Source organism: Persicitalea jodogahamensis (genome assembly GCF_014651615.1).
In the GTDB taxonomy this organism is placed as follows: domain Bacteria; phylum Bacteroidota; class Bacteroidia; order Cytophagales; family Spirosomataceae; genus Persicitalea; species Persicitalea jodogahamensis.
This window is the reverse complement of record NZ_BMXF01000001.1, coordinates 2,277,190-2,334,860: the sequence shown is the minus strand read 5'-3', so window position 1 is coordinate 2,334,860 and position 57,671 is coordinate 2,277,190. Positions and strand designations below refer to the sequence as shown.

Sequence of the window (57,671 nt, the reverse complement as noted above, 5' to 3'; positions counted from 1 at the left end):
GATTGGATAGTGGTAATCATTTTAATTTTTCCAACATATCCTCCATGCCGAAGACGCCCTTTTTGCCGTGCAGCCACTCCGCCGAGATCACGGCCCCCAGCGCGAAACCTTTACGGCTGTGTGCGACATGCGAAATATGGATCGTATCGACCTCCGAATCGTAGTTCACAACGTGGGTTCCAGGTACTTCATCTTCCCTTTTTGAGGTAATCGGCACGCTGTTCTCTTTCATTTCAGGCATCAGACTCCATCCATTGATGTCTTCCCTTTCGGACTCGATCCCTTCTGCCAGCGTAATCGCGGTGCCGCTTGGCGCATCCAGCTTATGAACATGGTGGATCTCGGTAATCGACAAATCGTATCCCTGACCGCGCATCAAACGGGCCAGAGCTTTGTTCAATTGAAAGAAAAGGTTGACCCCGATGCTGTAATTGGATGCGTAGAAAAACGCCCCACCCTTTTCTGCCGTTAGTGTCTCGATCTCTGATTTGTACTCGAGCCAGCCCGTTGTGCCGCTGACCACGGGCCAGCCTTTTTCCAGACACATCTTTATATTGGCATAGGCTGCTTCAGGAGCGCTGAATTCAATGGCGACATCCACCGCCTCGGAGGGTAGCACTTCCATTTCACCCCGATTGTTTACGTCTATTTTTCCGGCAATGGTATGGCCCCGTTCCACAGCAATCTGCTCGATGGCTTTGCCCATTTTACCGTAACCGACTAGGAGAATTTTCAATTTAGAATGATTAAATGAGCGGATGGCTTTGAGAATTGGCTAGCACTCGCTCGGCTTATAAAAATATTAAAATGCCAGCACCAGCTTGATTCCGGGTGCGGACTGCGAGAGAAGCGTTCGTTCGTTGGAGGGTTCAAACCTGAGGGTGAGGTCTTCGTTCATATTGGCATTGAAGTTCTTCAAATGGGCGGCTACGTTGGCTTCCACTGCGGCAAGAGCGTACACCAGGCCCATGATGACGAATCCATACTCACGGTAACGGCGGTAAAACGTTTTGCCGCGCTTGATCTGATCAATGCTCAGGTCGAGGGTTTCATCCCTGCCTCTAATGTACACTGGAAATTTATCCCCCAGCAAATTCCCTTTACTGTCGTAAGCTGCAAGGTAAGGATTCAGATAGTCGCGATAGCGGATTGTGTTCCAATGGATCATATACCCTGCGCCACCTATTCCTGCAAATACAAAGGGTAGTTTCCAGTAATCGCGGTTGTAGATTTGCCCCAGGCTGGGCAGAATCAGGGAATAGATGGCCGCTTTCCTGGGAACAGGAAGGCCGGGATCGGTCATGATTGTGACGGGGATACTGTCCTCGGCGTTTTCAAGCTTTGCCAACTCATCGGGGCGCAGCACTCCTTTTATGACCGGGCGTAGCGTATCTGCCACTGATTTGACAGCCTCAGCACTCGGCAAACTATCTGGCCTCGTTACCTGCGCTTGGGCAGTCAACGACAGCAGCATTATCACGGCGATCCAAATTTTTCCTTTCAAGCCTTTTTCTCTAAATCCAAACTACCCAATATCCGATCCAGCTCCTCCTGCGACGTAAAGGGGATTTTGATTTCGCCTTTGTGGTTATCGTCACTCTTGATGCTCACCTTCGACCCGAAATAGGAGGAAAGTCGAAATTGTAACGACCTGATTTCCTGTTTGATTGTTTGAATCCGGCGATTGTTTTCATCGGTTGGAGGAACAAGCGACAATTTACGTACTTCTTCCTCTACTTTCCGCACCGACCACCCCTCCTCAATGGTCTTTTTAAATATTTTTAACTGACTGACCAGATCGTCGATCGTGATTAAAGCGCGGGCATGCCCCATGCTGATTTGATTGTCGCGCAGGGCGGCCTGGATGGTCGGGGGTAGTTTGAGCAGTCGAATGTAGTTATTGACCGTCGTACGATTCTTCCCCACACGGTCACCGAGTTCTTCCTGCTTTAAGTTGCACTCGTGAATCAACCGCTGGTAGCTGAGCGCTATTTCGATGGCATTCAGGTTTTCGCGCTGAATGTTCTCGATCAGCGCCATTTCCAGCATCTGCTGGTCGTCGGCCGTACGGATATAGGCTGGAATGCGCTGCATTCCGATGGACTTGGAAGCCTGAAGACGTCTTTCGCCCGAAATAAGCTGGTACTTGTCCCGGCCGAGTTGCCTAACCGTAATGGGCTGGATAATACCCTGAACCTTAATTGAATCGGCCAGTTCCTGCAAAGCCTCCTGATCGAAATTGGAGCGTGGCTGGTACGGGTTCGCCTCTATAAAATTCACGTCGATCTCGTTCATCGAACTGATCGTTTCGTAGGGCGGCGTGCGGCCAGAGGGCTTATTGGCATTCACCGAATCGGAATCCTGCAAGAGGGCCCCGAGGCCACGTCCCAGGCCGGTCATTCTTTTATTTTTACTGGAATTTTCCATTCTGCACAAAATTTATTGTTAAATGTCCCCACTTCCACTTTACCTAAACCACTCCTACGGGCTGATCATGAGACAGATAACCATTCTTGGTTAATATCTCCCGCGCCAGGTTTAAGTAGCTGATCGCCCCTTTGCTATCAGCATCCTGCGCCAAAACGGGAACGCCATAACTGGGCGATTCGCTCAAACGGACGTTGCGGGGAATGATGGTATCGAAGACCATCGTCTGGAAATGCGTAGTGACTTCGTTGACCACCTGATTGGAAAGCCGCAGCCGCAGATCATACATGGTCAGCAAAATGCCCTCGATGGCAAGATTGGTATTCAATCGGGACTGGATAATGGTAATCGTATTGAGCAACTTGCCCAACCCTTCCAGAGCAAAGTACTCGCATTGCACCGGTATGATAACCGAATCGGCAGCTGTCAGGCAGTTGATCGTGATCAGGCCCAGTGATGGCGAGCAATCTATAATCAGGAAATCGTAGTCGTCGCGGATGTCTTCAAGCGCATCCTTCATCCGGTCCTCCCGGTTCTTGATATTGATCATTTCGATTTCCGCCCCCACCAGATCGATGTGCGAAGGCAGCAGGTCAAGATTCGGAAAATCGGTTTGAATCAGGATATCCCGGGTGCGGATACCCTCGACCATGCACTCGTAAATGCTGTATTCAATCTCCTTGGGGTTAAAGCCCAATCCCGAGGTGGAGTTAGCCTGTGGGTCGGCGTCCACGATGAGTGTTCTGAATTCCAGGGCGGCCAGGCTGGCCGCCAGGTTGATGGCCGTGGTGGTTTTGCCAACGCCTCCCTTTTGATTCGCAATTGCAATTACTTTACCCATTGTCTTTATTTGTTACCTGCCCCAAATTTCCGCTATTCGTGGCAATTACCCAAGAAATGTTCCACGGAGTTTTCAGTCAAAAATCTTACATCTTGTCTGTTAGCGGCTTATCTGTGGGATTTTTTTGACATTCAACATATATTGGGTAGAAACCCGGGAATGTTTCACGCCCAAACCTTGGTACCCTCCGTGCAGTTCTTGCACATCTCTATTTCGGAGCGCGATCGAATCAGCGTCTGCCGGAATTCGCGGTAGGGTTCGCCGCGCCAAAGTTCGCGGAAGGTTTGTCGTTTCATGTCGCCCAGCCGGTGGTGCGCATCTTTGTCAAAGCAGCAGGGAACTACCAAACCGTCCCAGGTGATCACGCAGGAGTGCCACATCTTCCAGCAATGGTCCACGAATTCGTTTTTGATCGTATAGCGGTCACCCGTTTTTTCGTAGCGTGAGTACTTATCGATGGTCGGCATCAGATCAGACCCCTGTTCATAGTCGTAGATTTGGGCCGTTTTCAAGCCCACCTCGTCTACGCCCAGCTCCTTAGCCAATTGCTGAACCTCCGCAATCTGGTGTTCATTGGGTTTCACCACCAGAAACTGAAAGATCACGTGCGGCGTACTGGACCCGAGTTCCTTTTTCCATTTGATGATATTCCGCGTACCTTCCAGTACCTTTTCCAGCTTTCCACCAATCCGGTACTGCTGGTAGACCTCCTGGGAAGTACCGTCAATGGAAATAATCAAACGATCAAGACCCGATTCGACGGTCTGCCGGGCTTTTTCGTCGTTCAGGAAGTGAGCGTTGGTGGAAGTAGCGGTGTAAATCCCTTTGTCGTGGGCGTACTTGACCAGTTCGATGAAAGAGGGATGCAGGTAGGGCTCGCCCTGAAAGTAAAAGATCAAATAAAGCAGGGTATCAGCCAGTTCATCGATGGTTTTCCTGTACAGATCGGCTTCCATCATGCCCGTAGGCCGGGTGAAAGAGCGCAATCCGCTCGGACATTCGGGGCAGCGGAGATTGCAGGAAGTCGTCGGCTCAAAGCTGATGGCGATGGGCATTCCGTGGTGAGCGGCCTTTCCCGATACTTTGGAATAAAAGTAGCTACCCAGCACCTGCATAGCGTTCCAGGCTTTTTTGGGCGTTACTTTCGAGAGGAGGTTGAGACCGTCTTTGTAGTTTTTGTTCATTTTTTAACCGCAGAGAGCCGGTACGCCGGAGCGGCTAATAATTCGCAGAGGGCGCAGAGCTGATTTGATGCAAAGGTCGTGAAATTGTGACTGTGATGTTTGAACAATTGAAAGAAGTTTTGAATTCTATGCCTGAGCAAATAAACTAAATCAGCTGAATGACTATGACATATCCGGTCGTGATTATAGGCGGAGGACTGGCCGGGTTGGTGAGTAGCATCGAGTTGGCCAGGCTGGGAATCAAAACTTTACTGATCGAGCGGAAAGCTTACCCGCATCACAAAGTCTGTGGGGAGTATGTATCCAACGAAGTGCGGCCGTATTTAGAAAATCTGGGACTGAACCTTGATTCTCTGGGTGCAGCGCACATTGCCAATTTCCGGTTCACTTCACCAAAAGGATCCATTCTGGATACCAGCCTGGATATGGGCGGGTTCGGCATCAGCCGCTACACACTGGACAACGCGCTGTATGAACTGTCCTTAGAATCTGGTGTTGATTTCCAGTTAAATACCATCGTTCAGGATGTCAAATGGGCAGACGATCACTTTGACATTGAAACCTCGGATTCGGTGCAGATTGAAGCCGAAATAGTCATTGGTGCTTTCGGCAAGCGTACCCGGCTCGACAAGCAGATGAATCGTGATTTTATGAACAAAGAGTCCCCTTATGTCGGTGTGAAGTACCATATCAAAGGAAATTTTGCCAAAGACCTCATTTCACTGCATAATTTCAGGAATGGCTACTGCGGCATGTCGGCCATCGAGGACGACAAGTACTGCCTTTGTTACCTTACAGAAAGATCAAATCTGAAAGAATCGGGCAGCATTCCTGACATGGAAAGGCACATTCTGAGCCGCAATCCACATTTGAAGCATATTTTCGACTCCGCCGAATTCCTTTACGACAAGCCTGAGGTCATCAACGAAGTTTCTTTTGCCTCAAAAAACGCCGTAGAAAACCACATTCTGATGGCCGGCGACAGCGCGGGGCTGATCACGCCCCTCTGCGGCAACGGGATGGCAATGGCCATTCGGGCAGGAAGTATGGTAGCGAGGGAGACAACAAGGTACTTTTTGGAGCATCGTTCCCGGAAACTCCTGGAAACTACCTACCAGCACGCCTGGCAGAAAGAATTCGCCCTGCGCCTGAAAATCGGTCGAACTGTCCAAAACCTTTTTGGCCGGGAAGTACTTTCGGAAATGGCCCTGGGTTTCTTCAAAATCACACCGCCTATATTAAGGATGGTAATTAAAGGAACGCACGGGGAAGTTTTTACCACGGGGTCGGGACGCCAGGCGATGAAAGAATAGGAGTCTACTGGCGAAAATAACAATCCATCACTTATTCAAGAGGGTGCTCAGATCGGTATCTCCGTTGTACTTTTCACCTCCGACATCACGAAAAAACTGCTGATGTGCAGCACACTCTGAAGTACCGAAAGGTTTTGCTGGTAGAATGCATTGTAGGCCTCCACGTCATTGGCAATTACTTTGAGCAGATAATCGAAACTACCTGACACCACACTGCATTCAAGTACCTCGGGAAGCCGGGATACGGCGGCGTTGAATTCCTCGAAACTCTCTTTGCGCTGCTTGTCCAGCGTCACGTTGCAGTACACGACCAGCGATTTCCCCAATTTTTTTCGGTTCAGCAGCGCCACATAGCGCTCGATGTAGCCCGCCCGTTCCAGCTTGCGGATCCGGTCGTGCACGGGGGTGACTGAAAGGTTCACGGCTGCGGCTATTTCCTTTGTGGTCAGCTGCGCGTTGGCCTGCAGCTTATTCAGGATGGATAAGTCAGTAGTGTCGAGTGCCATCGGCAGAAAATTTTTTTGTTTTCAGAACAAAAAACAATGTTTCGACGAAATCCTTTCGTTCAAACTACGGAAATATAGTTTTATTTCCTGCAAATATGGTGTCTGTAAGATTAAATTCCTGAGCATGGTAGTTTTGCAAGGCAAAATCAAATTCCTTTACTCATCACCGTACGGGTGAACCCGTCACAACCCATCGCTTCAATGATCATCGGCGTACCCAGTGAAATTAAGAATAATGAAAACCGCGTCGCCGTCACCCCGGCGGGCGTTACCGAATTCCGTCGGCACGGACATACGATTTATGTGCAAAAAGACGCGGGTAAAGGCAGCGGATTTTCCAACGAAGAGTACATGGAAGCCGGCGCAGAATTGCTGGACACCATCGAGGAAGTGTACGCGATCGCTGATATGATTGTGAAGGTAAAGGAGCCGATCGCCCGTGAGTATCCGCTCATTAAGGAGAATCAATTGCTGTTTACCTATTTCCACTTTGCTTCATCTGAGGAGCTAACCCACGCCATGATCGAGCGTAAAGCCGTTTGCCTGGCGTATGAAACCGTGGAGCGCGCCGACCGTAGTTTGCCGTTGCTGGTGCCGATGAGCGAAGTAGCCGGGCGGATGGCCATTCAGGAAGGAGCCAAGTACCTGGAAAAACCGATGGGCGGACGCGGCATTCTGCTGGGAGGTGTCGCTGGCGTAAAGCCCGCCGACGTGCTGGTGCTGGGCGGTGGGATTGTCGGTACAGAAGCAGCCAAGATGGCCGCCGGACTCGGAGCCCATGTCACGATCATGGACATCAGCCTGCCACGCCTCCGCTACCTGGAAGACATCATGCCTGCCAATGTGGATACCGTCATGTCCAATGAGTATAACATCCGCCGCCATATCCAGCATTCTGACATTATTATTGGCGGTGTGTTGATCCCCGGTGCCAAGGCGCCTTCATTGATCACGAAGGACATGCTCAAATTGATGCGCCCCGGAACCGTGATGGTCGATGTCGCCATTGATCAGGGCGGTTGCTTCGAAACCTCCCACGCTACCACGCACCAGGACCCTACCTATGTGGTGGATGAGGTTGTCCACTATTGTGTGGCAAATATGCCGGGGGCGGTACCTTACACATCCACGCTGGCTTTGACCAACTCCACCCTACCCTACGCCCTGCAACTGGCAAATCTGGGCTGGCAGCTGGCCTGCACCAAGAGCGAAGAACTCATGAAAGGTTTGAACATCATCAATGGGCAGGTAGTTTACCAAGGCGTGTCGGACGCGTTTGATTTGCCCTACACGGATGTTCACGAAGTATTGGATTCGTACAGTTCGGCCGATTTATAATTTTTACCGAAAACATAGTCAGGCGGCTTCCAGCGAATATTTGGAGGCCGCCTTTTTTTGTGGCTTCTAAAAAAATTGCAATTCTTTTTTGACAAAAGAATTTTTTATTGAAAAAGAATTCTTACTTTTGCGTCATAATTGAACGAACATCCGTTCACTTCTCTGCTTCAGTCCGGGTCAGGCACCAGAATATGCCACCAACCATCAAGTATAAGGTTGGTCCTTCCGATAAAGTCTCGCAGAGCCACACGGATGTATTGTGTGGGCTTTGCGCAAAATCCCTTTTTGTCAAGTAACAAGTACGCTCTTAACCGGGCATAGTCCGACGTTTCGGCTTTTCCGAACGCGAGGATAATGTTTTATGCATTGTGTTTTCGGCTTTTCGAAATGCAAGTGCAAAAATCGTTTAGGCGTTTAGCTGTGTAAGACGTTTTAGAGGAAATGCTAAATATCTAGCTTTTAGATATTTGCGCACACCCCAAATCTCTAAACAGCCAAACAAAAACCCAAATTTCAAAAAAAAGAAAAACAACAAAATAATGGAATTAATAGAAAATGAAGAAGTACTGGTAGTTGAGGCAAACGTCCCGGACGACCAGATTGTAACGGAGAAGAAACCGAAAGCCAAGAAGAAAGTGGCTTCGGTGGAAGCCGTTGAAGCCGAAGTATCTCCTGAAAATGAGATCGTGGCGGAAGAAAAGAAACCCAAAGCCAAGAAAAAAGTAACAGCGGTTGCTGAAACCGACGAGATGATAAATTCTTCTGAAAACGAGCCGGTGGCCGAAGAAAAGAAGCCAACTACTAAAAAGAAGGTAGTTGCAGTGAAAGAGGAAGAAATTGAAATGGCGCAGCCGGAGGTAGATTTCGATGCCGATGAGGAGGAAGAAGTACTGGAGGAAGCCCCCAAGTCGGGTTTTGCCGCGCTGGGTCTTTCCGATGACATCATGCGGGCCGTGGAGGAAATGGGCTTTACAGACCCCTCGCCTATTCAGGCCGAAGCTATTCCGCCCGTTATGGAAGGGTACGACGTGATCGGACAAGCACAGACAGGTACGGGTAAAACTGCCGCTTTTGGTATTCCCGCCCTGGAAATGATTGATGCCCGCAGCAATGCCGTGCAGGTGCTTGTGCTTTGCCCCACTCGCGAATTGGCCGTTCAGGTTTCGCAGGAAATCGGCCGGCTGGCCAAATACAAGCGCGGCATACGCATCGAGGCCATCTACGGTGGCGATTCTATCGAACGCCAGATTCGCTCCCTGAAGAAAGGTGTGCAGATTGTGGTGGGTACGCCGGGCCGCGTGATGGACCACATGCAACGCCGCACGCTGGATTTCAGCGAGGTGCGCATGATGGTACTTGACGAAGCTGACGAAATGCTGGACATGGGTTTCCGGGAGGATATTGAAAGCATCCTGGTGGATATGCCGGCAGACAAGCAAACGATTTTGTTCTCGGCTACGATGTCGAAGCCAATCCTGAGCATCACCAAGCGCTTCCTGGATGACCCCGTCATGATCAAAGTCGTGCGTAACGAGCTTACCAACGACAATATCGAGCAGCTTTGTTATGAAGTAAAGCCGCAGGGCAAGCTGGAAGTGATGACGCGCCTGATTGATATGTACAACATTCAGTCGCTGCTGGTATTCTGCAATACCAAACGCAAGGTGGACGAAATCGTAGAGCAAATGCAAGCCCGCGGCTATGCCGCCGAAGGCATCCACGGCGATCTGCGGCAGCAGCAGCGGACCAACGTGATGAGCAAGTTTAAGTCTGGCATCACGACCATTCTGGTAGGTACCGACGTAGCCGCTCGTGGCATCGACGTGAGCGGGCTGGACGCCGTGATCAACTACGACATTCCGCTGGATGAAGAATACTACGTTCACCGCATCGGCCGGACAGGCCGCGCCGGTCTGGCGGGCAAAGCATTTTCGCTGGTCGCCCGTGATGAGCGCAACCGCATCCGCCAGATCGAGAACTTCACGAAGGTGAAGATTGAGAAAGGCGTGATTCCTTCCTACGAAGATATCGTGGGTGTGCGTAAAGCCCGTTTCGTAGAAACCATGGCCGAGGCTATCCGCCAGAACGATAAAAATAAAGACAACCTGTACGATGACGTACTGGAGCAACTGCACCATAGCGGTTTCTCGACTGAGCAGATCGTAGCTGCCATGACGCAACAACTGTTGGGCGTGGAGAAAAACGAGTATGCCGATGCCAACCTGGCCTGGGAGGAACGCCGTGCTGACCGGGGTGATCGCGACGACCGTCGTGGACGCGACCGGGATCGTGGCGACAGAGGAGGACGCTTCGGTCGCGACCGGGGTGACCGTGGTTCACGCTTCGAAAGCCGCGACGATCGCGGCGGACGTTTCGGCCGTGACCGGGGAGACCGTGGTCCACGCGCCGGAGGCGACGATCGGGGCCCACGCCGTGAAAAGGCTGCACCTGGTCCGGTAGAAGAAGGAATGTCACGTTTGTATTTCAATGTCGGCCATCAAGACCGCATCGCTCCCCGTGACTTTGTGGGTGCCATTGCCGGTGAGTCCGGTATCGCAGGACGCGACATTGGTGCGATCGAAATCTATGATAACTACACCTATGTGGACGTTCCCGAGCGCGATTCGCGCGTAGTGATCCGCGCCATGGATGGCAACACCATCAAAGGCAACCGCGTGCAGGTGGACATCGCGAAGTAAAGGGCTGTCAGCCATCGACTTCTCAACAAAAAGGGCTTCCGATTCTCGGAAGCCCTTTTTTTATAATACTTAATTGCAAATTTGTTCTGACTGCGAAACTAGAAGAGCCGACTGCCAAAAACCGATGGCCGACTGCCCTACTCGTAAAAGTACCCGAAAATAATTCCCATTTCGTCCTCACTTAACAGACCGAATCGAATCGTTTTGCTCGTGTTGTTAGTATAGGTTATCTCCGAGGTCAGGCCTTGACCCGCCAGGAGTTGAATGGGCACAGGGAAATTTTTGATAAGTGGATGTTCCCAATCGGTACTTTCGTAAACTACCTCACCATCCCGGGTGCCTCCCTTTATTCTGATGATGAACTTCTCCCCCAGCTTGTGGGTATGCGAGGTGAGCATCAGGACCGTAGTCGGCTTCTTAAAAGTAAAGGTTTTGGTGGCAACCGTCGTTTTACCCGGGGGAAGCGTAAAGCTCTCATTTCCAAGATTCAGTGCCTGTACGACGTGTTTTACCTGATTCTCAGGCAAAGTGTAGAGGTTCACATGCACCTCCCCCGTTTCCGGTTGGGCGGTTTTGTTAACGTAGTGCGAATTCATGTCAAACGACGCTCCGGCGGGTAGTAACAAGGCGGTACCTTCGGGCAGGTAATAGTCATGGACCTGCGTTTGGGTGCCCGCCCAGAAAACGTGATTCTGCATTGAAAGCAGGGTCGCAAAGTTTGTAGTGCCGTCAGGATTCCGGATATCCCGGACCGTATTCAGGGGCGGTAACGCACTTTTGTTGTTAAAGTCGTACAAAATGAAATGATGGCTGCCGGGCCGCATCAGCACCTGCACCCGATTGACGTACTGATCCACGTTGTTCCCGACTATCTGTCGTGAAAACATTTCCCGCTCGAAATTGGGGCTTACGGTAAACGGTCCCAGTTTCATCTGAAACCCTTCGCCAACAGCGGGCGGTTTCAGGCCGTCGAAAATGGCCACGTAGCTTGGCGTCTTGTCGTTCAGCAGGGTAGTGTCCACCACGCTACCCTTATCGGGAGCGCCTGCCTCGATCCAACGTCGTACGAATTCGATCTGGCCTACACTCAGCGGGTTGCCACCCAAAGGCATCGGCAGGCCGTACTGTTTGCCACTGTGGTGTGTAGCATCCCAGTTCAATTTGTGGTAAAGCAGGCTTTCGTTGGAATTGTAGGGCTTCACCCGTCTCAAATTCTCAGCTTTGGCGTCGGGTTGACGCGAAAGAATATTGATTAGATTGACGTAGGATTTCCCCTTGGCCAGTACCAAACCATGCTCTTTGAAGTTGTTATCATGCTCGGAAGCGTGGCAACCCGCCGTGGCGCAGGTAGGTGTAAAAATACGATCTTGGATAAGGTCAAAGGACGCAAGTTCATCACCCGCCACTACTTTATCCTGCTCTTTGCATCCCGCCAAAGCACACAGGCTTGCTGTGAGGATGATCGCTCCAAGTTTCCATCGCATCATAACTAAGGCACGCATTTGGTTTTCAATACATTAATAACGGGAATGCGCGGATAAAATTAGTTAAAACCGAAGCACGAAATCCTCTTTGGCCTGTTCTTTCCTGAAAAACACCAGCCCGACCCAGAATAGATCAACCGTGACGGTCACCTCAGGGTGCGCTTTGATTTGCTTCCAGGCTTCGGTCATTTCTTTGGACCAATAGATATCGTCAAAAATAAAGACAGAATCGTCGCTCGCATAGGACAGGGTGTCGTTGAAGTACCGGACGGTCGGCTCAAACCGGTGATTGGCATCGAAGAAGGCCAAGCCAATCTTTTGGTCATGTTTTTTCAGAAAATCGGGTAAAGTGTGGTCGATGTTACCCACAATTACCGAGGTGTTTTCCAACCCCAACTCCGAAAAATTTTGCTCTGCCAGACGGGCCGTCTCCGGGCATCCCTCCATGGTCGTAATGGTAGTTTGGGGAAGCGCTTTGGCAAAATAGGCCGTTGTGACGCCCAGTGAAGTACCCAATTCAAGGACTGATTCCGGTTGGAGGTACTGGCTTAATTTATAGAAAAATTGACCGAAGCGAGCCGGCTTCTCCGCGTTCTTTGCAATCTCGCCAATCTTCCGGCGGTTGGATTTATTACGCCGTGAACCGGCTCCCAAATCAAGAATTTCGATTTCGTCATTCCTTTGCAGCAGCCTTTTCCTGACCACTTCAATTTCTTGAAAATCGGCGTTTTTATTGTTTTTTGACTTGATTACCTGCGTATACAAATCATAAATGAACGGCGAATGAACAGAATGTTCATTTCCCGCACGCAGCAGGTGTTTCAGGTATTGCTTTATCAAAGGAAATGAGAGAAAAGAGAGGCCAAAGAAAATGAAGGTCAATGTACCGGGCTGACACCAGGCAAAGGGTAGGCAATGAATAGTCAACTATCTTTTTCCAAACACCCATGCCACCACGGGACGCCCCGCGCGGCAAATCAACATCAATTCAACAGATACGGTACAATCATCGTGAACTCAGGAATAACGACCTGAAAATGATGACCATCAAAGATGCGCTCCATGAGGTAGGTTCCGCCCATTTTCCCAAGGTTAGTCCGCAAATTACAGCCCGAAACGTATTCGTGAATCTCGCCGGGCTCCAAAACGGGCTGCTGGCCGATGACGCCTTCGCCCTCCACTTCGCGCACGACACCATTAGAGTCGTGAATGAGCCAACGTCGGCGCAGGAGTTGCACCGTGTGTTCGCTGTGGTTTTCAATAATTATCTTGTAGGTAAAAACAAAATGCGACTGGCGCGGATTGGAATAACCCGGCTGGTACTCGGTGAGAACCGACACTTTTACGCCCTCTGTCACTTCTGAAAACATGGCCCGGCAGGATTGTTTGATAAAACGAAAATAGCTGATCGCTGTTTACAAATACAAATGAACCACTAATATAATTCCTAAAACTCGATATACTATGGACGTTGCCATTGAAGAATCCTGGAAAGAAAAATTGCATGAAGAATTCGATAAGCCTTATTTTGAGGAACTGATCGAATTCGTGAAGCAGGAATACAAGACCCAAACCGTTTACCCTCCCGGCAAACTGATTTTTAATGCCTTTGACTCCTGTCCTTTCGACGCCTGTAAAGTGGTGATTCTGGGTCAGGACCCCTACCACGGGCCGGGACAGGCCAACGGACTGTGCTTTTCGGTAAACGATGGTATTCCCAAGCCGCCTTCGCTGCTCAATATTTTCAAGGAAGTACATGAGGATACCGGAGTGCCGATCCCTGTGTCGGGCAACTTGCAGCGGTGGGCCGACCAGGGCATTTTACTCCTCAATTCCACACTGACGGTAAGAGCCGGCGAGGCCGGTTCGCACCAGAAAAAAGGGTGGGAAACTTTCACCGACGCCGTCATCCAGCGAATAAACGATGAAAAAGAGAACATTGTATTCCTGCTGTGGGGCAAGTATGCTCAGGACAAAGGCAGCATCATCGATGAGTCGAAGCACCATGTCCTGAAAGCAAAACACCCGTCGCCCTTGGCGGCCAAATGGGGAGGCTGGTTTGGCAGCAAGCATTTCAGCCAAACGAACGAGTACCTGACCAAGGTCGGTAAGGAAAAGATCGAGTGGTAGGCGGTAATCGGATGTTACATTCTGATACGTAAAAGGGCGAACCCATTCACTGTGGTTCGCCCTCACTCTTGTCCTTAGGTACTTCTTTATTTCTCAATATCAGAATTCAATTCCAGTACTTTGTCCCAATATGGACTGTTGCTCTCGATAAACTCCTTGTGCCTGGGATGCTTGTTGTAGGTTTCGATGCCCGCCTCGTTGCGGAAGGTAAGGTAGTGTACTACGTCGAAATCCTGGGCAGTATTTTCGTCGTCCAGTACTTTTCCGCCCGTATAGCCCACAATGGCGGGAATTTGCCGGCGAAGGTTCGCGAACTCCTTCATGTGCTTGTCGATCTCGGCGGCAGGGGTGTCCGCCTTAAATTTAATGCAGACAATTCGCTGCATTTCGGCTTGCTGGTGCGGGGTGTAAGCACCATAGATCACGAGCATAAATACTGCCAGAATAAAGACCGGTAGTAAGTAGCCAAATGTTTTATTCCTGGGTTTCATATTTCAATAGTAAAATTTCGAGTTTGCGATGATATGTAAACAACACCGCAAAATTACAATTAGTTTGCTATTTTTGTATTATTTAAATATTATTTATTAATAATGTGTGCAAAAATAATAAAACGCAATATCTTGTTCAACCAATTGTACATTTTGCCAACTATTATTTGGAAAAATCAGATTATCAATTGGTATTAGAAATTGGCCACTGGCTGCACTTTTCTTATAAATGGTGAAGATTTCGGCATTCCCTCTGTTCTTACTGATCACTTTTGGCTCGTTGCAGGCTCGGATTACGGCCTCGGAGCCCGAATGGGGCTTTTGGGCGCACAAACGAATCAACCGCCTGGCCGTCTACCGTCTGCCACCGGAGATGCAGTTTTTTTACAAGAAAAACATTGACTTCATTTCAGAAAATGCGGTCAACCCTGATCGCCGCCGCTATGCTGTATTGGGCGAGGCGGAGCGACATTTCATCGACCTGGATGTGTACGGTGAAAGTGCACTTGACTCGCTCCCGCTTTACTGGAATCAAGCTCGTGAAAAAATCGGCGAGGACAGCCTGCGAAAGCACGGTATCGTGCCCTGGTATGTGCAGACCGCAGTTTTCCAACTTACCGAAGCGCTACGGGAAAAGAATCCGGCCAAAATCCTGCGTATCTCGGCGGATTTGGGGCACTATATCGCTGACGCCAACGTGCCTCTGCACACTACCCGGAATTACAATGGGCAATTGACCGGACAGGAAGGTATCCACGCTTTCTGGGAATCGAGAATTCCTGAGAAATACGCTGACGACTATGAAATGTGGATGGGTGCCGCCAACTACCTCGACAGCCCCGCCCGCGCGATTTGGGGTGCGGTGGCCCAGGCTCATGCCGCCTGCGATTCCGTGCTTCAGATCGAAAAAGAACTCAGTCAAGACTTTAAAGCGGACCGGAAATTCACATACATGGAAAGGAACAAGGTGATGGTTCGCACCTACTCCGACGAATTCACCGCCAAGTACAACCAGGCCCTGGATGGCCAGGTCGAGCGACAAATGAAGGCTTCCGTCCAGTTGGTGAGCGACATGTGGTACACCTGCTGGGTCAACGCCGGACAACCGGACCTGCGGCCGCTGGCCAATTTCAAATTCAGCGAAGCCGAAAAAACGAAAGAAGCCGCCGACCAACAGACGTGGTTACAGCGGCTTCTGCGGATTCGCCCGGAAGCAGATGACGGGAATTAATTGAGATTTAGTGAATGTCGGAATCAGTGAATAGTTTAACTCCGACATTCACCAATTCCGACATTAAATAACTAACGCTTTCATATAATCCGCATCATGCGCCATACTGGCCATCACGGATTCGGGATACTCTTCCTGCTCCACGATAAAGTGTTTCATTCCCGTTTCCTGAGCTACTTTAAGTACTTTGGCGTAGTCGATCACCCCCTTACCCAGGTCGGTCTGGTGAAATTCAGGTTCGCGCTGGAAATCCTTAACGTGGCATAGATCGTAGCGTCCGGCGTACTTTTGGAGGTGCGGTTCAATGTCTTTGTTAGCCGCGGCGATCCAGCACATGTCGAGTTCGTACATCACTTTGGCTGGGTCGGTATTGTCGAGCAGAATCTCCTGGGGTATCTGTCCATCCAGCTCTTTGAAGGAATAATCGTGGTTGTGGTAGCCGAACCTCACACCGGCCTTGTTGCAGATCTCGCCGCGCTGATTGAATTCCTCGGCGCGTTTTTTCCATTCATCAATGGTTTTTTGCGGGCCAATGTAGGGTTGCAGCACGTAGGTGAGTCCGGCCTCGGCGCACTCGCCGGCCAGTTTTTCCAGATCCTTGGTAGTATCAGCGTGGGTGCTGACGATTTTCATGCCTAATTCATCCAGATAGGCTTTGAATTCTTTTGGGGTCATTCCCCAGAAAACACCCTGATCGCCCTGGTAGCTTTCGATCTCCTTGTAGCCCAGATCGGCGATTTGCTTCAAAACACCCTTAGGGTCCTTCCCAATGATGTCACGGACGCTGTATAGCTGAATGCCGAAATTGTCGATTTTGGTGACCGCGCCAGTACCCGCCAGGGCCGTGCTGTCGCTATCGGAAGTGTTGTCTCCGCCACTGTCGCAGGATAAGAGAGGATAGGCCACGGCGCCCAGTGAGGCAAATCCGGCAGCTTTCAGGAATAAACGGCGGTTGTAATCCATGTTTAATATTTTTAGGGTTAAAAATTGCGTAAAATTGTGGCAATGATACAAAATTGAAACCCGATTAATGCCATTTTATCAAAAAAACGTACTGCATTTTGTCTACTCTAGCTAATAAAATTTCTGCTAATCTTTACCTGCAGAAAGGCCGCGAACAGGCCGTGGAACGGCGTCACCCCTGGGTTTTTTCCGGGGCCATCTCCCGTCAGGACGGCGAGCCACAGGATGGCGACCTCGTGGATGTCCTGAACCGTAATATGGAATTTTTGGCGCGGGGCCATTACCACGACGGCAGCATCATGGTCAGGATCCTGACCTACGAGCAGGAAGACATCGATGTAGATTTCTGGGTCAGCCGCCTGGGCAATGCTTACGATACCCGGAAAGCGTTATTTCTGGGCGACACTGATTCCTACCGCCTGGTACATGGTGAGGGCGACGGACTTCCCGGCCTGATCGTGGATGTTTACAATGGCGTGGCGGTAGTACAGGCGCATACCATCGGAATGCACCGCTGCCTCGACGATATCGCTCAGGCGCTGCAAAAAGTGATGGGCGATGAACTGAAAGCAGTCTATAACAAGAGCCGCCAGACGCTGCCCGGCAAGTATGCTTCCGACTTTGCCGATGGTTACCTGTTCGGGGAGAGCGAAACGCCCCACCGCATTACGGAAAACGGCAACGCTTTTCTGGTGGATTGGGTCAAGGGTCAGAAGACGGGGTTCTTTCTCGACCAGCGCGAAAATCGGCAACTGCTGGCGCGCTACGCTCCCGGAAAATCGGTACTCAACACGTTCAGCTATTCCGGCGGCTTCTCGGTGTACGCGCTGGATGCGGGAGCATCATCGGTCGTTTCGCTCGACGCCTCGGGCCGGGCCATTGCTCTGGCCGACGAAAACGTGGCGCTCAACGAGCATTCGGAGCGCCATCATTCCGTAGCTGAGGATACCATGGCTTATTTCAAATTGCAGGACACGAGCTACGACATCGTGGTGCTTGACCCTCCCGCTTTCGCCAAGAGCATGTCGGCCCGGCACCGGGCCGTGCAGGGCTACAAAAGGCTCAATATCGAAGGAATCAAGAAAGTGAAACCCGGCGGGCTGCTCTTTACCTTTTCCTGTTCGCAGGTAGTTGACCGGGATCTATTTTACAATACCGTGGTGGCCGCCTGCATGGAAGTGGGCCGCAAGGCGCGCGTCCTGCACCAGTTATCGCAAGGCCCCGACCATCCGGTCAATGCCTTTCATCCTGAGGGTAGTTATTTGAAAGGGTTGGTTTTGAGGATTGATGACTGATCCGGATATTGCGTTATTGATGTAGATGCACTCCTTATGTTCTTTATTGAAAAGACAACTGAATTTGATAAATGGCTGAGAAGACTGAAAGACTTAAAAGCTAAGGCAAAAATTTTGTTTAGAATTCAGAAAATAGAAAACGACGGCCATTTTGGAGATTGCAAATCTGTTGGTGACGGAATTAGAGAATTGCGAGTAAATTTTGCAAAAGGTTATCGCGTTTACTTTATTGAAAAGAATGGAAAAGTAATCGTTTTGCTGGTTGGTGGAGATAAGTCAACTCAACAAAAAGACATTGCAAAAGCAAAAGAAATCTGGAAAAAATTGAGTAAATAAAAACATGGGAACTTCAAAATTTGACATAGCTGATTATCTGGACAGCAAAGAAATGATTGCCGAATATCTCAATACTGTTTTAGAAGAAGGAGATAACGCCGATGTAATCAATGCAATAGGACATATAGCGAAGGCGATAGGAATGAGCAAAATTTCGGAAGAGACCGGATTAAGCAGACCAAGTTTGAACAAAGCCCTGTCTGATGGAGCCAAACCTCAGTTTGAGACGATGATGAAAGTCTTGAAAGCAATTGGAGGCCAAATTCAGGTAAACCCAATTTCCGCCTGAAAAAATGCTCCACGCTGCGTAACACCTATCAGGTCGCGTGTCGGCGAGGTACCTGGCCATGCAGGACAACAAGTATTGGACCGGGACTTATTTTACAATACCGTGGTGGCCGCCTGCATGGAAGTGGGCCGCAAGGCGCGCGTCCTGCACCAGTTATCGCAAGGCCCTGACCATCCGGTCAATGCGTTTCATCCTGAGGGTAGTTATTTGAAGGGGTTGGTTTTGCGGATTGATGAGTAGTGAAGCGATTTTTCAAGCCTAGCTTAGGATTTATATCCACTAATAAGTTGAGTATTCTAAATTTTGGATCACAATTATTTGCTTTTGATGGGGCTGTCGAGACACAGTCCAAGGATTAGGCTGCAATAATTGTAAAATACGACCAAAACGGAAATGTTAATCGCATTTTTTATAATTATAGTAATTATTGCCACTATACTTTTCGGTGGGCTGCTGTATTTGTTATATCTTCCTTTTAATAATTGGCTAGTAAAATCAGATAAATTAACTGGGAAACTAAGTCAACAAATCAATCGAACCTTCCTTTTCTCACTTTGTATATTTGCTGTTGCTCTATATTCCTTTATGGATTACAGAACACCAAGCAAGGAAAGGCTGCAAAAAGTAGCCGACATTAAACTACCATCAGATTTTAAAGTACTTAAAGACGAATATCAGGATATGTGGCAGGACTACTGCATACTATATGACATTCAGCTTGGAAACTACGCAACGACAGAACTTATTGAAAATATCAAGGCATCGAAATTTTATAACAAAACCTCTTTTCACCAAGGAGTGTGGACAGAGAAAGATTTTGTTACAGTTGACTCTGTGAAAGGGGTATGGTGTAAATCCCTGACAGGCTTCGCCTTTACCAGACAAGAAGAACGAATGTCATATTCAATAGAACTTGACACAACTACAAATCTTTTAAGATACAATGAGTGTGCGGACTAAAAATGCTACCTCAAACCCTCTTTTGGCAAAAGTGGTGCCATAGCTCCCCGCTAACACCGATTTCAAATCGGTGTTGCATCCCCTCGCGTTTGTAACGCGATCCGCGAAAAATAACGATAATCAAAAAATACCGTATCTACCAAACAATAAGGCACTTAGATTATAATAACATCTGTTCATAACTCAACCTACTAAACGTATTCACACCCCTCCAAATCAATTCCATGGGCAAATTCTACAAATCCATACAACCTGCGCACAAAGAATTCATTGAAAACCAACATATCTTTTTTGTGGCAACGGCTCCCCTCAGCGGGGACGGAAGGGTGAATCTTTCACCCAAAGGATTAGATTCCTTTCGGGTACTGGATGATAAGCGGGTGGCCTACATGGATTTGATCAGCAGCGGCAATGAAACCTCGGCGCACACGCTCGAAAACGGGCGGATCACGTTTATGTTTTGTTCATTTACCGCCAAGCCGAATATCCTGAGATTGTACGGCAAAGGATTCACCGTCCTGCCTGGCTCTGACGACTGGGACTTGTATGCGAAGGGCCTTACGATCTACCCAAGTACCCGACAGATCATTGTAGCGGAGATTGACCTGGTTCAAACGTCCTGCGGCTTTGGAGTGCCCATGTATGATTATGCAGGAGAACGTGATTTCCATTTTGAATGGGCAGAAAAAAAGGGAGCCGAAGGGCTGATTGAGTACATGAAAGAGAAGAATCTGAAAAGCCTCGATGCCTTGCCTACCGATCTGGGTTTGCAGTTTTCATAAAAACCGTGCACAGATTCCCTGATCTATTGTTTCCACCAATCGCGGCTTAGGTAATCCTGCGCAATACCGTTATATTTAATTCTTCAAATCAAAAATTTCAACCCTCGGATACATGAATAAAAGAGATTTCCTGAAAAATGTGGCAGCAATGTCCTCGCTTACCCTCTTATCGCCTCAATCATGGGCTTCTTCCGCCGATAAACGTCTGAGAACCGCTCACATTGGTTTGGGAGGAATGGGACAGGCCGACCTGGCGTCCATTTCATCACACTCCAATGTGGATGTGGTAGCCCTGTGCGATGTCGATTCCAACATGTTGGCAGAGGTAAAATTGAAATTTCCCAATGCAAAAACGTATAAGGATTACCGGGTAATGCTCAAAGAATTGAGCAATGAAATCGATGCTGTGGTCGTGTCGACCCCGGATCATACCCATGCACCCGCATCTATTATGGCCATGGAAATGAACAAGCCCGTTTATTGCCAAAAGCCACTTACCCACTACGTGGAAGAAGCGAGGGCGATGGATAAAATGGCCAAAGATAAAAAGCTGGTCACCCAAATGGGTATTCAGGTGCATTCCTTTTATGATTACAAGCTGGCTACTTTGTTGATCCAGGACGGAATCATTGGAAAAGTACATACCGTGAGAGCATGGTCGCCCAAAAACTGGGGGTATAATGGACCAACTCCTGCGAATGGCGATCCGGTACCCGAAAATTTGGACTGGAACCTGTGGCTGGGTACTTCTGCCGAACGGCCTTATAAAGATGGCTTTTATCACCCCGGTAACTGGCGTAAGCTGGTTGACTATGGTTGCGCTACCCTTGGCGACATGGGCGTGCATATTTTCGATACGCCCTACAATGCATTGCAACTCGATGTACCCCGAACCATAACGACGAATTGCAGAAAGCCAAACGGATTTGGGTACCCCGAAAAGAACATGGTCAGCTACGAATTTCCCGGCACAAAATATACGACCGATACGCTGAAATGGGTATGGTACGATGGTGTAGGAGCCGACAAACAACGGGAGGATTTAATGTTGCCGGACGGGGCGGACCTGCATGACCAGGGCGCCATGTTCATCGGCGAAAAGGGGCGGCTGTACCTGCCCCATTACAAGATAATGCCCAAATTGATTGTCGACGGAAGCTACAAAGACATTGATATAACGCGTTATAAATTAAACCAGCCACTGCCTGGTGATAATTCGGAATCAAACAAACACTACCATGAGTTTGTGGACGCATGCCTGGGAACGGGCAAAACCAGCGCCCCATTTTCTTATGCTTCCCGTTTGACCGAAACCATTTTGCTAGGCGTCATTGCCGGACGCTTCCCCAATAAAACGCTGCATTGGGATGCGAAAAAGGCACAGTTTAAAGAAGAGCAAGCCAACCAGTACCTGGGTGGCGTGTATCGGAAATTTTAGGCTAATACCGAAGATATCTCCGTTTAGTACCAATCAGTAGCTAGGAAGCCTGTATAGATGCAAGTTACAAGTTGTCAAATATCCGGTGTATTGATATATAGAATTTCTGAAAATATTCACAAATCACATTTGTTGACGCCAAGACGTAGTCAATATACGGCTTGGCGTCATTAAAAATATAAAGAAAACTATCAGATAGTGATTTCCTTCAAAGAGTACCTCGTCCAAAAAAATATAGCCGAAGAGAAGTTTCGCGCGGGAGAACCTGCCCTTTTCCAGGAATGGGAGCTTCTATTTTCAGAAATCCATCCCGATAGTTTCACGGCCCAGAAGAAGTTTTTGATCAATGACATTCGGCGGCGTTTTATCTTAAACAGCCCGCTAAATGTAAATCCCTAATGCCAGTTGTCTGGCTTCTACCCTTTGCCCAAATATTTTTTTAGGGCCAAAATAACCAAGTACATGGCGTAAAGACCCATCCCGGCGAATGCGGCTATAATAAGCACATTGAATATTGTCCAAAACCAGGCGAACATTGTACAAATAAGGTTTAGGTGAAAATTTTTCAGAGGGTCGAGACACCACTAGTCTCAACGGGCACAAATTCCCTTAAAATCACAATATTCGCAAACTTTCAAATCAGCGGTCTGCACAAAGGGTAGTTCTGGATTCAATAATTCCGATATAATTTCCCGCAGCAGGGCTTCGGACTCGGCAATGAAGGTTTGCGGGTCGTCGGTTTCGGTGATTTCCAATTGGTTTTCAAAAATTTTCGTCGGTTCCCGGAAGGAATAGAACCCGGACTGAACCCGGGTATCACGGGCCAGGTAGTTTTGCTCACCAAGCTTCAAGCCTTCCGGGCTTGCTAAGTTTTTATATACCAAGTACTTATAAAACCACAACTGCCGCGCGTAGCCCGCTTTCAGGTCGGCCGAGGAGCGGAGCTTTTCCTTGCGCTGCGGAATGGTACTTCGGCTCTCGGCGTTCATTTCCACGCTGCCCGTTTTGTAATCCATCACGAATAGCTTGTTCTCCTCATCCCGCTCCACGCGGTCGATTTTGCCGCCTAGCTGCACCGTGACCGGTTGGCCGTGAATTTCCAGTGTCAGTTCGGTAGTTAGTTTCTGCTCGGCCGCGACGATACTACGGCGATTCTCGCTCTGCATCTGGTGCGCCAGAAAAGCCAATATCTGCTGCTCCCCGACCTGGTAGTAAATCCGGTTGAGCCCCATGTCGGTGATGAATCCCTGGAATAATTCCCGAAACTTATCGGAAAGTACCTGCTTGATTTCGTCTTCGCTCGGATCTATGCCTTTGAGAAAAAATCGCTGATCCAGTTCTTCCAGCGAAGCATGTAGCCAGGTGCCAATCTTGTCCATCCCCAGTTCTTCCTCGATTTCTTCTTTGTCCTGCACGCCCACGATCCGGCTGAGGTAGAACCGCATCGAACACCGAATCAGGTCGTTCACGTGCGTGGGGTAAAGTCCTTTTTCGCCCAGATACGTACGGATGCTCGCCAGCATCGCCTCATCCTTCGGTACTTCCTGCGTCAGCGATTCGGATGGTACTTCATCGAATTCCACCATTTTGTTTGTGAGCCTGATGCGCGGGTTATACTCCGTCAGCTCATACTCGATTTGCTGGATGAAACGGCTTTTTTCGCCGCCGCCCAGCGCGTCGTTGGTACTTACATACAGCAGGTGTACTTCTTTGGCGCGCTGCAGCAGGCGGTAGAAGTGGTAGGACATCACGGCTTCCTGGTGGAGGTGCGTGGGCAGCCCCACCTCACGGGCGATATCAAACGGAATGAGGGAATTCTGCCGCTTGGCCTGGGGCAAAGTACCTTCATTCATCGATAAAATGATGATCCGCTCGAAGTCCAGCGCCCTGGTTTCCAGCATACCCAGAATCTGCAAATCGCTCACGGGTTCGCCGCTGAACGGAATGCGGGTATTGCGGATCAAGTCGTACAGAAAAGACCGGAGCGTGTACAATCCCAGTGGCTCGGGACGATCGGCGATGGTCTGCTCGAATTGTTTGAGCAGGGTATAGAACAGGTACAGGTACTCCGTTTCGAGCGCGTTCTTGTAATCCTTGTAGACCTCCCGCAGCAGGTCAATCAGGTCATAAAACGACTGGATGATCTGGCTCGAATCGTCTTTTTTCCAATGCGTGAAAAGGGTCTTGAACAAATCGTGGCCTTCGCTGATTTCCAGCAATTCCGCTGTGCTCAAAAAAACACGGTTGTTGAAATTAATTTCCCGCAGCGTTTTCTGAATGATGGTCAACTCTTCCGTTTCGGAATGCCGCAACACGATTTGCTCGAAGTGGCGAATAAACGGGTGATTGAGTACCTTACTTATCGACTTGTGGTTGAATTTGGGAATCCTGACCGATTTACCTTCTTTGGTCTTGAACTCCGCCACGTTCATCTGCAACTCGAAGATGCTGTCGATCAACGTGTATAGCATCGATCCCCGCAATGAAAGCCCCATCGTGATGTTGAAATCCTTCACGCCCTCGTCCAGCGAGTAGAGCATGGGCAGCAGCAGATTTTCATCCGCCAGCACAATAGCCGTTGGCACGGGCTGCTCGGGATGATCGTTTTGCAGCATTTCGGCGTATAAAGCCCCGGCCACTTTGGTTTGCAGCGTCCCGTTGGGCACGCCATAGACCGTGATATTCTTCTCGTCGGCCAGCAAATGCTCGTGCGTCCAGTTCCAGGGGCCAAATTCCAGGTTTCGTTTGTAATCACGCAAACTTGTCCCCGCCTCCACGTCGGGATTTTCCGACATGTAGTACTTATCCGCATCCCACAGTACTTCGGCTTTGTTCGATTTACGCAGCTTTTTAATAATTACCTTTTCCGATTCTGTAAAGGCATTGAAGCCCACGAAATACACTTTCTCAAAGGGTGTGCGGTGGAGCAGTAGTTCGTCGACGTTTTCGGCCACATGGCGGTAGGCCATGCCCCGGTACGCCTTGCCCTTGGCCGTTAATCGTTCCCGAAAAGCCTGGTAAACCAGTTTGATATTTTCAAAAAGGCTGAAATAATTTTTGGTGCCCGGGGAATCGGACAAACTACGTCCCGGGGGTAGTTCGGCCTCCCAACGCTCGACGGCCTTGGCTTCGGTGAGGTAGTCAAATAGGTAGTCGGTCTTGACCAGGTACTGATCGATCCGATCCAGATCGCTCAGCAACACCGACGCCCAGCCCATGAAGCGGTCGAACTGGATATTGGGGTCGATTTCCTTGAACGTCTCGTAAAGCTCGAACAACAAACTCACCGAGTCAGCTACTTCGAGGGTACTTACGCTCTCCACAAAATCCTCAATGGCCTGCACCTCAGGACTGATGATGGGGCGCTCGGTGGCATGGGCCAATTCCAGCTTCACAAAAAACGCCGCCCGCCGTGTCGGCACGACGATGGCAACTTTTTCCAGATCGCTGTCGTGGGCTTTTAGAATATATTCAGCAACTTCTCGAAGGAACGTTTTCATTTTTATTGTAAGTGGCGAAGTTCCAAAGTGGCAGAGGCACCAGGCTCACTGCTAAGGAACCGATACTGAGTGTGGTAAAGATGGATGGCCGATGTAGGGGAACGAGAATTAGTTGATCGTTGATACGATGGGTAGTTATCGGCTATGGTATCAATGGATCCGATCTCCTCTGGGTTCCAGCGATTTCATAATCTCCGCTTCGTGAACCAGTAATTCCTTCCATCGATCACGCACTACGGCTTTGGGCAGATAATATTCGGCAAGTTCCAGGAAACAACGGTAATGTCCGGCTTCCGAAATCATCAGTTCCCGGTAAAATTTCTGCAAGCTTTCATCTGTCAGTTGCTCCGACAATAGCTTGAATCGCTCGCAACTACGCGCTTCGATGAGGGCACAAACCAGCAGGCGATCCAGAAACACATCGTTCCCGTTGCCCTTGGTGTGTAAAACTTCCCGCAAGCGGCCTACATAGGCATCTTTCCGTTGACGGCCCAGCGGTATGTCTCTTTTTTTCAATTCCTTCAAAACCCGCTGAAAGTGCCCCCATTCCTCACTCACAATCGGGGTCAGCATTTCCACCAGTTTGGCCCGGGCGGGAAAGTGGACGATGAGCGAAATGCAAGCCGAAGCGGCTTTCTGTTCGCAGTAGGCATGATCGATCAAAATCTCCCCGATCTGCATACCGGCGATATCAGCCCAGCGAGGATCGGTGGGTAGTTCAAGTCCAAGGGTGGTGAGTGACATGATTTTTTAATCAAATAATGGCCAAAACACTCCGAAACTGAACGTTCGCTGCAAGCCAAGGTACCTTGGCGTGGTGTAGTATCCCTCCACACCCAGTCCTTGGTTAATATGCGACATTTTCAGCAAAAGGCGCACCCGGTTGATTCGGAGGGTGGCAAAGGCATCGGCCACGGCGTAGCGATCCACCAAAAAGTTGTTCTGTAAATAAAATTGCTGGGTCACCGGCATGTAGGCATCGGCCAGATAGGACGAGCGGTAGTGCGCCGACACGCCCACCTGCACATAAAGTACCTTGGCATAAATGAAGTCATAGGTCAGCTCTCCTGAAAGAAATAAGGCCGGGATGCGGATGATATCCGTGTTGGAATTGATGGTGTAGTAGCCTTCGCCCCGAAAATTGAGCTTGTTTTTCTGCCAGGAAACTTTTGCTCCGATTCTTAACAAACTGAACGAACCCGAAAACTGCCGGGCCACAGCGGCGGTGTCGTAGTAGACGTAGTTGCTCACCAGGTGGTACTGCATCTGCGGCTCGAAATTCAGATTCCTGGTTTTGATGGGTAGCGAGCCGTAGATGGTATTGGCCCCCGTCAAATTGAAGCCGTTGTCCCAGCGGAGATGGTTGCTTTCGTACCGCTGCATCAGCATATCCGGGGTCCAGAAGGCGGTCTGGTAGCCCGCCTCAAACCAGCGTGTCGAGAGTTCGCCACGCAGCAGAAAGTCGCGGCCCAGGAGGTGCTGCCCCTCGGCTATGAGGTGTTGCGTAGAATCTTTGAGGTAATAGCTGAGCCACAGACCGACGATGTTCTCGAAGCGAACGTTTCGGTAACTCGATTCAGTCGAGTCGGAAGTATTGTAAGTTCCCCGCACCCGGTATACCCTCGGACGATAATAGGCCCGATAGTTAAATCCCGAGAAAGTACCCTTGATACCCAGTTTGGTATCGATCAACCGGTAATCGACGGCCTGATGCGTTGAAGTAGAATCGTAAAGAATTTGCCGGTACACGCCATTCTGAAAACCGGTTTGGGTACCGGGATCATCGTAGCGGTCTTTCACCCCGGTATATTCGCCTTGCTGAAAAAGCTGGAAGCCATTGGCGAGACGATACTGCTGATAAACGTGAAAAACGTGCCGCCGCTCCCAGGAACGTGCGTCATCGCTCAGTCGGGCCGGTCCGTCATACACAAAAAGTTTTTTACTACTATCCGCAGAGGTAGTATCGCGCACATTCAGCAATCCGCCCTGTTCTCTGGTGTTGTGATTAAGGTGCCGGTAGTGGGCCAGAATCGTATATTTTTTGTCTTTGGAAAAGTAGCTGGCCTGGGTCAGAAAATTCCAATTCTGCGACAGGATAGCTTCTGAGTTACGGGTACTGAATGTACCATACTGCTTATTGGAGGTAAAGCGCTGTACCCGGAAACCAATGTTCAGTCGGGGCGTGATATTCTGGTTGAAGCCAAAGCGCAGAATGTTCCGTCCCCGGCCGCCCGAAACAAACGTCATTTCGGTAAGCGGAGACTGGGTGTCATAATACTTCACCTCGCCTTCCTGCACGGCGTAGGGGTCGTAAGCCCGGAAGCCGAGTTGAGCCCCCACACTTTGGTGCGGCCGGTAGAACGTATTCCGGGTGGCCGTGCCGTAGTTTCCCAAATCCACCAGATGATTCCAACTCTGGTCTACAAAAGTCCAGCGATGAATACCCGTCAGGGAGGTGTCGAGCCGGTAGCGCGTCGAGTCGCGGTTGTTCAGAATATCGTCCTCGAAAAAGTGCAGGGCCGTGTTGGGGCCGTACAGGTTCTTGGTAGTATCGTCCAGGACAGCGCCTCCCTGCCCACCACCGCCCCCCCCACCCTGGGTGGGGATACCCTGGGGTAGATTGATACCACCGGGGCGAATTTGAGCTTCCGCGCGCTGAGTGATCAATACCCCAGCGAAGAAGAACATGACGGCCAACACAGTTTTGAGCGCAGGTCTGTGAGATACAGACCATGGTAAAAACCACGCGGTTTCCAGCTTTATTGAATTTTGGTTTATCAATTTATTAAAAATCAATCCATGACCGGGCGGGCTTGCAAAGGCTGCACTACGCTGACCCGCAGCCATTCCCGAAAAGCTTCCGTCTCGTCGCCAAATTCAACTTCGATCGGTATGTAGCAAAAACGGGAAGTAGCATTTATTTCTGCCGCCAAAGGTCGCAATTTGACCTTATCTTTCTCTGTGGTCAAGATTATTTGATCGTTTTTTAGACTTTTTAACATTTCCGCCACATCTGCTTCGGTGTAGCCATGGTGGTCGGGAAACCGGATATGCTGATCCAGGCCGAATTTTTCTGCTACGTACTGTTGCAAAGGCTGCGGCTGCGCGATTCCGGTCACGAGTACAACGGACCGGGCCGGGACATCGGTATCATCGAAGCTCCTCATTGCCCCATAGCGAACACCCGCAAAGAAGCAGGGCGTTCCCGGAGCGGCGTATTTGGCTATGCTCTGCCTGATGGACTCTTTCGCTTTCGCACTCAGGTCGGGCGGGCATTTGGTCGTAATGATGGCGTCGGCCCGCTCTGCCCCGGACCGGCCCTCCCGCAGTCTCCCACCGGGAAACGGATCATCCTGATAGAACGGGCGATTGAAGTCGTTCAGTAAAATCGCTACATCGGGCCGCAGTGCGCGGTGCTGAAACGCATCGTCCAAAAGCAGTAGTTTATGGGCCGGAAAGTACTCTTCCAGAAGCCGGCTGCCCTCCACCCTATTTTCACAAACCGCCACCGGGATTTTTTGGCCAAATTTTTGATAGTACTGCAGCGGCTCGTCCCCGATGTCGGCCGCGGTGCTGTCCGGTGAAGCCATCATGAATCCACGGCTCTCCCGACCGTACCCTCTACTCAACGTTACAATCCCGTTTTGCTGACCCAATGTGCGAATCAGGTATTCGACAAGCGGAGTTTTCCCGGTTCCGCCTACCGTCAGGTTGCCTACCACAATGGAGAATTGGGAAGTAGATTCTGATCGGAGCATTCTATTGTCGTACAGTCGGTTACGCAAAGTTGTCACCAAGCCGTACAGAAAGGAAAGAGGTTTCAGCAGGATTCGGACTATATTCCGTTCACTCAATCGTTTTCTATCCGGCTCGATTTTTTTCATATACTTGTCCTCTTTTTTATAATCTGACACACTCTATTCATGTCCTTGCTCATCCAGTACCAGCCTTACGTTCTAAAATTCAAATTTGAAGCAGGTACTTCGCGCGGCGTATTGACACAAAAAACTTCCTGGTTAGTCAAAATTACCGACGAAGAACAGCCCGGTACGGAGGGATACGGCGAATGTGGCCCCTTGCCCGGCCTGAGCATCGACGATGGGGCAGATTTTGAAACAAAGTTAGCGGAGATTTGCGGGCTTTTTAACAGCCTCGACCTGGAAGTGTTCCCTTTCAACCTCCCCATCATTCTTGATCAGCTCATTCCCGCCGGCTTGCCTTCCATCCGGTTCGGCATAGAAACCGCCCTGCACGATTTCATGAATGGAGGCCAGAGGGTACTTTTCAAGAACGATTTCTCAAAGAAGGCACAGGGCATCGTCATCAACGGTCTGGTGTGGATGGGACCGGAGGAATTCATGCAACGCCAAATCGAGGAGAAACTGGCGCAGGGCTTCACGACCATAAAAATCAAAGTGGGCGCCATTGATTTTGCGCAGGAGTGCCGCGTCCTTGAATCCATCCGCTGCCGCTTTTCCGCCGAGGAGATCGAACTTCGGGTAGACGCCAACGGTGCTTTTGCCGCCGGAGAAGTACAGGATAAACTGAGCTGCCTGTCGAAAAACCACCTCCATTCCATTGAGCAGCCCGTCGCGGTCGGACAACCGGAACTGATGGCGCAATTGGCCGCCTTATCCCCCATTCCAATCGCACTGGACGAGGAATTGATCGGCAAGATGGATTATATGGAGAAATTCTCCTTGTTAAAAACCATCCACCCTCAATACATTATCCTGAAACCCACACTCCTGGGCGGATTCCAGCAATGTCGGGAGTGGATCGAGATCGCCCAGCGGCTTTCAATCGGCTGGTGGATCACTTCGGCGCTGGAATCGAATATCGGGCTGAATGCCATCGCCCAGTTCACCGCGCAGTTCGACACCATACTACCACAGGGATTGGGCACCGGGCAGATTTACGAAAATAATTTCGCTTCCCCACTGACCATTCGGGATGGCAAACTATTTGCCAACGGCCCCGACAATTGGGACTTGTCCGCCCTTGATTCGGGCTGGCTTACCGTGTAAGCTATACCCAATCGATTCCTTTTTTCAACAAAGCCAACGTTTCGGCCTCGGGCGAATCAGGCGCGGGTGCAAAATTGTACTCCCACTGGGCCTGGGGCGGCAGACTCATCAGAATGGATTCGGTCCGGCCGTTGGTTTCCAGGCCAAATTTTGTTCCCCGGTCCCAAACCAGATTAAACTCCACGTAGCGCCCACGCCGCAGGTATTGCCATTTTTTTTCCACTTCGGTAAAAGGCTCGTCACGGTGCTGTTGCATGAAGCCCGTATAAAGCGGCGCGAAACTTTGCCCTACCTCACCGACAAACTGAAACAATTCCGCTTTGGAAAGTCCCTGCCCTTTGCCCGGCTCGTCAGGTTTCAGGTAGTCGAAAAATATACCACCGACGCCGCGGGTTTCGTCCCGGTGCGGTATATAAAAATAGTCGTCCGCCCATTGTTTGAAGGCCGGGTAGAAGGCGGCATGGTGTCGGTCGCAGACCTCTTTCAGCGTCTGGTGAAAAAGCCGGGCGTCTTCCTCGACCACATAGTGCGGCGTGAGGTCGATGCCGCCGCCAAACCAACAGGTACCGTCACTTAACTCAAAGTACCTGACATTCATGTGGATGATGGGTACTTTGGGCGAGTGCGGATGCATCACGATGGAAACGCCCGTGGCCGTGAAATGGTGGTCGTCGTTTTCGTCAAGTTCCATTTGCTTACGCAGACGAGGATGTACCTCGCCCCGGACACTGGAAAAATTGACGCCGCCTTTCTCGATGACGTTGCCGTTTTGGATAAGCCGGGTGCGCCCGCCGCCGCCGGAATGGTGTTCCCAGAGATCTTCCTGAAATTGGGCCTTACCATCCTCTTCTTCGATGGCGTGGCAGATGTTGTCTTGGAGGTTCTTAAAAAAGTCTTCGATTGCTTCGACTTGCATTTTTCCGTTTTTTATTTTGGACAAAATTAGAGGAAATTCAAGAAAGGCTATTGCCTCGCTCCGGTATTAATATTTACAATCGCATTCATTAAAACACTTTATGCAAATCGCCGAGAACATTCACAATGCTTCATTCGTTGTCAGGGTTGAAATTGAATAGTATCTTCGCAAGCCAGATTAATTATTTCCTTCAATTATATGAACTCCCGATTGATTCAAGCCATTTGTCAGCAACTTGCCCTGGTATTTGAATCTAAGAATATACCGCAGCGTGAAGTATACGATTCGCTGCATTTGACCCAATACGCCCAGAAAGACCTCCCGATATTTCTGGGAGACCTCATTTCGAAAGCCCGTGAGTATGACCTGACCCTTGTGAGCAGCCATGCCCCGGCGCAGCAACTGGCCACGTTGGTCCAGGAAGCTCAGTATCCGATTCTGTACTTTGAAAAGACAGAGGATGCAGTAGTTCCGGTTCTGGGTGGAAAAAAACTGGACGGCACGCCCCTATCCATTCGCTTTTCGCCCGATGGCCGGGCCGAAGACTCAGCCAGTCTTCCCCGGAACCCTTATTTATGGACAGGTACCTCCGATACTGTCAAAAACGGACAGGCACTTTACCTTACCGCTTTTCCGATGGAGTCGCTGGTGAGCAACAATGAAGCCCCTTCGGCTGCCCCCCTTACCCCCGTGCAGCGTTTTTTCCGGTTACTGGGGAATGAGAAAAAGGACATTGGGTACATCTATCTGTACGCCATCGTGATCGGTCTCATCACCCTATCGCTGCCCTTGGGGATTCAGGCCATCATCAACCTCATTTCGGGTGGCATGGTGTTTAGTTCTGTCTATTTGCTGTTGTTTGTCGTCATTGGGGGCGTCCTCATTTCGGGCATCATGCAGATCATCCAGTTCACCCTCGTGGAGACGCTGCAACAAAGAATTTTTGCCAAAGCGGCCTTCGAATTCACCTATCGGATTCCGCGCGTGAAAGCCGAGTCGCTGCTGGGGTACTACCCGCCCGAATTGATGAACCGTTTTTTCGATATTCTGACGGTCCAGAAGTCCTTGCCCAAAATACTGATCGATATTACCGGTGCCATTTTGCAGATTCTGCTGGGAATCATGCTGCTGTCGTTTTATCATCCGTTCTTTATCGCCTTCGGTTTCCTGACGATCCTCATCGTGGCGCTCATTATTTACTTCAATGGCCCAAAGGGCCTGCAGACCAGCCTGGTGGAGTCGAAGTACAAGTACAAAGTCGCGCAATGGCTGGAAGATATCGCCCGTTCGCTCTATACCTTCAAGCTATCCGGCACGGGCAATCTGCCGATGGAGAAGATGGACGGGCTGGTCAACAACTACCTGATCTATCGAAAGAAACACTTCAAGATCCTGAAAGTATTCTTCTGGAACGCCGTTGGCTTCAAAACGCTGGTGATCGGCGGCTTGCTTATCCTGGGTACTTTCCTGGTCGTTGATCGGCAGATTTCTCTCGGTCAGTTTGTGGCCACCGAAATCATCATCGTGCTGCTGACCAGCTCGGTTGAAAAGCTCATTCAAAGTATTGACACTATTTTCGACGCCCTCACGGCCGTGGAGAAGCTGGGCTACGTGACCGACATGCCGCTGGAACGGGAACAGGGATTCCGGTTTTCGCCCCAGGATTTCAGAAAGGGCTTATTTTTGGAGGTAAAAGATTTGAAATACCGTTTCGAGGGCAGAGAAAATCCGGCCCTCGACGGAATTTCCTTTTCGTTGAAACCCGGTGAATCGGTATGCGTGACGGGCACCAATGGATCGGGCAAAAACACGCTGCTGCGGGTACTTTCGGGTTTGTTGACCGATTACCAGGGCGGCATTACTTTCAACGGCATTTCGCTCCGCGACCTGAATGTGGTGAGCCTGCGGTCGTACATTGAGCAAAATATCGCCGTGGACGATATTTTCGAAGGGTCGATTTTGGAAAACATCACCATGGGCCGCGATCAGGTGAGCCTGGCCGATCTGGAATGGGCGCTCCACATGTTGAACCTCACTGATGCCATCAGCAAACTACCCGACGGGCTGAAAAGCAACATGCTTCCCGGCGGACGTCGCTACTCGGAGAGCTTTATTGCCAAAATCACTTTGGCGCGGTGCATTGTTACGCGGCCCAAGATCCTGATGGTAAACGATGTGATGCATAGTTCGGTCAATTCCGAAAGGCAACGGCTGATCCGGGAACTCACCAAAGAAGGCGTGCCCTGGTCGTTGCTCATTCTGTCCAACGATCCGATGATTATGAGTCAGTGCGACCGGGTACTTTTACTGCATGATGGCAAAGTGGTATCCGACGGTCGTTTTGAAGAAGTGAAGCACCACCCGGCACTCCGGGGAGAATTCCAGGCCGCGTAGGGTTCATTCAGTGGTTTAGAGATGAAATCTCAGCTTTATTATTGACTGGGGTGAGTTTCCCCGGAAAATCTCGACAAATACATCAATCCGCTTATAAAAGGAATGCTTAATATTACCAGAAAACGGGTCAACGATGAAATGCTGGACAAGTACAATCTGCACGCGCTGAGTACTTTGTCCACCCCAAAAACCGGAAGGCGATTTGCCCGCTGGATGCAGGGAGTCATGCTGATCCTGATTATCATTATGTTTCTGCCCTGGCAACAGAATATCTCCGGAACGGGAACAGTCACCGCCCTCTCCCCTGGCGATCGCCCGCAAACGGTGCAGAACATCATCGGTGGACGAATCGAGGGATGGTATGTACAGGAAGGGGATTTTGTGAACGCAGGAGACACGCTGGCTATTCTTTCAGAAGCCAAGGATGAGTACATCGATCCGCAGATCATGTCCCGGTTGCAGGAACAAGCCCAGGCCAAGCAGGAAGGGATAGAAGGGTACAATGCCAAGATCGACGCCTTGTCGGGCCAACTCGCCGCGCTCCGCGACGCATTGGATTTCAGCCTGGAAAAGGCCCGCAACAAACTCACCCAGGCGCAGTTGAAGGTAGTGAGCGACAGCACTGATCTGGACGCCCTTCGCACGAATTATGAAATCACCAAAAACCGCCTTTCCCGCTACGAGGAAGGCTACAAAAGCGGGCTTTTTTCGTTGACTGACCTGGAATCAAGGCGCTTGAAAGTACAGGAAGAATCGGCCAAGGTCATTTCGCAACAGAACAAACTCGCCATGGCCCGGCAGGAACTTATCAACGCGCGGATCGAATTAAATTCCCTGCGGGCCGAGTACCAGGAAAAGATAGCCAAATCCACCTCCGACCGCAGCTCGGCACTTTCGAGCCTGGCAGAAGCCGAAGGTGAGCTGTCAAAGCTGCGGAACAAGTACGCCAGTGTGGAAATCAGGCAGGGCAATTACATTGTCCGGGCACCGCAGTCGGGCTATGTGGTCCGGGCCATGAAAGCGGGCATCGGCGAGACGATCAAAGAAGGCGAAACCATAGCCACCCTGCAACCCGAAAACCCGAACATCGCCGTGGAGCTTTACGTCAACCCGATGGATGTGCCACTCATTACGCCGGGTCGGGAAGTCCGGCTGGAATTCGACGGCTGGCCCGCGCTGCAGTTTGCCGGTTGGCCGGGGGTGTCGGTTGGTACGTTCGGAGGTAAAGTGGCCGTGATCGACCGCGTGGGTAGTGCCAATGGAAAATTCCGGCTGCTTGTACAGCCCAAATCCGGTGAAGAATGGCCCGCTGCCATCCGGCAGGGTTCGGGCGTGTATGGCTGGGTCATGCTGTCTGACGTACCCGTCTGGTACGAAATCTGGCGGCAATTGAACGGCTTCCCGCCCAATTTGGGGCAGGCAGAGATCGATAAGATCACCAGCAAGTCGACCGAAGGGGGCAAGAAGTAAACTGAATCATGAAGTACTTTATAAAAATCGTATTGCTGCTCGTCTGTACGTACGAAGTGTCGGGGCAGGATACGCTTACCTACACGTATCGCGATTACTACGAGCAAATTCTGGCCCACCATCCGGTCATTAAGTTGAGCGGCCTAGTTGCCGAGTCGGCGCAACGTGAATTGCTCATTGCCAAAGGGGGGCTTGACCCCAGCATACAGGGTACTTTTGACCGCAAGGTTTATAAGGACAAAAAGTATTTTGACCGGGGTGATGTGTTTCTGAAAGTACCCTTGTGGCTGGGCGGGGCGGATCTCAAACTGGGCTACGACCGCAACGTGGGCGAGACCCTGAGCGACGACATCCGGACCGGACCGGAAGGAATTTCCTACCTCGGCCTCTCAGTACCCATCGGACGGGGGTTGATTATCGATAACCGCCGGGCCACTTTACAGCAAGCAAGGGTATTTCAGGATCTGGCCGACGCCGAGCGGGTCAAGATGATTAACAAAATAATTCTGACTGCCGCCAAGGATTACTGGAACTGGTTTTTCGCATACCGCCAGTACGAACTTTCGAAAGAGTTTTATGCTTTGGCCGATATACGCTATCAGGCCACCAGCCAGCGCGCGCAACTCGGTGAGGCCGCCGCCATCGACACTGTGGAAGCACTGGTAACGCTGCAGGACCGACAGGTAACCCTGGATCAGGCTACCCTGGAACTACGCAACGCCCGGCTGCTGCTCTCCAATCACCTTTGGAGCGCCGACCAGGTACCCCTCGAACTACCCGATGAGGCGGTGCCACAGCCTTCGGTGGGGCGTATCGTGGCCCCCGAAGAACTCGAGCAACTGGTGCGACTGGCCCGGCAGCGGCATCCCGAACTCATTAAATTTGAATTCAAGCGGGAGCAACTCCGCATCGACGAGCGGTTGGGTCGGGAGATGCTCAAGCCTTCGCTCAACCTAAATGCCGCCGCCTTGTACAAAGGCCTGACCCTGGATGGGGCGGAATCGAAAACCGGCTTCTCGAATTTGGGGAATAACTACAAATTCATGGTCGATCTGTATTTTCCTTTATTCCTAAGAAAAGAACGAGGGAAGCTGCAGCAAATCCGCATCAAACAGTTGCAGAACGACCTCGATCAGAAGCAAATACAGCGTGAAGTGGTCAACGAAATCAATACCGCCTTCAATGATGTCAAAACGCTGGAGATGCAGATTCGAACCCAGAATGCCGCCGCGCGCAACCAGGAACTGTTGCTTGCCGCCGAGAGCGCAAAATTCAGAATCGGGGAGAGTTCCCTGTTTCTGGTCAATTCCCGGGAGTCGAAGCTCAACGAGTTCCGGGTGAAGGTTGCGTCCCTTCAGGCCAAGTACGAGAAGGCGCTGGCGGTGCTGCTCTTTGCCTCGGGCGCCAGTTCCTGGGATAACTTATAAATTTTCTTTTTCGTATTCTCTCTCGCGCCGATTAGCTTTGGGCCGTAGGTTGCTCTTTTGATAACGGTAGTTTCCGAATTCCGTCAATCGAGGCAACGTCGTTCTTCACTGACCTTTCTTAACATCTAGCCACCTCTCATGCTGCGCGTTTTTTTCCTTATTCTCCTGGCCACTGCCTCCACTTGCCGGGCGCAAACGCTGACCTCTACCCTACGCGGAAGTGTCAGGGATTTTGACACGAATCAGCCATTGGCCGGTGCGACCATCCAGCTGATCGGGACCGAAAAAGGTACCGTGAGCGATGCGGCAGGCAACTTTCGGTTTGATGAGCTTCCTACGGGGCGATACAATCTGTCGGTCGCGTATCTAGGCTACGAAACCAACCTGATTCCCGAAATCCTGCTGGAATCGGGGAAGGAGAAAGTCGTGGGAGTTTCCTTAAAACAGGCGGGCAAACAACTTGAAGCGGCCATTGTCCGCAGCAACAGGCCCATCGCCTACAACAGCATTCAGACGATCACCCCGGAGCAGACCCTACGCTATGCCGCTACCTACCTCGATCCGGCTAGGCTGGCGGTGTCGTTTCCCGGTGTGGCAACGGCCAACGACCAGGCCAATGGGCTCGTGATCCGTGGCAATACCCCCAACGGCATGCAGTGGCGGCTGGAAGGCGTCGAAATCGTGAATCCCAACCATACCTCCAACGCCGGGACATTCAGCGACCGCGCTACCCAAACGGGTGGCGGCGTGAATATCCTGAGTACCCAGCTGATGGGTGATTCGTATTTTCTGACGGGAGCGTTTCCTGCCGAGTACGGCAACGCGCTTTCGGGCGTGATGGATATGCGGCTGCGCAAGGGCAACGACGAAAAGCAGGAATTCACCGCTCAGGCCGGACTCATCGGTTTTGATCTGGCGGCGGAAGGGCCGTTTTCCAGGAATTCGAAAGCCTCCTATCTTGTCAACTACCGCTACTCCTTCACGGGGCTACTCGGCGCACTGGGCGTCACCTTCGGCGGCGAGGACATTCGGTACCAGGATTTATCCTTCAATCTTTCCTTGCCTACCGAAAAGGCGGGCGAGTTTACCGTTTTTGGCATGGGTGGTGCAAGCAGCAACATCTTTAAAGCCAGCCTCGATACCAGCGAATGGGTTTTTCAAAAGGATGGCTACGACATTGATTTCAGGAGCAAGATGGGTGCCCTGGGCGTAACCCACACCCTGCAACTGAGCAAGAAAACAGGCTTGAAAACGGTGCTGGTCGCATCGGCCCTGGAAAATTCGCGCAACGGCTACCTCCATTCGATCGATGATCCCCGGGAGCGCACTTTGACCGAACAGGATGCCAACCGAAAAACCCGAATTTCTTTTACTACGGCTGTCAGCCATCGGTTGACTTCCAGCAGTCTCGTGAAGGCAGGTACTTTCCTGACTTACCAGGCCGATAGTGTTAAGTCCATTTCGGGTAGCGAAGTAGCGGAAGGCAGACTGCGGGGGTTAATTATACAGCCCTATGTCTCGTGGCAATGGCAGCCAACCCTGCGAATCACGACCGACCTGGGATTGCATTACCTGCATTACACCTACAACAATACCCAATCGCTGGAACCCCGGGCGTCCGTCCGGTTTCAGGCTGATCAGCGGAACTCGTTCAGCCTTTCTTATGGTCTGCACAGCCAGTTGCAGCAGCCTCAGGTGTATCTGTCTTATGTTCGGTCCGGCACCGGACAGCTTCTCCTACCCAATACGGACCTCAGCCCCACCCGTTCGCATCATTTGGTCGGAGGATATCAGTACAGTTTTGGTACTTCCGGCAACCTGAAAGTGGAGGCCTACCTGCAGAATACCTTTAACGTTCCTGTTTATGAAGGAGAGATTGTACCGGATTCTCCCCAGAGTTTGAGTTTTTCAGCGCTCAATCTGGTGGAAGGCTTTGTAAACCTGCCGCTGAAGAATACCGGTACAGGACGCAACTACGGCATTGAGGTCAGCTACAACAAATATCTGACGGACGATTTTTACCTCATGGTGTCGGGCTCGCTTTACGACGCTACCTACGTGGCGGCTGATGGCGTCCGGCGAAATACGCGCTACAACGGAAACCATACGTTCAGTCTGACGAGTGGCCGAGAATTCAGGACGCAAAAAAATGGAATCTGGGGCATCAACACCCGTCTCATCTGGTTGGGCGGCTTCGGCGATACCCCCATCAATGTAGATGCTTCGCGGACGGAGGGCCGCACGATTTACACGTCAGAAGATGCCTTTTCGATCAAAATGAAGGACTACTTCCGGCCTGATTTGCGGATTTACTGGAAGAAAAACCACCCGCGCTACAGCCGTACCATCGCGCTCGACATTCAAAATGTTAGTGGCACCCAGAATCAGGCGTACAGCTACTACGATGCTTTACAACGGCAGTTGGTGCAAAAGTACCAGCTGGGGTTGATACCGATTTTGAGTTATCGCTGGGAATTCTGAGCCAGACGGGTACTTTTCCGGTTTTCGAAAGCAGGTGGTGGGTCAGCCCCCCCTCGGGCCAGTGGTCTTTCTTTAACCTTACCTGGAAACTACCTCACTGATAATCTGTCCCGTACGGCACAAAAAAGACCTGCTTCATTGATTGAAGCAGGTCTAAGCACTACCGTCCCCTCTAAGTTATTACTAATGTTGTCGGCGAACCATAATGGCTTGCCAACAACAGTATCTACGAGGATGACGATGATTTGGATGCGGCGGTTTGCAAATTAATTTGATTTTTTTGCAATAGTTTGTTCCAGAGCGGCCAAAACGCCCTCCATTTCCCAGTGTTTCGATTCTGCCCTGAACTTCTCAAGTTCGTCCGACCGGTCAGCGGAGCCGAGACTGAACTTGGCCCGGACCAGTTGCAGGCGCGCGAGCAGGGCCGGGTACACCAATCCTTCGCTTCGAGTCATTTCGATGGTTTTCTGGAAAGCTCCGGGTTGAAAAGTAGTGCTGAACACACGGTCGCTTTCGGCTTTCACCAGCACGACACCCCAGCGGTAATTGGCCTCCTGCATGGCAGCGATTTTGGTGAGAAGTTTCAGGTTTTTAGCTACCTGCGACTGGATCTGCTTTTGTACGGGATCATCAGCGGAGGCATAGATTTCCAGCCCCGCCAACGACTGGTATATTTTGAAATAGGGATAAGAGAATATGCCTTTCGCTAATCCGGAATATTTTTCGGCCATTTGAAGCATTTGCCAGGCCACGTCGAACTCACCGAGCCAGAAACTACACAGCCCGTAATTGAAATACGCATGAAAAATGGCGGTATGGTCGGCGGAGCTCAGCAACCCGGCGATAGCCTGCTCCCAGTCGAATTCAGGATCGGTATAGTTGGTGTACCTTAACCGCTGCCCCACGTACAGATCAAGTTCGGAGCGTGATTGGGGATGGGGAAGGTTGTGCTGGCGGCAGAAGCTCATGTGCGCCCGTATGCCATCTGTCAGGGCCGACATCTTTCCCCCCAGATACAGGCGGTAGGAATTACTCATGTACAGGTTCCAGCCCGAGTACCATATGTCGCCCTGAGACAGGCCGCGCTGGTAGGTATCGTAGCACTGGTCGATCATCTTCACCACCGGTTCCTTCCAGTGGGCGATAAAGGTGTGATCGATGAATCCCGCCAGGGCCACCAGTTCGTCAGCCTGGTATTTTTCCAGGAGTTTGAGGGCCTGCTTCCCCGTGGCATAGCCGCTCTCAGGCGCATTGAGCGATCCCGCCAGAATCAGGCCATAGGAGCCAAAGCCCGTAATAGACTGCCGGGTGTTGCCAAATCGGGTGTTCAGCTCCACCATCTTGAATATGAGCAGCGGATACGTATCGAGATTGTGCAGAAAGTAAGCCGAAAGCGACGCATTGAGCAGCCGCATGGCCCACTGGCGACGGGTATCGGTCATTTCCGGCCAGTCTGATATGGTGGAAATTTTGCTGTCAGGCAGCAGCATGCGCGATCGCAACGCCGCAAAAACTACCTGCCATTTTCGGGCTTTTCGCGGCAATCGGATTCCCAGCTCAGCAAGCGCCTGGTGGGCCAGGTCGGTCGCTTTGGCCAGTTCGTTCGTGGCGGTATAGCTCATAATCATGGTTTCGAAAACCGCACTCCGCTCCTCCTGGGTGCTGGCTAATTCCATGGCCTTCGTTTCATAAAAAACCGACTCCTTTCCGCGTCCGGTCAAATGGGCCGTTTCGATGAGGATGCGGTACAAGGGCAACGCTTCCGTATTCTGATCTCTGCGTAATTTCTCCCACAAAGCAAGGTACCTGAACGCGTTGTCGAAAGCCGCCGATTGGTAAGCCTTCTGGCCCGCTCTCCGCAAGGCATCGGAAATGGCTGCCGCATCGGGTGAGGCTCCTGCCAGGTCGGAGGCTTTCAGGAAATGGTTGGCCATTTCGAAGAGCCGCTCCTCAGTTTGTGAACCAAACAGCAAACTCCGGCCGATGGAGAAGTGCAACGCCTTCCGTTCTTCCGGCTCGATTTCCTCGTAGAGAGCCTGCTGAATTCGGTCGTGGGCGAAGTGGAAAACGACGTCAGAATGCTCTCTTTCGTACAATTCCGGTACATTTTTGTAATCACTGTGGGCGGGCAGAATCGAGTTGGTCTGCACTGCGGGCCACAATTGCTCATGCAAAATCGAAATTTTCCGTTCCAGCAAAGCGGCGGTTCTTTCCAGACTGAAAGAATTCCCTAGTGCCGACGCGACAGTGAGCGCCCGAATCGTCTCGGGAGCGAGGCTTCGTATTTTTTCCAGAATCACTTTCACCACGTCTTCCGAAATGGCCATTTCTCCGATTTTCTCCAAATTCCATTCCCAGGTGCGATTCTGCGCGTTCAGCCACAGGAGCTTCCGCTCAAACAGAAGATTCAGGAATTGCTCGACGAAAAAGGGATTGCCCTGGGTTTTGGAGAAAACGAGCCGGGAAAGGTCTCTGAGTCTATGATCGTCGGCGGCTTCTCCCCCGCTGAACGTATGCCTGAGCAACTCGTACGCATCGCTTTCGGACAAAGGCCGGAGCTGCATAGTGGCCCGAAAGACCGGCTGATCATCTACGGAACTTTCTTCTGCCGGCGCGCTCCCGGTGAATGGATAAAAGGGATGTGCGGCATCCACCTCGTCGGAGCGGTAGGCGGCCACCAGAAACAAGTGGGTAAGGTTGGGGTTGTCTATGATGCTTTCCAAGAGCCGCAGCGAATCGTCATCGGCCCACTGCAAGTCATCCAGGAACAGCACCAGCGGGTGTGATGGGCCAGCCAGCGCCGAAAAAAAGAGTCCCAGAGCATAGAGCAGCCTGTTTTTCAGTTCCGTTGCACTTGTTTCAGCCGGGTCAGGCGTATCGTCCAGCAGAATTTCCAACTGTGGCACCAGCCGGAGCAGAATGGAATCCATCCCCACCAGTTTTTCACTGAACAGGCGGCGCCACTGCTCCTGCTGAGCGGGCGGCTCATTCGCGACGCTATCGGCCCACTGTTCAATGGCTCTGATCCAGCCGTAGTACGGAATGTTCTGCTGCTGCGGATCATACTTTCCGCTCATGAAAATACCACTGCGTTCGGTTAGGGGGCGGACTGTCTCGTTCACCAGCGTGGACTTGCCCACGCCGCTGAGTCCACCGACGCTGAGGAAAACCTTTTCACCCCGGCTCGTGCGATCGAATAACCCAAGTATCTGTTCCAGTTCCGGCTTGCGCCCCACCATCTTTTGGGAGACATGCAGCCGGGAGGGCATATCCTGAGTACCCAGCGGGAAACTGTCGATTTTCTTGCGCTCCCCCCATTCCCTGCGGCAACGCTGGAGGTCGGCCATCAGCCCCCCCATCGACTGGTAACGCGCTTCGGAATCTTTGGCAGTGAGCTTCGCCACCAGTTCTCCCACCATGGCGGGTATTCCGGGCTGAACCGCATCCACCCGTGGCGGCTCCACGGCGATGTGGTTTCGGATCAGTTCCAGTACGTCGCTGGTCGTGAAAGGAAGTTGCCCGGTCAACATCTCGTAATACACTACCCCCAGCGAGTAGTAGTCGGTGCGGTAATCCACCAGGCGGTTCATCCGCCCCGTTTGTTCCGGTGAAATGTAGTGGCCATGGCCTGCCTGCCAGTCGGTGTCGAACACCGACACCCGGAACGAACGGGCTTTGGTAGCCGTATCGAAATCGACAACCGATGCCCACTTCATGCGGGGATTGATGATAATATTATGGGAAGAGATATCCCGGTGTATGATCGAGCGATCGTGAATGTCCTGCAATTGACGGGCGATTTCAGCCGCGTACTCAAAGAAAAACTCCAACCCGGCATTCCCTTCAGCGATCAGCGTTTTCAATGAGTTGCCGGGGAGATACGTGCGGATAAGTGAAGGTTTGTCATCGATGTACTCTACGGCCAGGGACTTGTAGCGCAGACTGTCTTCCCGCAACAAATTGTATTCATTGTAGATGCCCGAGTAATCTCCACCCTTGGGTGTCTTGACGACCACCTCTTCTGCCGTGTCCTCGCGAGTGGCCCGTTGCACCGTGGTACTGTCACTCTCGTACAGAATTTCTTTGGGGGTAAAGTTTGGCATTTACACAAAAAAAGTTGAATGTGAATGATTAACACCTGCTTGCATGGGACCGCTACTCAAAATTCGGGTAGACGTATTGCTCAAAAAAGGGCTCGATGACTGTTTTGTCCGGCAGTTTTTCAATCACCTGTCCAAAATCCTCTCGTACCGGAACGTTGTACGGCATCGAGTTGGGCAGCGGGTCTGCCATCCAGGCAGAATGAAGGGTAAAGCAGAAGTTGATTTCGGGGTGGTACATGCGGCAGATTGGCCCCTCCGAGATCCGGTCGGCTCGAAAAATCCAGAATTCACCCTGTCTCCCCTGTGCTTTTTGGGCCTGCACACTGCACAAAATATAGCCGTCCAGCCCATAGTCAACACCCGGCGTGGGTACTTTGCGGGGGACAAACTGAATGGTTCGCAGGTAATCTCCAGGCTCGAATTGGTAGTATCCCGTTTCGTTGGAGCGCATCGTATCGGCATTGAGGTAATTCAGGCTGTACGGAATCCCCTTTCTGGTAAGTTCTTTTACCTCAGGGTAAGGGACCAGCCGATTGGGGTAGTCTTTGTAAAGGTCTTCGATAAACTCGGTAAGCATGAGCGGGTCCAGGCCGTTCGACACAAACCAGAGGTGCTCGATCTTATCCACCGCTTTTTCAGCGGAAATAATATCACGATAAGTGTACAAGCCAATGGCCCAGGTATTGAATCCGAGCGACTCACCCTGTTTGGCGGACGTGTCCCCGGTTTCGGCCAGCACGGTCGATTTCTCTTCCAGCAACCGGTTGTTTTCGGCGTCGATCTTCCACTTCCCAAACCGGCTCACGTCCATTGTCCCCAGGGCAAACAAACTCAGCACATCCGGGTCGATGGCTTTTCGCGTGAGAGCCGAAAGATCGTAGGGACGCACCCATTCGGCAATGCACATGGCGGCATTATTCACCGCGTACAGCGTAATTTCCCCATTCGGATTTTCGTAATCGCAGGAAAAGTGGATGGTTTCGATGGGGATCGGCTTGTCCAGTTTGTACGCAACCACCTTTTCCACCTCGTCGGTCAGGTCTTTTCGCCGCACGATGTAGCATTCGGTGTAGGGAAGCATGGTGGTCGCCAGTACTTTCCGGATGAACCGTTCCAGTCCGAGATGTTCGGGGAAAGGATTGTTGATGAGCAGTTCGTTGGAGAACTTGAAGGACGAGTCCTGCAACACAATGTAATCCTTCGTAAGCCCGGTTTGGTGCATGCAGTTCTTGATCTGCAGCTGCTGGCCATACTGGTCGTGAAGCACCCATTTTTTCCAGGGCCCTGTCCCATCGAAACGCATCAGCGTTACGGCCGCACCGGGCGGCGCTCCACCGGCTTCATCCGCTTTTGTTTTTTTGCTGAATATTCGCCGGAAAAAAGCTTGGGCCATCCGCCACAGTTTTTTCAAAAACCCATCCTCCGGTTTGGCGTAGAGTTCCTCATCCAGATTCTCAAAAAAACGGGTCAGCCGATCACGCACCGCATCCTGGTCGGGATTATCCTGATGCCGCTCCATGAGCTCCACCAGCTTTTGCTTGAACAGGGTGTGCGAATTTTTCAGGTGGTGCACCGTCCGTCCGGCCATGACGACCGACTTCTCGATCCGCGAGTAGTTGACGCTGAATAGTTCTTGGCTGCGTGGGTCAAAACAGGGGTGTGCCGTGGTTTCGAAAAGCTCAAAAGCCCAGGGTACTTTGGCCGGAATGCCCGTCATCCATTCGCTGCTGTCGCCGATGGGCGTTATAAGTTGCAGCGATACCGGATCCACGATGTAGGGACGCCCCACGTCGTAAGCCGAAACCAGGGTCGGATTGGCATTACCGAAGCGGGCGGGCGTCACGGCGGTGTTCAGCGGGTTGCGAACGCCGAGCATCAGCGAAAAACGCGATATGCCGAAGTTCCTGAACCTCAGAAAATCAAAGTCCTTGTGGTAGTTTTCTGTCCCCAGCCTTGTGTTCCAATCGGCAAAGTACGACGGAGTCTTCATGATCCGCGTCTTGATCGTGGGCTGGCCGGTGAGGTTAATTTTCAGCACCATGCCGTCGCCGCTCATGATTGCGGAACCGAATTCATGATTGGGCTTACCGTCGGGCAGAAATTCGGGATAGGGAAGGCCGTTGGAGTTGACGCTACCTATCTGGTATACCATGTACACCGTACCAAGCATATCCTCGGGGAATTCCCCGTCCGTAACGACCAGATGGCCGTCCACCTCCTGGGCGGTCGTGTACAGGAGAGGCTCCTGCGTAAAATTTTTCAAAAAAATTGAGAAAGTTTTAATGGGCTGTCTTTATAAGACGTAACACTTTCTAATATACCCTGTCTCCGGAAGGATGGGCTACCTGCCCAAACTACCCTCTTGGATGAAATTCCGTAATCACCTGCCGCAGGTAGTCACGGTCGAGGTGGGTGTATATTTCGGTCGTGATGATGGACTCGTGGCCGAGCATTTCCTGCACGGCCCGCAAACTGGCCCCGCCCTCAATCAGGTGGGTGGCGAACGAGTGCCGGAACGTATGCGGACTGACATTCTTGGCGATCCCTGCCGCCTCGGCGGCCGCTTTCACGACCAGGAAAATCATCACCCGCGTGAGCTGCCCGCCCCGACGGTTGAGAAACACGATGTCCTCGCTTTCTTTCTTGACATCAAGTTGGTTGCGCACCGTTTCGAGGTATATTTCGGTGTACTTGATCGCATCCCGGCCAATCGGTACCAGCCGCACTTTGTCGCCTTTGCCCACAACGCGGATAAATCCAATATCGAAGTAGCAATTGGTGAGCTGCAGACTTGTCAGTTCCGACACACGGAGGCCACAGCTGTAAAGTACCTCCAAAATGGCGCGGTTGCGGGTGCCTTCCGGCGTGGAATGGTCGATGGCCGACAGCATTTGCTCGATCTCGGGATAGGACAGCACATCGGGTAGTTTGCGTGGCAAAGCGGGGGATTCAATCAGTTCGGAAGGGTCTTCCCTGATGAGGTTTTCGAGCAACAGGTACTTGAAGAAAGCTTTGATGCCCGAGAGAAAGCGCGCCTGCGTGTGGGCGGCCAGGCCGAGTTCGGTGAGGTATTTCAGATAGCCCAGCAGGTGGGCTTCGGTAATTTCGGCGGGGCCGGGGAGTTCGTGGAGTTCGGCGTACTCGCGCAGTTTGTCGGCATCGTGGACGTAGGCCTCCACCGAATTGCCCGAAAGCGACCGTTCCAGACGGAGATAATCTTTAAAATGTTTGATGTAGCTTTGCCACATAACTGGCTTTCGGCGTATGGCGCCCGGCTTATATTTCTCGCAAAGACGCAAAGTCGCAAAGAAATTCCTAATGACTATGCGGTTAAAAGTACCATTTCAAAATTTTTGACACCATGAAAAAAATCCTGATTCTTAATGGTCCGAATTTAAATTTGCTGGGAAAGCGCGAGCCCAGTATTTATGGCAGTCAGTCTTTTGAAGACTATTTTGAACTTCTCATAAAGACATTCCCGGAAGCGGAACTGCACTACTTCCAATCGAACCACGAGGGCGAACTACTGGACAAAATCCACGACACCGGCTTTTCATTTGATGGTTTGGTCATCAATGCCGGAGCGTTCACCCATACCTCGGTGGCGCTGGCCGACGCACTCTCGGCCGTACCCATGCCTGCCGTGGAAGTACACATCTCGAACATCCACAAGCGCGAGGCATTCCGCCACCATAGTTTTCTGAGCAGCCGCTGCCACGGGATGATCTGCGGCCTGGGGTTGCAAGGTTACGATTTGGCCATCCGCTACCTGTTAAATCTGAACGCAAAACCCGTCACAATTACTTAATGCCCGGAATTTTCATTTCCGCAGCCGAATCCCGTATTTTGGCCGTTCGCTTTAATTTGAGAAAGGCCCATGCATCGAATTCTGCCCCTTTTTTTCGTTTTACTTCCTCTGTTCGGTTTTGGCCAAAAGTCTGACCGCACAGAAGTTGTCTCGGGTCGGGTGTTGTCCCTGACCGAACAAAAGCCCATCCCGGGTGTCACGGTGCAGGTACTGAATTCGAACCTCGGCACCACCACCGACGAAAACGGTGTTTTCCGACTTAGCCTGGCTACCGGCACGACGCACAAAATCCTGGTCTCCAGCATTGGCTTTTCTTCGAAAACCTTGATTGTCGACGGGCCCTCGGCCGACCTGGCAATTTCGCTGCAACCGGCCCTCATTCAACTCAACGATCAGGTCGTGGTTACGGCGCAGCGCTACGAGACCCGGGCGTTCGACCGTCCGGAAGCCGTGACGGTCGTTACCCGGCGCGACCTGGCCCAAAATTCCCTGCGATCCACGCCCGAAGCGCTGATGGGTCAGTCGGGGGTGTTTTTGCAAAAAACCAACCACGGTGGCGGCTCGCCATTCGTCCGCGGCCTGACCGGGCAACAAACCCTGCTCCTCGTCGACGGCATCCGGCTCAACAACGCCACCTTCCGTTCCGGCCCCAACCAGTACCTCAACACCATCGATCCCTTCCTGCTCGACCGCGTCGAGATCGTGCGGGGTGGCGGGGCCGTGCAGTACGGCAGCGACGCCATGGGCGGCACCATCAACGTGCTGACCGCCTCGCCGCAATTTTCGGAAGGGGTTCAGTTCCACGGTACTGTCCTGGGCAAGCTGACGAGCGGCGGCATGGAGCAGAGCGGACGAGTTTCGCTGGGCGTGAGCGGACCCAAAGCTGCGGTACAGGGCGGGTTTTCCTACCGCAACTTTGGTGATCTTGTGGGCGGGAAAGGCATCGGCAAGCAAGTACCGACCGGCTACGACCAATATTCTTTCGATCTGAAATCCCTTTTTCAGCTCCGCCCCAACCTCCGGCTAACCGTAGCTTTGCAGCATCTCAAACAGGAGGACGTCCCCGTGTTTCACAAAGTTCAGCTTGAAAACTTTGTCCTGAACCGATTCAATCCGCAGACCCGCTCGCTGGTCTACGCCCGGTTGGAAGGCTCCGGAAATAGTCCATGGCTGAAATCATGGCAAATCACCCCGTTGGTCAGCAGAACTGAGGAGGGCCGGCAAAGCCGTAAAAGGACTGCGGAACGCACACTTCTTGAAAAAGATGAGGTACAAACCTACGGCTTGCTAGCTTCCGTCATCTCGCAACCGGGCAAATACTGGACGATCCAAACCGGCGCGGAATGGTACTTCGATCATGTGAATAGCCAGAAGCAGGAAGTTGAACCGATCTGGAGTTCTGCCGGGCCGCAGCCCGTGCAGCGCGGGTTGTATCCCAATAATTCCACGATGAGCAATCTAGCCTTCTATACCCTGCATAGCCTGGAACTTAAAAAACTAACCGCGACGGCCGGCTTGCGGTACAACACGTTTGCCATCACGATTCCCGATGAAAATTTGGGTAGCACCACGCTGACACCCGCCGCCTGGGTGCCCAACGCAGGTCTTTCTTACGCCCTGCTGCCTTCGCTGCGGTTGGTCGGCAATGTCAGCCGCACCTTCCGCGCCCCGAACATTGACGACCTCGGAACCCTGGGCATCGTGGATTTTCGCTACGAAATCCCCAACCAATCCCTGCGTCCCGAACGCGGATTCAGTAAAGAAGTGGGGATAAAGTTAAAAACCGGTGTCGTTGCCGCTTCCCTTTTTGCCTACCACAACCAACTCACCGACCTGATCGACCGCACCAAAACCGACGAGATCCGGCAGGGCTATCCGGTATACCTTAAAGAAAACATTTCCCGGGCCTTCATTCAGGGGCTGGAAGCCGATGCCGAATGGCAAGCCGGGCGCCGGTGGCTGATGGCAGGTTTTGTGAACTACACCTACGGCCAAAATCAATCCAAAAATGAACCTTACCGCCGTATCCCGCCGCTGAATGGCAAACTGCTTCTACGCTATCAGCCCACACCCAAATCCTGGGCGCGGCTGGAATGGTACGCCGCTGCCAAACAGGACCGGCTGGCGGGGGGAGACAAAGATGACAACCGCATCCCGGCAGGAGGCACGCCCGGCTGGCAGGTAGTCAACGCCGCGGCAGGCCACCGATTGGGCCAACTACACCTGAGCACCGAGTTCCAGAATATTTTCAACGAAGCCTACCGGATGCATGGCTCCGGTGTATCGGGCGTTGGCCGGAGCGTGTGGCTGATGGCCCGGTATGCATGGTAGTTGGTGCTCAATCCTTTACGCTGCCGCAGGCTTTCTTTACTGGTACCCCACCACGGTACTTTGTCGTTTTGAAATTTTGCCCCATTTCATTTCGTAGCAAATTTCTGGTTTTCAAACTACTCTATTCATAGCATGGCTATCCAAAAATCCTCCCCTGTATTCACCAACTACCACAGTCATAGCCACTATTGCGATGGGGTTGAGCCGCCTCGGGCGCAGGTAGAGGGGGCTTTGCAGCAGAATGTCGGAGTATTCGGATTCTCCTCCCATGGTCCGGTTGATTTCGTGAATGCGTGGAGTATGCAGGCCGAAAAGCTGGCTGATTATCTGGCGGAAACGAGAGCACTGAAATCAGAGTTTTCTGACAAAATCGAGTTGTACATTGGTCTGGAAATAGATTATCTGCCCGGTTCCTGCGGTCCTTCCACCTACGCCTCTGCGCTGGACTACACCATCGGCTCGGTGCATTACCTGGATAAAAACGAATTAGGAGAACCCTGGGAAATCGACGGCTCTACGGAAAAATTCATGCGGGGCCTGGTCGAAGTACATGGCGGCGACATCCGGAAGGTCATTGGCCTGTATTACGACCGGATCAGGGAAATGCTCACGCTCGATCCACCCGATATTTTAGGGCATCTGGACAAGATAATAATTCACAATCTGCACAACAGCCTTTTCGACGAAAGCGACGACTGGTACCAGAAAGAAATCGACCAAACGCTGGATCTTCTGGCCGAAACCGACTGTGTTCTGGAAGTGAACACCCGCGGACTCTACAAGAAAAATCTGAGCACCTACCCTTCCATGCCCATCGTGGCGAAGGCGTTGGCCAGAAATATTCCCGTGATGATCAATTCCGACAGCCACGCCCCCGCCGAAATCACCGCCCGGCTATCCGACACCGCTTTGCAGCTCAAACAGCTTGGTTTTAAAACCCTGCGAATTCTGCACAACAACGCCTGGCGGGACGTCGCCTTTGACGGGGAAGGTTTATATTTGTGAATGAACCTGACTTCCTTTTATCCTGGTCCTTCCCAACTCTACCCGCAGGTGGAGGGCTACCTGCAGGATGCCTACCGATCGGGTATTCTGAGCATGAACCATCGCTCGGGTAGTTTCATGGACATGCTGGCGAAGACAGTGGCCGACATGCACGTCAAACTGGACATTCCGACAGATTATGAGGTTTACTTTACCTCGTCGGCGACCGAATGCTGGGAGATCGTCTCTCAGTCGTTGGTGCAGAACAGAAGTCTTCACGCCTACAACGGGGCCTTTGGGCAAAAATGGTTCGAGTACGCCAGCCGACTGCACCCTGCATCCGGCCACGCATTCGGGCCGGAGGAGGATCTGAACCTGGAGGGTGGCGATCATGTCAAATCCGCCGAAGTTTTGTGTCTGACGCACAATGAGACCTCCAATGGCACGGCCCTTCCTGCCCGTACTTTGCACAAAATCAGGCAGGAGTTCAAGGGCATTATCGCCGTGGATGCCACCTCTTCCATGGCGGGAGTCGCCCTGCCCTGGTCGGCCGGCGACGTCTGGTTTGCTTCCGTGCAGAAATGCTTCGGTCTGCCGCCCGGTCTGGGGGTACTTGTCGTCTCACCCCGCGCCATCGAGCGGGCCGAGACAATCGGTGAGCGCGACCATTACAATAGTTTGCTTTTCTTGCGGGACAATTTTGTTAAAAACCAAACTCCTTACACGCCCAATACGCTGGGTATTTACTTGCTGGGTCGTGTGCTGGAAGAAGTACCTCCAATAGCGGATACGGCCCTGAATATTGCCCGCCGGGCCCAAGCTTTTTGTCAATTCCTGAATGAGAACTCCTACAAGATCCTGATAAAAAATCCCGAGGTTCGTTCGCCAACGGTACTTACAATCGAGGCAGACGAAAATTTTATAAAGCAATTGAAAGAAAAGGCGAGGGAAGCAGGCATATTGCTGGGGACCGGGTATGGTGCGTGGAAAGCCACCACCTTCCGGATCGCGAATTTCCCGGCCATATCCGATTTGAGTTTTGCACAATTGCAGGATTTTTTAGAAAAAAGTCGTCTCTGACGCAATTTGAGTAAATTCCCTGGGCGTGCTTGCTTTTGGGTATATACCAAATCAAAAATCCGCCCTCACTGTGACCGACGCCATGCTAGAACAATACCAGGCCCAAACCAAGTGCCTGGTTGCCCTTGACTCCATCATTTTCGGATTCGACGGCGAAGAACTTAAACTCCTTCTGGTCAAACGCGGGTTGGAAGAACACGGCGACACCTGGTCGCTGATGGGTGGCTGGCTGCGGCCCCACGAGGACACCGAGGATGCCGCCGCCCGCATTCTGTTCGAGCTGACCGGGCTGAGCGACATCTACCTTGAACAATTACAGGTCTTTGGTGCCCCCTACCGCGACCCCGTCGAGCGGACGGTCTCGATTGCGTATTTCGCACTGATCAACGTGGCCGATTACAAAGATGTCATTTCGCACACCTTTGAAGCCCAATGGTTTTCGACCCAAGAACTACCCACTCTGCTTTTCGACCACGGACGCATGGTGGAGCTGGCCATCGACCGGCTGCGCTACAAAGCCACCCAGCACCCGATCGGTTTTGAACTTCTGCCCGACAAATTCACCATTCCCCAGCTCCAGAAACTGTACGAGGCAATCTTCAACACCGAGTTTGACAAGCGAAATTTCAGCCGCAAAATCCTATCTACCAAGCTTCTTATCAAACTCGACGAGAAACAGAAAGGCTATTCCAAAAAGGGTGCCTATCTCTACAAAGTGGATAAGGATGAATACAGGAAAGTATTCGACACTTTCCTGAATTTCGTCCCGAATGGCTTCATGGCCTGACGGCGCGTTTTCTGTGAGACCACACGGACGATTGTTTGGGTACTACCGGGCTTTTGCTGACCTTTGCCGGCTAATTCAAAAATCTTCGTCCGCATGTTCGATTTTAAAGAAATTGCCTCCGTCACACTCATCCTTTTTTCGGTCATCGACATAGTGGGGGCTGTGCCGGTCATCGTGGATTTGCGCAAGAAAGTCGGGCACATCGAGTCGGAAAAGGCCACGCTGGTGGCGGGCTTCATTATGATCGCCTTTCTGTTTCTGGGTGAGCGTATCCTAAAACTTTTCGGGGTAGATATCGCGTCATTTGCGGCGGCGGGTGCCATCATTATTTTTCTGATCGGCCTGGAAATGATCCTTGGGCGCAATATTTTTAAGCATGGCGACGTGGATACTTCGTCGGCTTCGATCGTACCCATTGCTTTTCCGATTATCGCCGGGGCGGGAACCATGACCACCCTCATCTCGCTGCGCGCGACCTACGAACTGGCCAATGTGCTGGTGGGCGTGTTCGTCAATCTGTTCCTGGTGTATCTGGTCCTCAAATCCTCCGCCTGGATCGAGCGCAAACTGGGCCGGGCGGGCGAAGACATTCTCCGCCGCGTATTCGGCATCATCCTGATTGCCATCGCGGTGAAACTGTTTAAAATGAATTTTATGTAATTGGAGGAGTCATGTTTCAAAGGCGCAAAGTACCAAAGCGACAAAGTAAGCCAACGTATTCAGGCTGACAACGCCCATCTGAACAACCAAACCACTCCCCAACTAAACAAATACAACGTGAAACAAAAAAATCCTAAGCCATTAGCGTATACCCCATCGGGCGATCAGCAGCCCATGAAGCAACTCGACAGCCTGAATCAGGTGGCCGAGTTTCATCAGACCTTTAAGCACCCCGTCCTGGAAGTACCGATGATTCCTTCGGAAGATCGCAGCCGCCTGCGCGTGGCTTTGCTGGCCGAAGAATTGAAGGAGCTGGAAGTCGCCATCCTGCAAAACGATATCGTGGAAGTGGCCGACGCACTTTGTGACCTGCAGTATGTACTATCGGGCGCGGTCCTGGAATTCGGCCTGGGGGATAAGTTCGTGGACTTGTTCAACGAAGTGCAGCGTTCCAATATGTCCAAAGCCTGCAATTCGCTGGAAGAGGCGGAGGCCACCATGCAGCACTATAAGGACAAAGGCGTCAACTGCCACTTTAAGGAAGACGGAGGCAAGTTTCTGGTTTACCGGACTTCCGACAACAAGACGCTGAAAAATATCAACTACTCCCCTGCAGACCTGGTAAGCATTATCAATCAGGATAGTAATCTCAAACCGAAAAGCTGAAAAAGTGGCAAAGTACCTAAGTTCCAAAGTACCGGGCAAACCGGGGAAAATCTGTGGTACGCTTTGTTTATAGGCAAACCGAAAACTTTGGTACTTTGGCACTAAGGTACACAAGCATCTTGTCACCATACAACTAAACGACGACTCCTCCTTGAACGTCCTTTCCCGTTTTCTTCGTTACGTCCGGATCGATACGCAATCTGACCCGCATTCGGATACTTTTCCAAGCACTGAGAAACAGCGTGACCTGAGTAAGCTGTTGCTGGTGGAATTGCAGACTTTGGGCGTAAAAGATGCTCACCTCGACGAATACGGGTATGTCTACGCAACGATCCCCGCCACAAGTACCAAACCCAATGTACCGGTCATTTGCTTTTGCTCGCACGTGGACACCTCGCCCGATGTGACGGGCCTGAACGTCAAACCCATCGTTCACGAAAACTGGCAGGGCGACGACATCATCCTGCCTGATGACAGGGCGCAGGTCATTCGCCTCTCCGAGCACCCCGACCTGGCACAACAAATCGGCAATGACATCGTCACCGCCAGCGGCACCACGCTGTTGGGAGCCGACAACAAGGCCGGGGTGGCCGAAATCATGGCCGCCACCGAGTTTCTGCTCCAGAACCCGGACATCAAGCACGGGCCGATCCGCATTCTGTTCACGCCCGATGAAGAGGTGGGCCGCGGGACGCAGCACGTGGACATGCAGAAACTCGCCGCCGACTTTGGGTACACCGTGGATGGCGAAACGCTGGGAACGCTCGAAAACGAAACCTTCTCCGCCGACGCCGCCCAAATCCGGATTCAGGGCGTAAGTACCCATCCGGGCTTTGCCAAAGGCAAGCTGGAAAACGCCATGAAGATCGCCGCCGGGATTGTGGCTGCCCTGCCCAAAGATTCGGTTTCGCCCGAAACGACCGAGGGCAAGGAGGGTTTCATTCATCCGGTGGAAATACAGGGCGGCCAGGACGAAGCGACCGTTGATTTTATCCTCCGCGACTTCACTGTCGTGGGCCTCAAACAAAAGGCCGACCTGCTCCGGCAGATTACCCAGGAAGTGTTACAACACTTTCCCAATTCCCGGGCCGACATTCAGATCACCGAACAGTACCGCAACATGAAGGAGGTACTGGACAAGTACCCCGCGGTGGTGGACAACGCCATCGAGGCCATGCGCCGCGTTGGCCTTCCCGCCGAGCCCCGCAGCATCCGGGGCGGCACCGACGGCTCGCGGCTTTCGTTCATGGGCCTCCCCTGCCCCAACATCTTCGCGGGCGAGCACGCTTTTCACTCCCGGCTGGAATGGGTGTCGGTGCAGGATATGGAAAAAGCAGCGGTGGTGATCGTGGAAATCGCGAAGGTATGGGAAGAGAAATCTTAATTTTGAATAAGTGAATTTTGAATTGGTGACTATCCTCTCATTCACTAATTCGCTCATTCTCCATTATTAAGAAATGGCTAAAAAGAAGCAAAAATACTACGTGGTGTGGCAGGGACGACAGTCGGGGATATTCACCGACTGGAAGGAGTGCGAGGCCCAGATCAAAGGCTTTCAGGATGCCCGCTATAAATCGTTTGACAGTCTGCCGGAGGCGGAGCGCGCCATCGACCGGAATTACTGGGAGTTTGTCACCAAGAAGGGCGAGGCAAAGCCCGTCAATCAGGTAATTCCTGCCAACATCGGTCAGCCCATCAAGGACAGCATTGCGGTGGATGCCGCCTGGAACACCGCCACCGGCGACATGGAGTACCAGGGAATCTACCTCGGCACGGGCGAGCGGATTTTTCTGCAGGGCCCATTTTTCGACGGCACCAACAACATCGGTGAGTTTCTGGCCATTGTGCATGCGCTGGCTTATCTCAAAAATAACAACAGCACGATCCCCGTTTACACCGACTCCCGGACCGCCATGGCCTGGGTCAAGAAAAAGCACGCCAATACCAAACTGGCCCTGACTCCCTTGAACAAGGAATTGTTTGTCCTGCTCCAGCGCGCCGAACGCTGGCTGGCCGCCAACAAATACACCAACAAGATTCTGAAATGGGAAACCAAATACTGGGGCGAAAATCCGGCAGATTTTGGCAGGAAATAGCAGTCACTTTGGTACTACCCCGATGGGTCCGGGTTTCCAATTCGGTTATTCATCTGATGAAAGTTTCATCAGAACCAGTCCCGCGGTAATCAGCAGGGCGGCGATCAAGCGGGTGGTTGTGAGCTGTTCCCCCAAAAACACGATGCCGACAATGAATGCCCCCACCGCCCCGATGCCTGTCCAGATCGTGTACGCCGTGCCCAGCGGCAAGGTTCGCATCGCGGCGCTGAGCAGGACGAAACTGGCGATCAGGCCCACCACGGTAATGAGCGAAGGAACAAGCCGGGTAAAACCATTCGACTGTTTCATGTAGTAGGCCCAAAGTACCTCCAGCAGGCCCGCAAAAAATAAGTATATCCAGGACATGACTATGACTTATGGTATGAAAGGCCGGGTCTTCCGGACCGGGTCATCCCGACCGGATCTTCCCGACCGGGTCGTCCCGAATAGTTTCCCATGGTGGGGGAGGTCGTCCTCCTGGTCTTGAAAGGTTGCCAAGCTGGCGCAAAGATAATTTCTTTGTCGGACAGGGTAGTTACTTTCTGAACCAGAAAAAGTCCGTTATTTCATCAAGCATAAAAGTAAACTGTGACGCTGCCATAGCTTCCGTGCGGCCGATGCAGCAACAAGAATGGCCCGAAACTCCTACTTCCGATTCAAACAATTCACGGTGCAGCAGGACCGCTGCGCCATGAAAGTCTGCACCGATGCCTGTGCATTCGGCGCCTGGGCGAATAATGCGGGGGCGAAACGAATTCTTGACATCGGCACGGGCACGGGGCTGCTTTCACTAATGGCCGCCCAAAGAAACCCCGCCGCGCAAATCGAGGCGGTGGAAATTGACGAAGATGCCGCCCGCCAGGCGTTGGAAAACGTTCAGAATAGTCCCTTTGCCAGTCGGATCAGCCTTTTTCAAACGGCCGTTCAGGATTTCAACCCAAACGAACGCTACGACTCCATTCTGGTCAATCCGCCCTTTTTCCAAAATGATTTGCGTTCTCCCGACCCGAAAATCAATAGGGCCCAGCATGCCGCGACGCTCACTTTTCCGGAGTTGCTCGAATCGGTCAACCGCTTGCTCAAGCCGCAGGGCACCTGGCATATCCTGTTGCCGATTGAAGAAAGTAACCAACTGAAAAACAGCGCCCTTACCCAGGGTTGGTTCATGCAGGATGAACTGGTACTTTATCACTCGGTAAAGCACCAACCCTTTCGTTTAATGCGTTCTTTTTCCAGAACCAAAAACGAAAACCAAACTACCCATTCCGAAAACCTGGCGATCTATGAACCCGAAAGCAGTAACCATACACTTGCTTTTCGCCAACTTTTGCGGGACTTTTACCTGAAATTCTGACGACCTATGCCCGACGCGCCCCTACAACTATCCGTACTCATCCCCCTTTACAACGAAGACGAATCGCTGCCCGAACTGCACGACTGGATCGTGCGCGTGATGGAGGAGAATGGCTTCAGCTACGAGATTCTGTTCATGGACGACGGCAGCAAAGACCGCTCGTGGGCGGTTATCCGCGAACTCGGACGTCGCAACCCGCACGTCCGGGGTATCAGATTCACCCGGAACTACGGCAAAACCGCCGCCCTGCAGACGGGTTTTCAGACCGTGCGCGGTGAGGTGGTCATTACCATGGACGCCGACCTGCAGGACAGCCCCGACGAAATCCCCGAGCTTTACCGGATGATTACCGAGGAAAACTACGACCTGGTATCCGGCTGGAAACAGAAACGCTACGACCCGATCAGCAAGACGCTGCCGACCAAACTTTTCAACGCCGCCACCCGCGGTATTTCGGAGGTGCAGCTGCACGACTTCAACTGCGGCCTGAAAGCTTACCGTCAGGACGTGGTGAAGAACATCACCATTTACGGCGAAATGCACCGCTATATTCCGGTCATCGCCAAGTGGAACGGGTATAGCCGCATCGGGGAGAAAGTCGTACAGCATCAGGCCCGTAAGTATGGTACCACCAAGTTTGGTCTCGAACGCTTCATGTATGGCTTTCTGGATCTGCTTTCGATTGCTTTTGTCAACAAATTCGGCCGCCGGCCCATGCACTTTTTCGGGAGCCTGGGTACGTTGATGTTTTTCTTCGGCTCACTGCTCACGGTGTGGCTCATCGGGCTGAAAGTGTACAACATTTACACCCATCAGCCCTATCGCAACGTCACCGACGACCCGCTTTTCTTCATCGCACTTACGGTCATCATCGTGGGTT

At 51.7% G+C, this 57,671-nt stretch carries 48 protein-coding genes and 1 pseudogene (1 of these 49 running past the window's edge); 29 read left to right on the top strand and 20 right to left on the bottom strand.

Annotation, left to right across the window (positions count from 1 at the left end; genetic code table 11):
• Positions 1–16: 16 nt before the first annotated feature.
• The 5 genes from dapB to IE117_RS09625 all read right to left on the bottom strand — a co-directional run bounded on the left by dapB (position 17) and on the right by IE117_RS09625 (position 4,452).
• A complete protein-coding gene (gene dapB, locus IE117_RS09645) occupies positions 17–736 on the bottom strand; it encodes a 4-hydroxy-tetrahydrodipicolinate reductase (RefSeq protein ID WP_189564067.1) in 720 nt (239 codons plus the stop codon).
• Positions 737–802: 66 nt separating this feature from the next.
• The gene (locus tag IE117_RS09640) at positions 803–1,504 is read right to left on the bottom strand and encodes a DUF5683 domain-containing protein (RefSeq protein WP_189564066.1); all 702 of its coding nucleotides are present in this window, start codon (positions 1,502–1,504) and stop codon (positions 803–805) included.
• Positions 1,501–2,427 (bottom strand): ParB/RepB/Spo0J family partition protein, encoded by a 927-nt coding sequence (locus IE117_RS09635; RefSeq protein ID WP_189564065.1) that lies wholly within the window; start codon positions 2,425–2,427, stop codon positions 1,501–1,503. The genes IE117_RS09640 and IE117_RS09635 overlap by 4 nt, the downstream gene beginning before the upstream one ends.
• Positions 2,428–2,470: 43 nt before the next feature.
• Entirely contained in the window at positions 2,471–3,268 is a 798-nt protein-coding gene (locus IE117_RS09630; RefSeq protein ID WP_189564064.1) for a ParA family protein, read from the bottom strand.
• Positions 3,269–3,432: 164 nt separating this feature from the next.
• Positions 3,433–4,452: an SPASM domain-containing protein gene (locus IE117_RS09625; protein ID WP_189564063.1), complete on the bottom strand. Its 1,020-nt coding sequence runs from the start codon at positions 4,450–4,452 to the stop codon at positions 3,433–3,435.
• A 158-nt stretch (positions 4,453–4,610) separates the two neighbouring features.
• On the opposite strand from IE117_RS09625, the gene IE117_RS09620 reads away from it, so the two are divergent.
• Positions 4,611–5,765, top strand: coding sequence for an NAD(P)/FAD-dependent oxidoreductase (locus IE117_RS09620; RefSeq protein ID WP_308439276.1), 1,155 nt, complete (start codon positions 4,611–4,613; stop codon positions 5,763–5,765).
• Positions 5,766–5,812: 47 nt separating this feature from the next.
• Here the strand turns inward: IE117_RS09620 and IE117_RS09615 are convergent, their stop codons facing one another.
• Entirely contained in the window at positions 5,813–6,271 is a 459-nt protein-coding gene (locus tag IE117_RS09615) for an Lrp/AsnC family transcriptional regulator (RefSeq protein ID WP_189564062.1), read from the bottom strand.
• A 201-nt stretch (positions 6,272–6,472) separates the two neighbouring features.
• Between IE117_RS09615 and ald the strand changes: the two genes are divergently transcribed.
• Positions 6,473–7,609 carry an alanine dehydrogenase gene (ald, locus tag IE117_RS09610; RefSeq protein ID WP_189564061.1) on the top strand — a complete coding sequence of 379 codons (1,137 nt, stop codon included), beginning with the start codon at positions 6,473–6,475 and terminating at the stop codon, positions 7,607–7,609.
• A 539-nt stretch (positions 7,610–8,148) separates the two neighbouring features.
• A complete protein-coding gene (locus tag IE117_RS09605) occupies positions 8,149–10,308 on the top strand; it encodes a DEAD/DEAH box helicase (RefSeq protein ID WP_374757956.1) in 2,160 nt (719 codons plus the stop codon).
• 137 nt (positions 10,309–10,445) lie between these two features.
• Here IE117_RS09605 and IE117_RS09600 read toward each other — a convergent pair whose 3' ends face one another.
• The 3 genes from IE117_RS09600 to apaG form a co-directional block, all read right to left on the bottom strand.
• Entirely contained in the window at positions 10,446–11,810 is a 1,365-nt protein-coding gene (locus IE117_RS09600; protein ID WP_189564060.1) for a hypothetical protein, read from the bottom strand.
• A gap of 45 nt (positions 11,811–11,855) precedes the next feature.
• The gene (locus IE117_RS09595; RefSeq protein WP_189564059.1) at positions 11,856–12,632 is read right to left on the bottom strand and encodes an O-methyltransferase; all 777 of its coding nucleotides are present in this window, start codon (positions 12,630–12,632) and stop codon (positions 11,856–11,858) included.
• 143 nt (positions 12,633–12,775) lie between these two features.
• Entirely contained in the window at positions 12,776–13,162 is a 387-nt protein-coding gene (gene apaG, locus IE117_RS09590) for a Co2+/Mg2+ efflux facilitator ApaG/CorD (RefSeq protein ID WP_189564058.1), read from the bottom strand.
• A 94-nt stretch (positions 13,163–13,256) separates the two neighbouring features.
• On the opposite strand from apaG, the gene ung reads away from it, so the two are divergent.
• Positions 13,257–13,922: a uracil-DNA glycosylase gene (gene ung / locus IE117_RS09585; protein ID WP_189564057.1), complete on the top strand. Its 666-nt coding sequence runs from the start codon at positions 13,257–13,259 to the stop codon at positions 13,920–13,922.
• Between the two features lie 86 nt (positions 13,923–14,008).
• Here the strand turns inward: ung and IE117_RS09580 are convergent, their stop codons facing one another.
• Positions 14,009–14,413, bottom strand: a complete 405-nt coding sequence (locus IE117_RS09580) for a Dabb family protein (protein ID WP_189564056.1) — start codon at positions 14,411–14,413, stop codon at positions 14,009–14,011.
• Between the two features lie 229 nt (positions 14,414–14,642).
• On the opposite strand from IE117_RS09580, the gene IE117_RS09575 reads away from it, so the two are divergent.
• Positions 14,643–15,644, top strand: coding sequence for a zinc dependent phospholipase C family protein (locus IE117_RS09575; protein WP_189564055.1), 1,002 nt, complete (start codon positions 14,643–14,645; stop codon positions 15,642–15,644).
• 63 nt (positions 15,645–15,707) lie between these two features.
• Here the strand turns inward: IE117_RS09575 and IE117_RS09570 are convergent, their stop codons facing one another.
• Positions 15,708–16,607 (bottom strand): sugar phosphate isomerase/epimerase family protein, encoded by a 900-nt coding sequence (locus IE117_RS09570; protein ID WP_189564054.1) that lies wholly within the window; start codon positions 16,605–16,607, stop codon positions 15,708–15,710.
• A 98-nt stretch (positions 16,608–16,705) separates the two neighbouring features.
• Between IE117_RS09570 and IE117_RS09565 the strand changes: the two genes are divergently transcribed.
• The 8 genes and pseudogenes from IE117_RS09565 (at position 16,706) to IE117_RS09530 (ending at position 22,106) form a co-directional block, all read left to right on the top strand.
• Positions 16,706–17,902 (top strand): class I SAM-dependent rRNA methyltransferase, encoded by a 1,197-nt coding sequence (locus IE117_RS09565; RefSeq protein WP_229580588.1) that lies wholly within the window; start codon positions 16,706–16,708, stop codon positions 17,900–17,902.
• A 36-nt stretch (positions 17,903–17,938) separates the two neighbouring features.
• Positions 17,939–18,238 (top strand): type II toxin-antitoxin system RelE/ParE family toxin, encoded by a 300-nt coding sequence (locus IE117_RS09560; RefSeq protein ID WP_189564053.1) that lies wholly within the window; start codon positions 17,939–17,941, stop codon positions 18,236–18,238.
• Positions 18,239–18,242: 4 nt separating this feature from the next.
• Positions 18,243–18,527, top strand: a complete 285-nt coding sequence (locus IE117_RS09555) for an addiction module antidote protein (RefSeq protein WP_189564052.1) — start codon at positions 18,243–18,245, stop codon at positions 18,525–18,527.
• Positions 18,528–18,596: 69 nt separating this feature from the next.
• Positions 18,597–18,767: pseudogene (locus IE117_RS09550) on the top strand (class I SAM-dependent rRNA methyltransferase); the annotation flags it as partial.
• 153 nt (positions 18,768–18,920) lie between these two features.
• Positions 18,921–19,487 (top strand): hypothetical protein, encoded by a 567-nt coding sequence (locus IE117_RS09545; protein ID WP_189564051.1) that lies wholly within the window; start codon positions 18,921–18,923, stop codon positions 19,485–19,487.
• A gap of 224 nt (positions 19,488–19,711) precedes the next feature.
• Positions 19,712–20,269 carry a pyridoxamine 5'-phosphate oxidase family protein gene (locus IE117_RS09540; RefSeq protein WP_189564050.1) on the top strand — a complete coding sequence of 186 codons (558 nt, stop codon included), beginning with the start codon at positions 19,712–19,714 and terminating at the stop codon, positions 20,267–20,269.
• A gap of 112 nt (positions 20,270–20,381) precedes the next feature.
• Positions 20,382–21,707: a Gfo/Idh/MocA family protein gene (locus IE117_RS09535; RefSeq protein WP_189564049.1), complete on the top strand. Its 1,326-nt coding sequence runs from the start codon at positions 20,382–20,384 to the stop codon at positions 21,705–21,707.
• A gap of 198 nt (positions 21,708–21,905) precedes the next feature.
• A complete protein-coding gene (locus IE117_RS09530; RefSeq protein WP_308439275.1) occupies positions 21,906–22,106 on the top strand; it encodes a hypothetical protein in 201 nt (66 codons plus the stop codon).
• A 191-nt stretch (positions 22,107–22,297) separates the two neighbouring features.
• Here the strand turns inward: IE117_RS09530 and IE117_RS09525 are convergent, their stop codons facing one another.
• The 4 genes from IE117_RS09525 to lpxK form a co-directional block, all read right to left on the bottom strand.
• Positions 22,298–25,207: a PD-(D/E)XK nuclease family protein gene (locus tag IE117_RS09525; RefSeq protein WP_189564048.1), complete on the bottom strand. Its 2,910-nt coding sequence runs from the start codon at positions 25,205–25,207 to the stop codon at positions 22,298–22,300.
• A 150-nt stretch (positions 25,208–25,357) separates the two neighbouring features.
• Positions 25,358–25,951 (bottom strand): MiaE family protein, encoded by a 594-nt coding sequence (locus tag IE117_RS09520; RefSeq protein ID WP_189564047.1) that lies wholly within the window; start codon positions 25,949–25,951, stop codon positions 25,358–25,360.
• 6 nt (positions 25,952–25,957) lie between these two features.
• Positions 25,958–27,895, bottom strand: coding sequence for a putative porin (locus IE117_RS09515; protein WP_189564046.1), 1,938 nt, complete (start codon positions 27,893–27,895; stop codon positions 25,958–25,960).
• A 104-nt stretch (positions 27,896–27,999) separates the two neighbouring features.
• Complete coding sequence (gene lpxK, locus IE117_RS09510; RefSeq protein ID WP_189564045.1) at positions 28,000–29,091, bottom strand: tetraacyldisaccharide 4'-kinase; 1,092 nt, start codon at positions 29,089–29,091, stop codon at positions 28,000–28,002.
• A 39-nt stretch (positions 29,092–29,130) separates the two neighbouring features.
• Between lpxK and IE117_RS09505 the strand changes: the two genes are divergently transcribed.
• On the top strand, positions 29,131–30,234 hold the full coding sequence (locus IE117_RS09505; protein WP_189564044.1) for an o-succinylbenzoate synthase: 1,104 nt from the start codon (positions 29,131–29,133) through the stop codon (positions 30,232–30,234).
• 1 nt (position 30,235) lies between these two features.
• Here the strand turns inward: IE117_RS09505 and hemF are convergent, their stop codons facing one another.
• The gene (gene hemF / locus IE117_RS09500) at positions 30,236–31,150 is read right to left on the bottom strand and encodes an oxygen-dependent coproporphyrinogen oxidase (protein ID WP_189564043.1); all 915 of its coding nucleotides are present in this window, start codon (positions 31,148–31,150) and stop codon (positions 30,236–30,238) included.
• 198 nt (positions 31,151–31,348) lie between these two features.
• On the opposite strand from hemF, the gene IE117_RS09495 reads away from it, so the two are divergent.
• From IE117_RS09495 to IE117_RS09480, 4 genes are all read left to right on the top strand, one after another.
• Entirely contained in the window at positions 31,349–33,544 is a 2,196-nt protein-coding gene (locus IE117_RS09495; protein WP_189564042.1) for a peptidase domain-containing ABC transporter, read from the top strand.
• A gap of 102 nt (positions 33,545–33,646) precedes the next feature.
• Positions 33,647–35,014, top strand: coding sequence for an HlyD family secretion protein (locus IE117_RS09490; RefSeq protein WP_189564041.1), 1,368 nt, complete (start codon positions 33,647–33,649; stop codon positions 35,012–35,014).
• Between the two features lie 8 nt (positions 35,015–35,022).
• Entirely contained in the window at positions 35,023–36,441 is a 1,419-nt protein-coding gene (locus tag IE117_RS09485; protein WP_189564040.1) for a TolC family protein, read from the top strand.
• Positions 36,442–36,579: 138 nt separating this feature from the next.
• Positions 36,580–38,922 carry a TonB-dependent receptor gene (locus IE117_RS09480; protein WP_189564039.1) on the top strand — a complete coding sequence of 781 codons (2,343 nt, stop codon included), beginning with the start codon at positions 36,580–36,582 and terminating at the stop codon, positions 38,920–38,922.
• 266 nt (positions 38,923–39,188) lie between these two features.
• Here the strand turns inward: IE117_RS09480 and IE117_RS09475 are convergent, their stop codons facing one another.
• The 3 genes from IE117_RS09475 to xerD all read right to left on the bottom strand — a co-directional run bounded on the left by IE117_RS09475 (position 39,189) and on the right by xerD (position 46,273).
• Positions 39,189–43,025: an AAA family ATPase gene (locus IE117_RS09475; RefSeq protein ID WP_189564038.1), complete on the bottom strand. Its 3,837-nt coding sequence runs from the start codon at positions 43,023–43,025 to the stop codon at positions 39,189–39,191.
• A 52-nt stretch (positions 43,026–43,077) separates the two neighbouring features.
• Positions 43,078–45,288, bottom strand: a complete 2,211-nt coding sequence (locus tag IE117_RS09470; RefSeq protein ID WP_189564037.1) for a carotenoid oxygenase family protein — start codon at positions 45,286–45,288, stop codon at positions 43,078–43,080.
• Between the two features lie 91 nt (positions 45,289–45,379).
• A complete protein-coding gene (gene xerD / locus IE117_RS09465; RefSeq protein ID WP_189564036.1) occupies positions 45,380–46,273 on the bottom strand; it encodes a site-specific tyrosine recombinase XerD in 894 nt (297 codons plus the stop codon).
• A gap of 113 nt (positions 46,274–46,386) precedes the next feature.
• Here xerD and aroQ point away from each other — a divergent pair, with 113 nt between their 5' ends.
• The 9 genes from aroQ to IE117_RS09420 all read left to right on the top strand — a co-directional run bounded on the left by aroQ (position 46,387) and on the right by IE117_RS09420 (position 55,437).
• The gene (aroQ, locus tag IE117_RS09460) at positions 46,387–46,833 is read left to right on the top strand and encodes a type II 3-dehydroquinate dehydratase (RefSeq protein ID WP_189564035.1); all 447 of its coding nucleotides are present in this window, start codon (positions 46,387–46,389) and stop codon (positions 46,831–46,833) included.
• Positions 46,834–46,902: 69 nt separating this feature from the next.
• Positions 46,903–49,164 (top strand): TonB-dependent receptor, encoded by a 2,262-nt coding sequence (locus tag IE117_RS09455; protein WP_189564034.1) that lies wholly within the window; start codon positions 46,903–46,905, stop codon positions 49,162–49,164.
• Between the two features lie 132 nt (positions 49,165–49,296).
• On the top strand, positions 49,297–50,169 hold the full coding sequence (locus IE117_RS09450; protein ID WP_189564033.1) for a histidinol-phosphatase: 873 nt from the start codon (positions 49,297–49,299) through the stop codon (positions 50,167–50,169).
• Positions 50,170–51,228 (top strand): aminotransferase class V-fold PLP-dependent enzyme, encoded by a 1,059-nt coding sequence (locus IE117_RS09445; RefSeq protein ID WP_308439274.1) that lies wholly within the window; start codon positions 50,170–50,172, stop codon positions 51,226–51,228.
• A gap of 82 nt (positions 51,229–51,310) precedes the next feature.
• Positions 51,311–52,015: an NUDIX hydrolase gene (locus IE117_RS09440; RefSeq protein ID WP_189564032.1), complete on the top strand. Its 705-nt coding sequence runs from the start codon at positions 51,311–51,313 to the stop codon at positions 52,013–52,015.
• 93 nt (positions 52,016–52,108) lie between these two features.
• Complete coding sequence (locus IE117_RS09435; protein WP_189564031.1) at positions 52,109–52,675, top strand: MarC family protein; 567 nt, start codon at positions 52,109–52,111, stop codon at positions 52,673–52,675.
• 174 nt (positions 52,676–52,849) lie between these two features.
• Complete coding sequence (locus IE117_RS09430) at positions 52,850–53,341, top strand: pyrophosphohydrolase domain-containing protein (protein ID WP_189564301.1); 492 nt, start codon at positions 52,850–52,852, stop codon at positions 53,339–53,341.
• A gap of 151 nt (positions 53,342–53,492) precedes the next feature.
• Complete coding sequence (gene pepT, locus IE117_RS09425) at positions 53,493–54,725, top strand: peptidase T (protein WP_189564030.1); 1,233 nt, start codon at positions 53,493–53,495, stop codon at positions 54,723–54,725.
• A gap of 73 nt (positions 54,726–54,798) precedes the next feature.
• Positions 54,799–55,437, top strand: a complete 639-nt coding sequence (locus tag IE117_RS09420; protein ID WP_189564029.1) for a ribonuclease H1 domain-containing protein — start codon at positions 54,799–54,801, stop codon at positions 55,435–55,437.
• Between the two features lie 45 nt (positions 55,438–55,482).
• Here IE117_RS09420 and IE117_RS09415 read toward each other — a convergent pair whose 3' ends face one another.
• Positions 55,483–55,803 carry a DMT family transporter gene (locus IE117_RS09415; RefSeq protein WP_189564028.1) on the bottom strand — a complete coding sequence of 107 codons (321 nt, stop codon included), beginning with the start codon at positions 55,801–55,803 and terminating at the stop codon, positions 55,483–55,485.
• Positions 55,804–56,068: 265 nt separating this feature from the next.
• Between IE117_RS09415 and IE117_RS09410 the strand changes: the two genes are divergently transcribed.
• Positions 56,069–56,791, top strand: a complete 723-nt coding sequence (locus tag IE117_RS09410) for a tRNA1(Val) (adenine(37)-N6)-methyltransferase (protein WP_189564027.1) — start codon at positions 56,069–56,071, stop codon at positions 56,789–56,791.
• Between the two features lie 6 nt (positions 56,792–56,797).
• Positions 56,798–57,671 carry the 5' portion of a glycosyltransferase family 2 protein gene (locus IE117_RS09405; protein WP_189564026.1) on the top strand. The gene runs 125 nt beyond the window's last position, so the window shows 874 of its 999 coding nt (coding positions 1–874); the start codon lies at positions 56,798–56,800; the stop codon falls past the right edge of the window.

Bases quoted from the DNA above. Each gene is read 5' to 3' on its own strand.
- IE117_RS09635 (WP_189564065.1), bottom strand. From the start codon at position 2,427: ATGGAAAATTCCAGTAAAAATAAAAGAATGACCGGCCTGGGACGTGGC.
- IE117_RS09630 (WP_189564064.1), bottom strand. From the start codon at position 3,268: ATGGGTAAAGTAATTGCAATTGCGAATCAAAAGGGAGGCGTTGGCAAA.
- IE117_RS09625 (WP_189564063.1), bottom strand. From the start codon at position 4,452: ATGAACAAAAACTACAAAGACGGTCTCAACCTCCTCTCGAAAGTAACG.
- IE117_RS09620 (WP_308439276.1), top strand. From the start codon at position 4,611: ATGACTATGACATATCCGGTCGTGATTATAGGCGGAGGACTGGCCGGG.
- IE117_RS09615 (WP_189564062.1), bottom strand. From the start codon at position 6,271: ATGGCACTCGACACTACTGACTTATCCATCCTGAATAAGCTGCAGGCC.
- ald (WP_189564061.1), top strand. From the start codon at position 6,473: ATGATCATCGGCGTACCCAGTGAAATTAAGAATAATGAAAACCGCGTC.
- IE117_RS09605 (WP_374757956.1), top strand. From the start codon at position 8,149: ATGGAATTAATAGAAAATGAAGAAGTACTGGTAGTTGAGGCAAACGTC.
- IE117_RS09600 (WP_189564060.1), bottom strand. From the start codon at position 11,810: ATGCGTGCCTTAGTTATGATGCGATGGAAACTTGGAGCGATCATCCTC.
- apaG (WP_189564058.1), bottom strand. From the start codon at position 13,162: ATGTTTTCAGAAGTGACAGAGGGCGTAAAAGTGTCGGTTCTCACCGAG.
- ung (WP_189564057.1), top strand. From the start codon at position 13,257: ATGGACGTTGCCATTGAAGAATCCTGGAAAGAAAAATTGCATGAAGAA.
- IE117_RS09580 (WP_189564056.1), bottom strand. From the start codon at position 14,413: ATGAAACCCAGGAATAAAACATTTGGCTACTTACTACCGGTCTTTATT.
- IE117_RS09575 (WP_189564055.1), top strand. From the start codon at position 14,643: ATGGTGAAGATTTCGGCATTCCCTCTGTTCTTACTGATCACTTTTGGC.
- IE117_RS09570 (WP_189564054.1), bottom strand. From the start codon at position 16,607: ATGGATTACAACCGCCGTTTATTCCTGAAAGCTGCCGGATTTGCCTCA.
- IE117_RS09560 (WP_189564053.1), top strand. From the start codon at position 17,939: ATGTTCTTTATTGAAAAGACAACTGAATTTGATAAATGGCTGAGAAGA.
- IE117_RS09555 (WP_189564052.1), top strand. From the start codon at position 18,243: ATGGGAACTTCAAAATTTGACATAGCTGATTATCTGGACAGCAAAGAA.
- IE117_RS09545 (WP_189564051.1), top strand. From the start codon at position 18,921: ATGTTAATCGCATTTTTTATAATTATAGTAATTATTGCCACTATACTT.
- IE117_RS09540 (WP_189564050.1), top strand. From the start codon at position 19,712: ATGGGCAAATTCTACAAATCCATACAACCTGCGCACAAAGAATTCATT.
- IE117_RS09535 (WP_189564049.1), top strand. From the start codon at position 20,382: ATGAATAAAAGAGATTTCCTGAAAAATGTGGCAGCAATGTCCTCGCTT.
- IE117_RS09525 (WP_189564048.1), bottom strand. From the start codon at position 25,207: ATGAAAACGTTCCTTCGAGAAGTTGCTGAATATATTCTAAAAGCCCAC.
- IE117_RS09520 (WP_189564047.1), bottom strand. From the start codon at position 25,951: ATGTCACTCACCACCCTTGGACTTGAACTACCCACCGATCCTCGCTGG.
- IE117_RS09515 (WP_189564046.1), bottom strand. From the start codon at position 27,895: ATGTTCTTCTTCGCTGGGGTATTGATCACTCAGCGCGCGGAAGCTCAA.
- lpxK (WP_189564045.1), bottom strand. From the start codon at position 29,091: ATGAAAAAAATCGAGCCGGATAGAAAACGATTGAGTGAACGGAATATA.
- IE117_RS09505 (WP_189564044.1), top strand. From the start codon at position 29,131: ATGTCCTTGCTCATCCAGTACCAGCCTTACGTTCTAAAATTCAAATTT.
- hemF (WP_189564043.1), bottom strand. From the start codon at position 31,150: ATGCAAGTCGAAGCAATCGAAGACTTTTTTAAGAACCTCCAAGACAAC.
- IE117_RS09495 (WP_189564042.1), top strand. From the start codon at position 31,349: ATGAACTCCCGATTGATTCAAGCCATTTGTCAGCAACTTGCCCTGGTA.
- IE117_RS09490 (WP_189564041.1), top strand. From the start codon at position 33,647: ATGCTTAATATTACCAGAAAACGGGTCAACGATGAAATGCTGGACAAG.
- IE117_RS09485 (WP_189564040.1), top strand. From the start codon at position 35,023: ATGAAGTACTTTATAAAAATCGTATTGCTGCTCGTCTGTACGTACGAA.
- IE117_RS09480 (WP_189564039.1), top strand. From the start codon at position 36,580: ATGCTGCGCGTTTTTTTCCTTATTCTCCTGGCCACTGCCTCCACTTGC.
- IE117_RS09475 (WP_189564038.1), bottom strand. From the start codon at position 43,025: ATGCCAAACTTTACCCCCAAAGAAATTCTGTACGAGAGTGACAGTACC.
- xerD (WP_189564036.1), bottom strand. From the start codon at position 46,273: ATGTGGCAAAGCTACATCAAACATTTTAAAGATTATCTCCGTCTGGAA.
- aroQ (WP_189564035.1), top strand. From the start codon at position 46,387: ATGAAAAAAATCCTGATTCTTAATGGTCCGAATTTAAATTTGCTGGGA.
- IE117_RS09455 (WP_189564034.1), top strand. From the start codon at position 46,903: ATGCATCGAATTCTGCCCCTTTTTTTCGTTTTACTTCCTCTGTTCGGT.
- IE117_RS09450 (WP_189564033.1), top strand. From the start codon at position 49,297: ATGGCTATCCAAAAATCCTCCCCTGTATTCACCAACTACCACAGTCAT.
- IE117_RS09445 (WP_308439274.1), top strand. From the start codon at position 50,170: ATGAACCTGACTTCCTTTTATCCTGGTCCTTCCCAACTCTACCCGCAG.
- IE117_RS09440 (WP_189564032.1), top strand. From the start codon at position 51,311: ATGCTAGAACAATACCAGGCCCAAACCAAGTGCCTGGTTGCCCTTGAC.
- IE117_RS09435 (WP_189564031.1), top strand. From the start codon at position 52,109: ATGTTCGATTTTAAAGAAATTGCCTCCGTCACACTCATCCTTTTTTCG.
- IE117_RS09430 (WP_189564301.1), top strand. From the start codon at position 52,850: ATGAAGCAACTCGACAGCCTGAATCAGGTGGCCGAGTTTCATCAGACC.
- IE117_RS09420 (WP_189564029.1), top strand. From the start codon at position 54,799: ATGGCTAAAAAGAAGCAAAAATACTACGTGGTGTGGCAGGGACGACAG.
- IE117_RS09415 (WP_189564028.1), bottom strand. From the start codon at position 55,803: ATGTCCTGGATATACTTATTTTTTGCGGGCCTGCTGGAGGTACTTTGG.
- IE117_RS09410 (WP_189564027.1), top strand. From the start codon at position 56,069: ATGGCCCGAAACTCCTACTTCCGATTCAAACAATTCACGGTGCAGCAG.